Origin of the sequence: Bacillus sp. EKM420B (assembly GCF_011065565.1) — a bacterium.
GTDB classification, from domain to species: Bacteria; Bacillota; Bacilli; order Bacillales; family Bacillaceae; genus Bacillus; species Bacillus velezensis.
This window is the reverse complement of record NZ_JAAMNX010000003.1, coordinates 515,615-573,285: the sequence shown is the minus strand read 5'-3', so window position 1 is coordinate 573,285 and position 57,671 is coordinate 515,615. Positions and strand designations below refer to the sequence as shown.

The 57,671-nt window shown below is 47.7% G+C and carries 55 protein-coding genes (2 of these 55 running past the window's edge); 16 read left to right on the top strand and 39 right to left on the bottom strand.

The window, feature by feature from the left end; all coding sequences use genetic code 11:
• The 6 genes from G9F48_RS13025 to fabD all read right to left on the bottom strand — a co-directional run.
• Positions 1-5,655: part of a type I polyketide synthase coding region (locus tag G9F48_RS13025; RefSeq protein WP_165409589.1), annotated on the bottom strand (this coding region is incomplete at its 3' end). The annotated region extends 2,579 nt beyond the left edge of the window; the window shows 5,655 of its 8,234 annotated nt.
• Positions 5,656-5,694: 39 nt separating this feature from the next.
• Entirely contained in the window at positions 5,695-6,432 is a 738-nt protein-coding gene (locus G9F48_RS13020; protein WP_003153268.1) for an SDR family oxidoreductase, read from the bottom strand.
• A 14-nt stretch (positions 6,433-6,446) separates the two neighbouring features.
• Positions 6,447-7,811: a long-chain fatty acid--CoA ligase gene (locus tag G9F48_RS13015; RefSeq protein ID WP_165409588.1), complete on the bottom strand. Its 1,365-nt coding sequence runs from the start codon at positions 7,809-7,811 to the stop codon at positions 6,447-6,449.
• Positions 7,808-8,080, bottom strand: a complete 273-nt coding sequence (locus tag G9F48_RS13010) for an acyl carrier protein (RefSeq protein WP_003153264.1) — start codon at positions 8,078-8,080, stop codon at positions 7,808-7,810. The genes G9F48_RS13015 and G9F48_RS13010 overlap by 4 nt, the downstream gene beginning before the upstream one ends.
• Before the next feature lie 24 nt (positions 8,081-8,104).
• Positions 8,105-9,085 (bottom strand): LnmK family bifunctional acyltransferase/decarboxylase, encoded by a 981-nt coding sequence (locus G9F48_RS13005; protein ID WP_165409587.1) that lies wholly within the window; start codon positions 9,083-9,085, stop codon positions 8,105-8,107.
• Positions 9,086-9,124: 39 nt separating this feature from the next.
• A complete protein-coding gene (fabD, locus tag G9F48_RS13000; protein WP_165409586.1) occupies positions 9,125-11,383 on the bottom strand; it encodes an ACP S-malonyltransferase in 2,259 nt (752 codons plus the stop codon).
• 731 nt (positions 11,384-12,114) lie between these two features.
• Between fabD and loaP the strand changes: the two genes are divergently transcribed.
• A complete protein-coding gene (gene loaP, locus G9F48_RS12995; protein ID WP_003153257.1) occupies positions 12,115-12,645 on the top strand; it encodes an antiterminator LoaP in 531 nt (176 codons plus the stop codon).
• Between the two features lie 341 nt (positions 12,646-12,986).
• Here the strand turns inward: loaP and G9F48_RS12990 are convergent, their stop codons facing one another.
• A complete protein-coding gene (locus G9F48_RS12990) occupies positions 12,987-13,865 on the bottom strand; it encodes a LysR family transcriptional regulator (protein WP_070082078.1) in 879 nt (292 codons plus the stop codon).
• Positions 13,866-14,003: 138 nt separating this feature from the next.
• On the opposite strand from G9F48_RS12990, the gene G9F48_RS12985 reads away from it, so the two are divergent.
• The 3 genes from G9F48_RS12985 (at position 14,004) to G9F48_RS12975 (ending at position 16,370) form a co-directional block, all read left to right on the top strand.
• On the top strand, positions 14,004-14,327 hold the full coding sequence (locus G9F48_RS12985; RefSeq protein WP_015240166.1) for a GlpM family protein: 324 nt from the start codon (positions 14,004-14,006) through the stop codon (positions 14,325-14,327).
• 139 nt (positions 14,328-14,466) lie between these two features.
• Positions 14,467-15,483, top strand: coding sequence for an NADPH dehydrogenase NamA (gene namA, locus G9F48_RS12980; RefSeq protein WP_165409585.1), 1,017 nt, complete (start codon positions 14,467-14,469; stop codon positions 15,481-15,483).
• 113 nt (positions 15,484-15,596) lie between these two features.
• Entirely contained in the window at positions 15,597-16,370 is a 774-nt protein-coding gene (locus G9F48_RS12975) for an alpha/beta fold hydrolase (RefSeq protein ID WP_102422723.1), read from the top strand.
• 49 nt (positions 16,371-16,419) lie between these two features.
• Here the strand turns inward: G9F48_RS12975 and rpmG are convergent, their stop codons facing one another.
• On the bottom strand, positions 16,420-16,569 hold the full coding sequence (gene rpmG, locus G9F48_RS12970; RefSeq protein ID WP_003153246.1) for a 50S ribosomal protein L33: 150 nt from the start codon (positions 16,567-16,569) through the stop codon (positions 16,420-16,422).
• Between the two features lie 78 nt (positions 16,570-16,647).
• Positions 16,648-17,574 (bottom strand): ribonuclease Z, encoded by a 927-nt coding sequence (gene rnz / locus G9F48_RS12965; RefSeq protein ID WP_032866386.1) that lies wholly within the window; start codon positions 17,572-17,574, stop codon positions 16,648-16,650.
• Positions 17,575-17,782: 208 nt separating this feature from the next.
• On the opposite strand from rnz, the gene zwf reads away from it, so the two are divergent.
• Complete coding sequence (zwf, locus tag G9F48_RS12960) at positions 17,783-19,252, top strand: glucose-6-phosphate dehydrogenase (RefSeq protein WP_165409584.1); 1,470 nt, start codon at positions 17,783-17,785, stop codon at positions 19,250-19,252.
• A 91-nt stretch (positions 19,253-19,343) separates the two neighbouring features.
• On the opposite strand, the gene gndA is transcribed toward zwf, so the two are convergent.
• Positions 19,344-20,753 carry an NADP-dependent phosphogluconate dehydrogenase gene (gene gndA, locus G9F48_RS12955; protein WP_003153241.1) on the bottom strand — a complete coding sequence of 470 codons (1,410 nt, stop codon included), beginning with the start codon at positions 20,751-20,753 and terminating at the stop codon, positions 19,344-19,346.
• A gap of 108 nt (positions 20,754-20,861) precedes the next feature.
• Positions 20,862-22,106 carry a DNA polymerase IV gene (locus tag G9F48_RS12950; RefSeq protein ID WP_003153240.1) on the bottom strand — a complete coding sequence of 415 codons (1,245 nt, stop codon included), beginning with the start codon at positions 22,104-22,106 and terminating at the stop codon, positions 20,862-20,864.
• Between the two features lie 75 nt (positions 22,107-22,181).
• Here G9F48_RS12950 and G9F48_RS12945 point away from each other — a divergent pair, with 75 nt between their 5' ends.
• Positions 22,182-22,463: a hypothetical protein gene (locus G9F48_RS12945; protein ID WP_003153239.1), complete on the top strand. Its 282-nt coding sequence runs from the start codon at positions 22,182-22,184 to the stop codon at positions 22,461-22,463.
• Between the two features lie 32 nt (positions 22,464-22,495).
• A complete protein-coding gene (locus G9F48_RS12940; RefSeq protein WP_007408393.1) occupies positions 22,496-23,332 on the top strand; it encodes a membrane protein insertase YidC in 837 nt (278 codons plus the stop codon).
• 119 nt (positions 23,333-23,451) lie between these two features.
• Here G9F48_RS12940 and G9F48_RS12935 read toward each other — a convergent pair whose 3' ends face one another.
• Genes G9F48_RS12935 through mce form a run of 3 tightly spaced genes read right to left on the bottom strand, consistent with a single transcriptional unit; the run spans position 23,452 to position 26,522 of the window.
• Positions 23,452-24,567, bottom strand: coding sequence for a tripeptidase T (locus tag G9F48_RS12935; protein WP_003153237.1), 1,116 nt, complete (start codon positions 24,565-24,567; stop codon positions 23,452-23,454).
• A 16-nt stretch (positions 24,568-24,583) separates the two neighbouring features.
• Positions 24,584-26,107 (bottom strand): acyl-CoA carboxylase subunit beta, encoded by a 1,524-nt coding sequence (locus G9F48_RS12930; protein WP_446697968.1) that lies wholly within the window; start codon positions 26,105-26,107, stop codon positions 24,584-24,586.
• Complete coding sequence (gene mce, locus G9F48_RS12925; RefSeq protein ID WP_003153235.1) at positions 26,094-26,522, bottom strand: methylmalonyl-CoA epimerase; 429 nt, start codon at positions 26,520-26,522, stop codon at positions 26,094-26,096. Before mce ends, G9F48_RS12930 begins: the two co-directional genes overlap by 14 nt.
• A gap of 93 nt (positions 26,523-26,615) precedes the next feature.
• Between mce and prli42 the strand changes: the two genes are divergently transcribed.
• Positions 26,616-26,711, top strand: a complete 96-nt coding sequence (gene prli42, locus G9F48_RS12920; RefSeq protein WP_007408390.1) for a stressosome-associated protein Prli42 — start codon at positions 26,616-26,618, stop codon at positions 26,709-26,711.
• 13 nt (positions 26,712-26,724) lie between these two features.
• Here the strand turns inward: prli42 and G9F48_RS12915 are convergent, their stop codons facing one another.
• The 6 genes from G9F48_RS12915 to brxB all read right to left on the bottom strand — a co-directional run bounded on the left by G9F48_RS12915 (position 26,725) and on the right by brxB (position 31,241).
• Positions 26,725-27,255, bottom strand: a complete 531-nt coding sequence (locus G9F48_RS12915) for a L,D-transpeptidase (protein WP_070082083.1) — start codon at positions 27,253-27,255, stop codon at positions 26,725-26,727.
• Positions 27,256-27,325: 70 nt separating this feature from the next.
• The gene (locus G9F48_RS12910; RefSeq protein WP_165409595.1) at positions 27,326-28,279 is read right to left on the bottom strand and encodes an aromatic acid exporter family protein; all 954 of its coding nucleotides are present in this window, start codon (positions 28,277-28,279) and stop codon (positions 27,326-27,328) included.
• 76 nt (positions 28,280-28,355) lie between these two features.
• Complete coding sequence (locus G9F48_RS12905) at positions 28,356-29,078, bottom strand: amino acid ABC transporter ATP-binding protein (RefSeq protein ID WP_156735528.1); 723 nt, start codon at positions 29,076-29,078, stop codon at positions 28,356-28,358.
• A complete protein-coding gene (locus tag G9F48_RS12900; RefSeq protein ID WP_003153227.1) occupies positions 29,071-29,730 on the bottom strand; it encodes an amino acid ABC transporter permease in 660 nt (219 codons plus the stop codon). The genes G9F48_RS12905 and G9F48_RS12900 overlap by 8 nt, the downstream gene beginning before the upstream one ends.
• Positions 29,731-29,791: 61 nt before the next feature.
• Positions 29,792-30,559, bottom strand: coding sequence for a transporter substrate-binding domain-containing protein (locus G9F48_RS12895; protein WP_156735529.1), 768 nt, complete (start codon positions 30,557-30,559; stop codon positions 29,792-29,794).
• 244 nt (positions 30,560-30,803) lie between these two features.
• A complete protein-coding gene (brxB, locus tag G9F48_RS12890) occupies positions 30,804-31,241 on the bottom strand; it encodes a bacilliredoxin BrxB (RefSeq protein ID WP_156735530.1) in 438 nt (145 codons plus the stop codon).
• A 177-nt stretch (positions 31,242-31,418) separates the two neighbouring features.
• Between brxB and G9F48_RS12885 the strand changes: the two genes are divergently transcribed.
• Positions 31,419-32,315: a YegS/Rv2252/BmrU family lipid kinase gene (locus G9F48_RS12885; protein ID WP_165409583.1), complete on the top strand. Its 897-nt coding sequence runs from the start codon at positions 31,419-31,421 to the stop codon at positions 32,313-32,315.
• A 43-nt stretch (positions 32,316-32,358) separates the two neighbouring features.
• Here the strand turns inward: G9F48_RS12885 and G9F48_RS12880 are convergent, their stop codons facing one another.
• The 8 genes from G9F48_RS12880 to G9F48_RS12845 all read right to left on the bottom strand — a co-directional run bounded on the left by G9F48_RS12880 (position 32,359) and on the right by G9F48_RS12845 (position 42,382).
• A complete protein-coding gene (locus G9F48_RS12880; RefSeq protein ID WP_165409582.1) occupies positions 32,359-33,612 on the bottom strand; it encodes a dihydrolipoamide acetyltransferase family protein in 1,254 nt (417 codons plus the stop codon).
• A 21-nt stretch (positions 33,613-33,633) separates the two neighbouring features.
• A complete protein-coding gene (bfmBAB, locus tag G9F48_RS12875) occupies positions 33,634-34,617 on the bottom strand; it encodes a 3-methyl-2-oxobutanoate dehydrogenase subunit beta (RefSeq protein WP_003153216.1) in 984 nt (327 codons plus the stop codon).
• A 12-nt stretch (positions 34,618-34,629) separates the two neighbouring features.
• Complete coding sequence (locus tag G9F48_RS12870) at positions 34,630-35,622, bottom strand: thiamine pyrophosphate-dependent dehydrogenase E1 component subunit alpha (protein WP_156735531.1); 993 nt, start codon at positions 35,620-35,622, stop codon at positions 34,630-34,632.
• Between the two features lie 22 nt (positions 35,623-35,644).
• A complete protein-coding gene (gene lpdA / locus G9F48_RS12865) occupies positions 35,645-37,066 on the bottom strand; it encodes a dihydrolipoyl dehydrogenase (protein WP_071391642.1) in 1,422 nt (473 codons plus the stop codon).
• Complete coding sequence (buk, locus tag G9F48_RS12860) at positions 37,056-38,171, bottom strand: butyrate kinase (protein ID WP_165409581.1); 1,116 nt, start codon at positions 38,169-38,171, stop codon at positions 37,056-37,058. The genes lpdA and buk overlap by 11 nt, the downstream gene beginning before the upstream one ends.
• A gap of 17 nt (positions 38,172-38,188) precedes the next feature.
• Positions 38,189-39,283, bottom strand: coding sequence for a branched-chain amino acid dehydrogenase (gene bcd, locus G9F48_RS12855; protein WP_003153209.1), 1,095 nt, complete (start codon positions 39,281-39,283; stop codon positions 38,189-38,191).
• Between the two features lie 13 nt (positions 39,284-39,296).
• The gene (gene yqiS / locus G9F48_RS12850; RefSeq protein WP_165409580.1) at positions 39,297-40,190 is read right to left on the bottom strand and encodes a phosphate butyryltransferase; all 894 of its coding nucleotides are present in this window, start codon (positions 40,188-40,190) and stop codon (positions 39,297-39,299) included.
• Positions 40,191-40,312: 122 nt separating this feature from the next.
• Complete coding sequence (locus tag G9F48_RS12845; RefSeq protein WP_007612462.1) at positions 40,313-42,382, bottom strand: sigma-54 interaction domain-containing protein; 2,070 nt, start codon at positions 42,380-42,382, stop codon at positions 40,313-40,315.
• A 153-nt stretch (positions 42,383-42,535) separates the two neighbouring features.
• Between G9F48_RS12845 and G9F48_RS12840 the strand changes: the two genes are divergently transcribed.
• On the top strand, positions 42,536-42,778 hold the full coding sequence (locus G9F48_RS12840; protein ID WP_007408378.1) for a DUF2627 domain-containing protein: 243 nt from the start codon (positions 42,536-42,538) through the stop codon (positions 42,776-42,778).
• Between the two features lie 28 nt (positions 42,779-42,806).
• Here the strand turns inward: G9F48_RS12840 and prpB are convergent, their stop codons facing one another.
• From prpB to ytaF, 10 genes are all read right to left on the bottom strand, one after another.
• The gene (prpB, locus tag G9F48_RS12835; protein WP_165409579.1) at positions 42,807-43,712 is read right to left on the bottom strand and encodes a methylisocitrate lyase; all 906 of its coding nucleotides are present in this window, start codon (positions 43,710-43,712) and stop codon (positions 42,807-42,809) included.
• Positions 43,713-43,730: 18 nt separating this feature from the next.
• A complete protein-coding gene (locus G9F48_RS12830) occupies positions 43,731-45,158 on the bottom strand; it encodes a bifunctional 2-methylcitrate dehydratase/aconitate hydratase (protein ID WP_165409578.1) in 1,428 nt (475 codons plus the stop codon).
• A gap of 25 nt (positions 45,159-45,183) precedes the next feature.
• The gene (gene mmgD, locus G9F48_RS12825) at positions 45,184-46,281 is read right to left on the bottom strand and encodes a citrate synthase (protein ID WP_003153198.1); all 1,098 of its coding nucleotides are present in this window, start codon (positions 46,279-46,281) and stop codon (positions 45,184-45,186) included.
• A gap of 23 nt (positions 46,282-46,304) precedes the next feature.
• On the bottom strand, positions 46,305-47,438 hold the full coding sequence (locus tag G9F48_RS12820; RefSeq protein WP_165409577.1) for an acyl-CoA dehydrogenase: 1,134 nt from the start codon (positions 47,436-47,438) through the stop codon (positions 46,305-46,307).
• Positions 47,439-47,467: 29 nt separating this feature from the next.
• Positions 47,468-48,319 carry a 3-hydroxybutyryl-CoA dehydrogenase gene (locus G9F48_RS12815; protein ID WP_165409576.1) on the bottom strand — a complete coding sequence of 284 codons (852 nt, stop codon included), beginning with the start codon at positions 48,317-48,319 and terminating at the stop codon, positions 47,468-47,470.
• 19 nt (positions 48,320-48,338) lie between these two features.
• Positions 48,339-49,520, bottom strand: a complete 1,182-nt coding sequence (locus G9F48_RS12810) for an acetyl-CoA C-acetyltransferase (RefSeq protein ID WP_165409575.1) — start codon at positions 49,518-49,520, stop codon at positions 48,339-48,341.
• 139 nt (positions 49,521-49,659) lie between these two features.
• Complete coding sequence (locus G9F48_RS12805; RefSeq protein ID WP_070082093.1) at positions 49,660-50,397, bottom strand: glycerophosphodiester phosphodiesterase; 738 nt, start codon at positions 50,395-50,397, stop codon at positions 49,660-49,662.
• Positions 50,398-50,484: 87 nt separating this feature from the next.
• Positions 50,485-51,111: an N-acetylmuramoyl-L-alanine amidase family protein gene (locus tag G9F48_RS12800; RefSeq protein ID WP_165409574.1), complete on the bottom strand. Its 627-nt coding sequence runs from the start codon at positions 51,109-51,111 to the stop codon at positions 50,485-50,487.
• 19 nt (positions 51,112-51,130) lie between these two features.
• Positions 51,131-51,448: a hypothetical protein gene (locus G9F48_RS12795; RefSeq protein ID WP_165409573.1), complete on the bottom strand. Its 318-nt coding sequence runs from the start codon at positions 51,446-51,448 to the stop codon at positions 51,131-51,133.
• Between the two features lie 309 nt (positions 51,449-51,757).
• The gene (ytaF, locus tag G9F48_RS12790; protein ID WP_165409572.1) at positions 51,758-52,381 is read right to left on the bottom strand and encodes a sporulation membrane protein YtaF; all 624 of its coding nucleotides are present in this window, start codon (positions 52,379-52,381) and stop codon (positions 51,758-51,760) included.
• 147 nt (positions 52,382-52,528) lie between these two features.
• Between ytaF and G9F48_RS12785 the strand changes: the two genes are divergently transcribed.
• The 6 genes from G9F48_RS12785 (at position 52,529) to alr (ending at position 56,836) form a co-directional block, all read left to right on the top strand.
• Positions 52,529-53,161 (top strand): helix-turn-helix domain-containing protein, encoded by a 633-nt coding sequence (locus G9F48_RS12785; RefSeq protein ID WP_014418348.1) that lies wholly within the window; start codon positions 52,529-52,531, stop codon positions 53,159-53,161.
• A 290-nt stretch (positions 53,162-53,451) separates the two neighbouring features.
• Positions 53,452-53,589: a hypothetical protein gene (locus tag G9F48_RS12780; RefSeq protein ID WP_014470646.1), complete on the top strand. Its 138-nt coding sequence runs from the start codon at positions 53,452-53,454 to the stop codon at positions 53,587-53,589.
• A 93-nt stretch (positions 53,590-53,682) separates the two neighbouring features.
• The gene (locus G9F48_RS12775) at positions 53,683-54,801 is read left to right on the top strand and encodes an NADH-dependent flavin oxidoreductase (protein ID WP_165409594.1); all 1,119 of its coding nucleotides are present in this window, start codon (positions 53,683-53,685) and stop codon (positions 54,799-54,801) included.
• 126 nt (positions 54,802-54,927) lie between these two features.
• Positions 54,928-55,140 carry a spore germination protein gene (locus G9F48_RS12770; RefSeq protein WP_003153183.1) on the top strand — a complete coding sequence of 71 codons (213 nt, stop codon included), beginning with the start codon at positions 54,928-54,930 and terminating at the stop codon, positions 55,138-55,140.
• Between the two features lie 126 nt (positions 55,141-55,266).
• Positions 55,267-55,479: a spore germination protein gene (locus G9F48_RS12765; RefSeq protein WP_014305392.1), complete on the top strand. Its 213-nt coding sequence runs from the start codon at positions 55,267-55,269 to the stop codon at positions 55,477-55,479.
• 175 nt (positions 55,480-55,654) lie between these two features.
• Positions 55,655-56,836 carry an alanine racemase gene (gene alr / locus G9F48_RS12760; protein WP_165409571.1) on the top strand — a complete coding sequence of 394 codons (1,182 nt, stop codon included), beginning with the start codon at positions 55,655-55,657 and terminating at the stop codon, positions 56,834-56,836.
• 147 nt (positions 56,837-56,983) lie between these two features.
• On the opposite strand, the gene spo0A is transcribed toward alr, so the two are convergent.
• Positions 56,984-57,671, bottom strand: the 3' portion of a protein-coding gene (spo0A, locus tag G9F48_RS12755) for a sporulation transcription factor Spo0A (RefSeq protein ID WP_003153177.1). 113 nt of this gene lie beyond the right edge of the window; 688 of the gene's 801 nt are visible here — the last part of the coding sequence; its start codon lies beyond the right edge, outside the window — the gene reads right to left on this strand; the stop codon is at positions 56,984-56,986.

The following is a 57,671-nucleotide window of genomic DNA, read 5'->3' as shown; positions in this document are numbered from 1 at the left end:
CACTTTAAGCGCTTCACCGATTACCTTCTTCATCAGTTCAACGCTTTTTTCTCTCAAGCTGAAATGCAAGGTATCATCCGAAAGACCATCTGCGTCATACGGACGGCGCTCCGGTTTTTCTTCTGACGCCTGCGGAAGGGCAAGCCTGACCGTTCCGTCACTTTCAGCCGCTATAATCTGCTGGCCCAAGTCGTGTGCGGCTTCAGCCGGAAACAGAGGATGGACGAATCCTTCAAGTGAAAGCGCTTCTGCCCAGCCGGCCGGCTCAACCCCCGGACAGCCCGGAATCCGTAAATCATGATCCTCATACAGCCACCAGCCTTCAAGAAGGCCGAACGTCACATGGTTGAATACGGTGCGGCTGTTGATCTCATTTATAAACAGATGGCCGTTTTTTTGCAGCATTGCTTTCGCATGGCGCAGCGTAGAGCGGATATTTTTTGTCGCATGAAGCACATTGGTCGCGATCACCGCGTCATACGTGCCGATGTCCGGCGCTTCTGTTGATACCGGCTGCTCAGCGTTGAATATTTTATAAGTGACATAAGGATATTCCGGACCGAATATGTCTTCTGCATGTAAAAGAAATGCTTTAGAAATATCCGTGAAACAATATTCGGCAATATGCGCTTCATACGGTTTCAATTTTCTCATGACCGCGGCGCTCGTCCCGCCCGTTCCGGCTCCGATTTCTAAAATGCGGATTTTCGCCTGCGGGTCTTTTTCCAGACGCTCCCGCAAAACTGCAATCAATGTGTCAGCAAGCTTGTCATTGAAAAAATCAGAAATGATATTATTGCGGTAAATGCCTTCCACAAGACGGAAGGAGGAGTCAGGGAACATCACTTCCGTTGCCGGAAGCTTACCGGTTAAAATGTCTGGAAGCACACGCAATGTCTCTTCTGCCAATCTGACATGCGCCCTCATGTCTTTCTGGCGCAGCCAAGTCTCTTTTTTCCGCTCCCATTCCTCCCACACCTCCCCTAGATCCGTTTTTTCCGGAGCAAGCGCTAATTCAGTCAGGAAGACAAAGCTCTCTTTCAGCCATCTGCTGTATTGTTCCGTTATGCCGGCAGCCGATTGAAATAACGGCAAAGTCTCATCAAGCCTTGCGCCCATCTCATAAAGGGTTGATACAAGTATTTTTTCAATGAGGGATTCCATCTCTCTCATGCAGCTCATGACATTTGATGCTTTTACCCGCTCAGCTTCGTCATTCTGCGTGATGTTAACCGCTAATTGTCCGAGTGCGGAAGGAACCTTTTCCGGATAAACCGTTACTTGTTCTTTCAGATCATCTTTCATAAAAACCGGATCTGTCGTTTTGATCAGCGCCAGCTGGTCATAAGGTCCGGAAAGCAGGGCTTCCAGCGTTTTCATCGCTTCGGGCGCCTCAATAGAAGCGATTCCGTCCCGCTCCATCCGTTTCCGGTATTGCTCTGAAGCGACAACGCCGACACTTCCCCAAAAGCCCCAATTGACAACTTTTACGGCATACGGCGCTTTTTGTGAGATCCGCTTAGCAAAAGCGTCTTTAAACGTGCACCCGGCGGCATAATTGCTCTGTCCCGGCGCTTTTTGAAACGACATCATCGAAGAGAAAAACAGCAAGAAATCCAGCGGTTCCCCTTCAGCTACCCTGGCAATCTGCAAGCTGACATCAGTTTTTGCAGAAAGTGAAGCGCGGAACTGGTCCTCTTCCATATTGGCAAAACTTCGGTCTGATAACACGATGGCGGAATGAATGATTCCGCGCACCTTTCCATGTTCCTTCACAATGGTGTCATACGCCCGCTTGAGAGAATCATAATCCGCAGCATCCGCACTGAAATATTGCGGTGCGGGACCTAAAGCCGCAAGTCTTTTCAGCTTTCTTTCAATCTGTGTATCTTTTTTCCGTCTCCCGATCCAAGCAATTTTCGCCTGATAGGTCTGAATCATATATTCAGTCCATACTTCTCCTATTCCGCCTGCTCCGCCGATAATCACATAAACCCCGCCGTGCCGGTATAATGAAGGCTCAGCTGCATGAGGCTGGCAGACGGCCAATTGCTGGCGGTGCCACTGACCTGCACGTAAAACCCACGGATTTCCCTCGGGGTCCGCCGGTAAAGAGAAGATATCGGGAAGATGCCGGTCTCCCCTTTGAGATTCCAAATCAAGAAGCCGGATGCTCCAATTGCTGTATTCTTTTGCGAGCGATCCCGCTAATCCGTGTATGCTTGCATGACTCGGGTTGACCTCATCATGTTCATGAATCGGCTGTGCTTGAAACGTGCAGATTGTCAATGATAGTTGTTCCGTGTCAAAATTCAGAAGCAGAAGCGCTTTTACCAGCCGGAAAAGCTGCATGACCCCGTGCTCCTGTCCGTCGGCCGTATCCGCATCATAAACGGATGGAATCGGATGATCCGGCGCCGCCCATATCATGTGTTGAAAAGAGCCTTGCGCTTTCAGTGTTTCAGCCATTTGTTCCGCGCTGTCCAAAGAAGTGATGTCCGGAAAACGGACATCGGAATACATCTCTTTCAAAGCCTGCTGAAAATCCGGCCCGCCCCCGATGACGATTATTTTTTCTTCACGCATGAAAGACATGCCGGTTTCCGGAATGGTGACAGTGTTCCAAACCGGTGTCATAAGCAATTCCTTTTCACGGCTTTTCTTCGGCGTGACGCCGGCTTTTTGGTTAAACCCGGCGCTTTCCTGCACCTCTTTTATGATAAAATCTTTCACTGCCGCCAGCAGCACGCCGCGCTCATCACAAATATGCAAATCAAATTGGTGAACGGAGGCCGCTTTTACCTCCGCATGCACAAATACGGTTTTCGCTAACGGTTTAAGCAGCTGTATTTCTCCGAAGGAAAACGGTACGATAAGCGCAGGCTCTTTTTGAAATTGCAGCACATGCGCCATTGCGGTTTGAACAGCGCCATCCATTAAGGACGGGTGCAGGATGTACTGTTTAAAATCGGCTTCCAAGTGTGACGGGAGCGTTAATTTGGCCAGTGCTTTCCTTTCTGTATAAGAAAATTCGCGGATGACCTGAAAACTGTCCTTTTGCACGATTCCCGCCTCAGAGAACGAGTGATAGATGTCTTTCGGCTCCGTTCTCTGCGAAAATAACGCCGGGAGCTGAAAGACCTGGGCCTCAAAAGGCGCTCCTTTTTCTTTACAAATCACTTCTCCTTGCGAAAAGAGAGTGCCGGCCGCTCCTTTTTCCTTAATGACATAGCTTATACGCTCTTTTTCTGCTTCAAACTCTATCATGACGGATCTTGGGTCTGTCCCTGTCACAATCGGCTCCATATACCACACATTTTGAAGAGTGACGGCCGGGCGTTCTCCCCACAATGCCGCGCCGTATGCCGCCATTTCCAGATGACAGACTCCGGGGAGCACATATTTTTCGTTCACTAAATGATCTTTAAAGAAATATTCATCCTTGGAAAATATCTTTTGAAACGTCCCTTTCCGGGCGGATGAAACATTCTCATCTAGCAGAGGATGCAGCGCTTCACGCCTTTTGGTATTTTGGGGCTTTTTTGTATACCGCTTTTTTTGATCGGTCAGCCAGGACGTTTCCTTTAAAAACGGATACGTAGGAAGCGGAACTTTCTGATACGGCGTCTCCGGCTTTTTGCAACCTTGAAAGCCTTTCACCCACAGCGCGGCAAATTTTTCAGGATCTGAAACGGATTGGCCTGAAACGTCCGGCCGCCCGGGTGACGCTTTTCCGAAGTAAATATGCCTGCCGCCGCTGTGACCGCTCACAAATCCGTCCAATCGCTGTTTCAGCTCAGAAAGGGATGATGCGATTACCGCAAGCCGGAAGGAGAAAGGCTCTCTGCCTGACAATAGGGTGGCAGCGATATTTTCCAGGCTGTATCCGCCGGCAGAAGGCGAGTTTTCCAATCGGGCAAGAAAGGAGCTCAATTTCCCGGCATATTCTTTCAGCTGCTGTTCGGAATGTGCGCTTAGTACGACGGCATGCGGTTGTTGCTCAGTATTCCCGTCCGCTTGCCGTTTTGGCTGATAAGCACCTACGATCAGATGGGCATTAGAGCCTCCTGCGCCGAACGAACTGATTGCGGCGATTCTCGGTTTATCTCCTTCAGCCGGCCACGGACGGTTGTTTCGAACGACATAAAATGGCGAATCAGAAAAAGAAATCTTGCGGTTCAGTTCCTCGGCGTGCAGACTGGCGGGAAGCGTTTCATGTTTCATGCTTAAAAGCACCTTGATTAAACCGGCGATCCCTGAAGCCGCTTCCAAATGTCCGATATTGGATTTCACCGAGCCGATTCCGCAGTCATTTTTCTCATCGGCCTGTTTCTCAAATGCCATAAACAGACCGCGTATCTCAATCGGATCGCCGAGTGCCGTGCCAGTACCGTGAGCTTCAATGTAGCTGATATCCGCCGGACTTACCGCGGCTCTGTTTATAGCGGATAAAATCAGGTCCCGGTGCGCTTCCGGATTCGGCACCGTATACCCGGTCGTTTTGCCGCCGTGGTTAGTGGCGGACCCCTTAATGACACCGTAGATGTGGTCGTTGTCCGCAATCGCTTTTTTCAATGGTTTTAACAAAACGGCTCCCGCGCCTTCGCCGGGCACGTAACCGTCTCCACCTTCACCGAAACTGCGGCATTTTCCTTCAGAAGACAGAAAATGCGATTGGCTTAAAAACATGTATTTTTGCGGATGTAAGCTGAGGTTGACGCCTCCGGCCAGCGCCATTTCACAGTCGCCCGACATAATGGCCTGACAAGCCTGATGGACGGCGACAAGCGATGAAGAACACGCCGTATCAACAGCGATACTCGGTCCATGGAGATCAAGGAAATAAGAAACCCGGTTCGGAATCCCCCAATATAAGGAGCCGGGGCCTTTATACTGATCTTTGAGGAAACCTTCTTCGTGTGCAATTAATGAATATTCATTCCAGGTCACTCCGGCGAATACACCGATTTGATCCGTCGGCCTCGCCGCCGGGTTCCCGTAACCGGCATCCTCCATCGCTTCCCAGCAGCACGTGACATACAGTTTTTGCTGAGGGTCCATTAAATCAGCTTCCCACGGGGAAACAGAAAAAAACAGCGGGTCAAATCGATCCGGACGATCAATAAAACCTCCCCATTTACTGTATGACGCGTATTCTGCCGTTTTCTCTTCCGAGTAATAAGAGCTGTCCCATCTGTCCTCAGGGATTTCGGAGACACAATCTTTATTTTCCATTAAATTGTCCCAAAAATCATGCTGGTTTTCCGCTTTCGGAAACATCCCGCTCATTCCGATAACCGCAATATCAGAACTCCTGTCCGTTCCCGGTTCGGGCACCTTTTCAGCCGCCTGTACAGGAAGCACTTCTTCCTGCCGGCTTCCCGTATCAGGCTCCGTTTCTTTGAATTCAAGAACGCTTTCGGGATTTCGTTTCTGCGCACTTAAAAACTCACTCAATTTCTCAATGTTCGGATATTCAAACAGCAGCGTTTCAGAAAGGCCGGTAAATTCTTTATGCAATATGGTCATGATTTCTTCACTGATGAGAGACGTCACGCCAAGAGTAAAAAAAGCGGTTTTATCTTCTGCTTCGGTCACCTCGGCACCCAGCTTTTCCGCTATTACCGTTCTTAAAAATTCGTTAATACATTTCATGAGGATACCATCCCTTGTACAAAAGAATTTTTCTGTGCTTTAACAAGTTAATCCGCCGTCTATCGCCATTGTCTGTCCGGTCATAAAGGACGATTCAGGAGAAAGCAGGAAACGAACGAGTCCGGTCATATCGTCTGTTTCGCCTAAACGCCCCATCGGCGTCCTTCTGATAATCTGCGATTTTTGTTTTTCCGGCATATTTTTCGTCATATCGGTGTCCACAAAACCGGGCGCAAGTGAATTGACACGGATTCCTTTAGACCCGAGCTCCCTGGCCAGGCTTCGCGTCAAGCCGTCAAGAGCCGCTTTGGATGCGCTGTAGACTGAAGTGCCTTTAAATCCTCTTGAACCGATAATGGAGCTTATGTTAACGATTGATCCGGAATTTTGTTTCAGCATGACCCGGGAAACGTTTCGGGTCAGCTTGATGACTGAACCGATATTCAGATTGAGGATGCGGTCAATGTCTTCATCATTGGTCAGGGGCAGCAGCTGATCAAGGTTCAAACCGGCGTTATTGACCAAGCCGTCTATTCTCGAAAACTTGCGGTATACTTGAAGAACAAACTGTTTCATGGCGGCATCATCCGCCGCATCCGCCGCTTCCCAATAAAAACGGTCACGGTACTTTTCACTCTCTCTCAATGTGTTAATAAAATCAGATTCACTGCGGCTGAAAGCGGCTACTTTGTAATTCTCATCCAAAAGCGCCTGTACAATCGCTTTTCCGAGCCCCCGGCTACCTCCGCTGACGACCGCTACTTTTCCGTTATTCATATTTGCCTCCTGTTTTACACGTTTCTTATTTTTTTAAATCGGTCATTAGACAGTTTCCGATCTGTAACAGAAATGATCTGCGGTATCTGATATGGCTGCAGCTTCTGTCTGCAATGAGCTACGGCCCGCTTTCTGAAAGATTTGATATCTTCCTCTTTTTCAAGCACGGCCTCCGCCGCGACAATCTCGCCCGTAATCGGATTTTTTCGGCCCGTTATGAGAACATCCCGGACATTCGGTATCTCCAGAAAGACGCTTTCCACCTCTGCCGGAAACACTTTCTCTCCGCCCACATTAATGATTTCACTCTTTCTTCCGAGAATTCTTATATATTCGCCGTCTGTTTCCACCTGGTCACCGGTGTCGTACCAGCCGTCTTCATCGAAAGGTGAGGGTGCGTTTAAATAGCCGAGCATCGCCGACTCAGAACGGACCCAAAGCGTGCCTCCGGTAATTTTGGTCTCTGTTCCGGCACCGCCTACTTTCATCCAAGTGGATTGGCTGTCTTTTGATTTCGTTGAGAATATACCCAATTCAGTTAATCCGTATGTTTGTTTCAGCCGTACATCCGGAAACAGCCGGTGAATGCCGCGCAGCGTTGATTGGGGCATCGGTTCTGTGCCGTAAGTGATCAGCTGGAGTGAAGACAGGTTATAGCCGGCATCCGCCTTGGACATCAGCAGCATGTTTAAAAAGGTCGGGGTGGCGGGGAGCACTTGGACAGCATGTTTGTCGACCGCCTGATAAACGGACTCCGGCGTTCTGCTGTCTGATGTGACGATCGTTCCCCCGTTAAACAGAATCGCAAACAGCGTATTAATGCCGCCTATATGATCCAATTTCAGAAAAATGAGCGTACGCAGCGGTTTTCTCTTCGCCGTTTTGTATTTTTCAAGCAGCCGGCCGGCGCTTAACACGGATGCTTTGCTTTTGCCGGAGGTTCCCGATGTGAAAATAATAATGCCTGACTCCCCTCTCTCGCGCAGGTCATCAAGCAGAGGGTGGGAGGCGCTTTCAGAACCTTCACGAAGCGTCCAGCTGTCATTTTCATTTATTTCAATGATTTGATTCACTTTCGCGTCTTCAAACATATCGAGATGCTTTTCCCTTGATTCATTGCTGAGAGGGACAACGATATTTCGGTTTAACAAAAGCGCCATCAGCAAAAAAATGGCGTTCGGGGAATAATCCCCGATAAGCGCCACACATTCTCCTTTACGTATTCCGTTTTGTTCAAGTTCTTTCTGAAAAAAGCTGATTCGTGTCAGCAAATCATCATACGTAAAAGTCTGCCCCTTAAAAATGAGAAACTCACTGTCCTGCGTTTCCCTAAGCTTATCAGTCACCCAGCTGATATCTCCCCCGCTTTCTGTTTTCATGATTGAGCACTGTCCATGTATTTTTGATAAATATCACAAATGCTGCCGACGGTTGTAATGCTGGAAATCGTTTCTCCTTGGGAAAAAGGATCTACTCCGGTTTCCATCTCCATCTGTGCGACTAATTGAGCGATATCCAGTGATGAGAATCCCAGATCCTCTATGACTCTCACATCATCTCCCGCTTCGACGGCCCGATATGACTGCTGTTCTTGAATATCCTGAATAATTTGAGCGATGATCTGCTTCATTTCCTTGGTTTGTTCCATTTGCTTTCAGCTCCATTCTTCATTTTATAAACTTCTGATGACCCGTTTATAATCCGGAATATGATCTTGTGAAGAGGTCGGCACCGCCAGCAGCTTATCCACCTTGGAAATGGCCAGCAATGTATGATTCCTTTTCATATAGACTTCAATCTGATAGCTGATTTTCGCCACTGAGATCATACCGAGGGACTCACCGTGAAAGTCGGGATCGCATTCTTCAATGTGTCCCGTCATATAAATATCAAGCTCTTCATCTGCAAAACAATTTCCGTAATAATACGTCTCTCTTTCAAGCAAAAATAAATGCCGCGCGATTGAAACCGGAAAACCCGGCTTCGACCGGCGCGTCATCCATTCAAATTCCGCCGCATCCATTATCTTGCTGAATTTCGCAAACACCATGGCATGCCCCGGCGCAGCATCCTGATCAACAGGAACCCGATATGAAACGGGGTCCGCTGTTTTGAGGTTTCCCGGCTTCATACCGAAAGCGTCCGTTCTGACTTTCTTTGACTGCATCAGCGCGTAAGGCGGCTTGGCTAGCTTAGAAAGTTCCGCAATACATTCAGCCTTCGGCGCTGAGACTTTGCGCGTCGAACCTTCTGTTTGTGTGACGTCAACGACAATTAAACTATTGGCTTTCATAGAAGGAAACCGTCCGTGGTCCCACTCGCTTTTATCAGAGCTGACCGCTCCTTTCGGCCCGAACAAATAATCAGATTCTAATATGGTTTCTCCAAACCGGGAGATATCGACTCCGACGGAAACCTCGTCCCATAATCGGTACTGATCAAGAGGCTTATCTGAAGGAACTTTGAGATGTGTCATAAAATAAGCCGGATACAAAATCAGCCCTTGGTGATCGGCCATCTGATCAGGCCGGAATCCCGTTCTGTCCGTTAAATGGTGACTGTGTGCGTTGCCGAATAACAGCAGCAGCGCGTACTCATTCAAATTCCCTAACCCGACATGGCTCATCGTTAATTCATGATTTTCAATCAGCATGGTAGTCCTCCGCAGAAAAAATGTAATGTCTGGTCATACTCAGCCTGTAATCGATACCAGCCTTTGCGCAAGAAGGCCGGCTGTTTCTTCCATGAGCTGTTTGCCGATCAAGTCGACATGCCTGTTTCTCCAATTTTCAAGCGGGGTTCCTTTCACCCATTGATTAAACGCGCCGAGTGCAGGGCCGCAATGAATTTGGTAATCTATTTTACTTTCGCTTTTTCCTTCCAGAGCGAGCCTCGTCGTATGGGAAAAATACCATTTAAATACCATCGCCATTTTGTGTTTCGGATTCTGTTCGGCTTTGGCGATCTGTTCAGAAGATTTATCACGTTTCAACTGCTCATACACTTCCTCAAAACTGCGCTGGAAATACTTATCTTCAATTAATGTTTTCGTTTTTTCATCTATTTCATCTAAAGAATTGTATTGTCTGTACAAGTCAAAGAGTTTATTGGCTCTTGCCGGGAAAAACAGACCTTTTTTCAGCACCTGCACCCTTGCTCCCGCTTCAAACATATCTCCCGCGGGAGCGTATGACGTATCCTGCACGTTCGCTTCCTGAAGCAGATCTTTCACTGAATCACTTGTCCCGGCTTCGACCGTGCATTGATTAATAGAACCGGTTCCGATAAATTCGGCGCCGAGCAGAAACGCGGCAGCAGCCGCTTCCGGAGTGCCGATGCCGCCGGCTGCGCCGATTCTTACTTTTTTCGCATAACCGTGCTTCTCCATCATGCGGTCTCTGAGTCTGATCATGGCAGGCATTAATGTATACGGAATCCCTTGGTCGGTATGCCCTCCTGAATCCGCTTCAACGCAAATGTCATCAGCCATCGGAATTTCTTTTGCAAGCGCCGCTTCCCCGGCTGTCAGCCGATTGTCAGACACAAGTCTTTCCAGCACATGAGCCGGAGCCGGATTCAGAAAGGCCTCAGCGACTTCAGGCCGGGATACTTTCGCGATGATTCTGTTTTGAACTGACACCGACCCGTCATGATTCCTGCTTAATCCCTTTGCCCTGTATATCACGAGAGCCGGGGTTATGCCCATAAATGCCGATGCTTCAATAAGATGAATGCCGTTTTTCAAATATAAATCTATCATTCTGACTTCCTTGTCAGGTGACATCATATGATGAAGAAGATTCATTCCGAATGTTTCCCCTTGCCGCAGTGCAGACCGGATGGTTCCGATGGCCTGTCCGATCCGTTCGATACTCAATCCGCCCGTTCCGAAAAAGCCCAGCATTCCCGCTTTTGCCGCTTTAATGACCATCTGTTCCGAAGCAATTCCCCTGTACATGGAGCCCGTCATGTAAGCATATTGGATGTTATAATCTTTTTTAAAATCTTCATTCCCTAATCTCATTCCCGCCGTTTTTTGTGAATCAGCTGCCGATGCTTTAACATCAGCAGTATCAGACTCTTCTTTCGGCATTGGTAATGGGACGGCATCTTTTTTAATCTGCCGCGTCAGTTTTGTCAGCACTTCCCCGGGCCCGACTTCTGCAATTTCATTATTTTCAAGCCCCATCAGACGGCGTATCGTGTCCGTCCACTTTACCTGATTGGTCATTTGCAAAGTCAGATTTGTTTTGATTTCATCATTTTTATAAGGTGCGGCATGAAGATTTGAGATCACCGGAAAACGAAGAGGCATAAACGCCGTTTCTTCTAAATAATCCGCGAACTCTTTTTCAGCATCTTTCATATAGCGGGAATGGAAGGCGCCGCTCACATTTAAAGGAAGATACATTCTCACGCCGGCTTTTTCAAAGACGGGGCCCGCTTTTTCAATGTCTTGTTTCGTTCCGGCGATCACAATTTGCGTAGGTGAATTGTGGTTAGCGATATCAATGCCGGTCAGATGATAATCGGATAGAACCTCTTTTACTTGTTCAGCCGTAAACCCCAAAACCGCCGCCATGCCTCCGGGAGCTGCCTTGCTCATGAGCTCCCCTCTTTTTTTCACAAGCTGCAAACCGGTCTTAAAATCAAAGCAGCCGGCCGCAAATAACGCATTATATTCTCCTAAACTGTGCCCTGCGGCGTAATCGGGCTCTCTGCCGGACTCTTTAATCTTCTTTAAATAACTGAGTGCACTTACCGTATATAACGCCGGCTGGGTAAATTGCGTTTTCCCCAGCTGATGATTCGGATCCTCCAGACACAATTCTTCTATAGAGTAGCCTAATATGTCATCAGCCTGACGTGTCAGATCTTGAAATTCATCAAACAGCCCGGCTCCCATTCCTTTAAATTGAGAACCCTGCCCCGGGAACACAAACGTAAGCATCTTATCCTCATCCTTTCCGCATCGTCAATTTGTATATCACATGTGGTTCTCAATACAAAAACGTCTCTTATTTCATATATTGACTGGTGTAAACACCGCCATAAAAATAAAAACACAAACGCGTTTGCGATTCAGCACAGGTTTAAAATCGCAAACGCATTGTGTTTTCCTTTTCTAACATAATTTATATAAAGACATCTTGCTTGTTTACTGAATGTTTCGCATGACAAGCTTCAGTGCCAATATGCCCGAAAACAGCCATGACGGCACACTTCTCCCTTATCATGTATATGTAGATATATACACTGCAATCATTTTTATAATCCCTATTTCCTCTTCAACGTGCCGAAACAGCGATTGAAATTTAATAGGTGCTTTACTTTAATTTAATAAATTTAACAAATAGTTGCTATTTAAAGAGAATAATATCAATTTATAGATAATAATGTCAAGGCCTTATTTCGTTATTTTCTGACATTTATTCCACAGTTTTATGTTCGGCGGACAGTCGGCATAATTGTTTCGGGATAAATGTCAGATAATTCCCTGAACCCTTTTCATGTCAAAGAAAATTCATCACCTCTCTGTCAATTGGGTCTATACTTATTTTTCATTTTCATATATTATGTAAAAAAAAGACGAATTAGAAAATTTTTTAATCACTTTAAATACTATCCATTAAATACTTTCTTTGTATAATAATTTCTTATTATTCTAAGGAGGATCCAGTCATGAAATGGTACGCACTTTTTGTAGAGTCGGGAAAAGAAGAAGCAGTTCAAAAATTTCTGCGTCTGCAGTTTGATGAGCAGGCTCTCTACTCAATCATACCCAAGAAAAAAGTCACAGAACGAAAAGCCGGAATCAAATACGAGGCACTCAAAAAGATGTTTCCGGGATATGTGCTGTTTAAAACAAAGATGACAGAGCGGACATTTCATAAAATCAAAGAACTCCCCATTTCATGCAGAATCGTGAATAACGGCGCATATTATTCCAAAGAGCGTAAAACCTATTTCACGACAATTAAGGATGAAGAAATCCTCCCTATTATCAGGCTGATCGGAGAAGGAGACACTGTAGATTATTCAAAAGTCTATATTGAAAATTCAAAAGTAACCGTTGCCTCAGGGCCTCTTAAAGGAATGGAAGGCATTATTAAAAAGATCGATAAAAGAAAAAGACGCGCCAAAATCTGCCTGTCTTTTATGGGACTGGACAAAATGGTCAACGTCGGAATTGAAGTGCTCTCCAAGCCCTAGCATTCCAAAAAAAGCATCAACAGCATGTGCCGTTGATGCCCTTTTTATATAAACAGACGAAAGCCCGACATCAAAATAACCCCGCTCACCACCTTCACGGTCAGACTTTTTGTTTTCAAGGCATAGTTGACCTGAAGCCGGGCAGCGCCCATGAGGCAAAATCACATTTAGGGGAATCCATTTTAATCAAGAGCGGTGAATTGACGGTTTAGCTTCATGACGAAAACCATGTGCTGACTTCGGGCGATGCCGCACAATTATTTTCATTCCTCGGATGAACCGGTGACATATTTTATGCTGGTCTATTATCCTGAACCGGCTTAAACGCATATCAGGCTTCTTCAGACAGAAGCCTGATGGACCGCAACCCATTCTTGTATGCATTGAATCAGTTTCTGGACAGAAGGTGTCTGCGTCTCCTTTGCATGAGCTGTCAAAATGCCGAGCTGCCTGGAGACATACCGGTCGAACCGTTTGATGAGCACATCACAATCATTCACCAAAAGCTGCGGCAGGATGCTGATCCCCAGATTGTTCCGCACCATTGCAATAATCGCTTCATCCCCTCTGATTTGATAAGCGACCCGCGGTGTGATCTTTTCTTCCTTCAGCACTTTCAGCACATCAAAATGTGTCTCCGGATAAGGCACGATACATTTGACGGATTCCATGACATGTAACGGAACCGTTTCACATTGCGCCAATTCATGCTGCGGGCTCATCACCGCTACAATCGGGTCCTCGGCCAACGGGTAAAAATGCCACTTCTCGCTGTGGGATGTCCCGATCGCCGCATCAATCCGATCATCTTTCAGCCATTGTTCCAGTTCAGTAGAATTTCCTTCAAACAAATGCACCTTAATAGAAGGATACAGCTCATTAAATTCCCTCAAAATTTTCGGCAGCCATTTTACCGCCACGCTCGTAACAGTGCCGAGCCGGACTTCCCCTCTTTCTAACCCATTAATATTATCAACGGTTTGAGACAGTTTTTCATAGTTTTTTTGAATTTCCTTCATAATATGTAACACTTTCAAGCCATTTGCGGTGGGCCTCACTCCATGCCGCTGTCTGATCAAGAGCGGAAAACCGTACTCTTCCTCTAATTTACTGATCATTTGGCTGATGTTCGGCTGTGTGTAATTCAATATGGCAGCGGCTTGGGTCAGGCTGCCGCTTTCTACCGTTTTAATAAAGGCTAAATGCTTCTTTAAATCCAACCGGCTTCATCTCCCAGATATCATTCTTTATTATCCAATGCATTAGTTATATTTAGTTTACTTATACATCAATCAAAAATAAAATGGCAATGTCTCCATCATTATACTTGATAACAAACAGAAGGTGAGCGTTTCAGCATGAGTTTTCTCATTCAATTTTTTATCGGCGGCACCGTTATGGTGGCCGCCGCGTATTTAAGCAAGTCGAAATACTTATTTTTATCAGGCGTTATCACATTGCTGCCGATCATGACGTTATTGAATATTCACTTGCAGCTGAAAAATATGAGCCCCGACGATTTCAGAGCCGCTCAAAAAAACGGAATATTCGGTGCCTTCGGCGCAGTGATCTTCATCAGCAGTATTTTCATCCTGACAAACTGGTTCAAAGGAGGCCACGCAGTCATCGGTGCGTTTCTCATCTATATTTGCTATATGATCGGCTGTAAATGCCTGTTATGAAGATACGGCCACGCTGTGTATAAAAAAATGCCCGTCCAGAACAATAAGAACGATCTGTTCAGTTGTGAGCAGTTTATATGACTGAATGATCATGAGTTGTTATAATCAATGTCTAAAAACATTCCGGGAGGCGAAATAAATGGCGAGAAAATTATTCACACCATGGACCGTTAAAGATGTAACGATCAAAAACCGTATTGTTATGGCACCGATGTGCATGTATTCCTCACATGAGAAGGACGGAAAACTGCAGCCTTTTCATATGGCGCACTACATATCGCGTGCAATCGGACAGGTCGGCCTGATTATCGTGGAAGCGACAGCCGTTAATCCTCAGGGGCGCATTTCCGATCAGGATTTGGGCATTTGGAGCGATGATCATATCGAAGGTTTTGCCAAACTGACGGAACAAGTGAAAGCGCAAGGAACTAAAATCGGCATTCAGCTTGCGCACGCCGGACGTAAAGCTGAGCTTGAGGGAGACATTTACGCTCCGTCAGCCATTCCGTTCGATGAGCAGTCCAAAACACCGGCTGAAATGACGACAGAACAAATTAAAGAAACCATTCAGGAATTCAAACAGGCAGCGGCGCGCGCGAAAGAAGCCGGCTTTGACATTATTGAACTTCATGCCGCACACGGCTACTTAATGCACGAATTTTTGTCCCCTCTGTCCAATCACCGTACAGACGAATACGGAGGCTCACATGAAAATCGCTACCGCTTCTTAGGCGAGACTATTGAAGCCGTCAAGGAAGTCTGGGACGGCCCGTTATTTGTCCGTATTTCTGCATCGGATTATACAGACAAAGGGCTGGACATTGCGGATCATATCGGTTTTGCGAAGTGGATGAAAGAACAGGGAGTCGACCTCATTGATTGCAGCTCAGGCGCACTCGTTCAAGCTGATATTAACGTCTTCCCCGGCTACCAAGTGAGCTTCGCGGAGAAAATCCGTGAACAGGCCGAAATTGCAACAGGCGCCGTCGGTTTGATAACGACGGGAACAATGGCGGAAGAAATTCTGCAAAACAACCGCGCTGACCTTATTTTTGTCGCGAGAGAACTTCTGCGCGATCCGCACTTTGCAAGGAGTGCAGCGAAGCAGCTGAATACTGAAATACCGTCACCGGTCCAATACGACAGAGCATGGTGATGAAGTGACAGCCGGAGTTTTTCGATCCGGCTGTCTCTTTTTTTATTTTTCGAGAAACGATTGCCGAAGCTTCTCCGTCTTCCCTATAGAACCAATTAGAGGAGATGACTCCAATGAAAGCAGCATGGATGGAAAGGACATATCTGATTGACGGGTGTCCGTTTTATACGAAACACCGTAAAGGCGCCGGCGAAGTGACGATCGTCTTTGAAGCCGGCTACGGCACTTCTTCTGAAACATGGACATCATTACTCGCTGACATAGATGAAGAATTTGGGGTTTTCACATATGACAGAGCCGGAATCGGCAAAAGCGGACGAAGCCGAAACAAGAGAACGGCGGACCATATGGTACAGGAATTAAACGCTCTTCTTCTGAAGGCCGGCGTCAAGCCTCCTTACCTTGTCGTCTCGCATTCATACGGCACGATTATCAGCAGACTTTGGGCGAGCCGGAACCGCCGGGATATTCTCGGGATGGTGCTGCTTGATCCGGTTTCTGAGGATCAGGAGACGAAAGTGTTTCCGCTTCTTCCCGAAGAAATGAAGGCCGCCTATTTGAAACAGTTCAAATTGGAAGGATCACACGCGGAATTTTTAACGAGCCTTAGGCAGATCAAGCATCAGCAGATTCATTTCGGCGATATGCCGCTGTTGATTTTATCATCGGGAGAGCGGGATGAGCGCTTAAAGCACGCTCATGAACAATGGGTGAAACTGCACAGAAGCATGCTTGATGTCTCTTATCAAAGCGGATGGATTCAGGCCAAAAACAGTTCTCATGCCATTCACCACGATGAACCGCACATCGTCCACCTCGCCATTTATGATGTTTGGTGCGCGGTGCGCCAGCAAATGAATGCTCCTGCCTATCAGGCGGTAAACTGATAAAACAAAAGCCATTGTGCAACGGCACAATGGCTTTTGTTATCGTGATCTATTTTGTCTCACGATGCAAAGTATACTTTTTCAACCGGGGTGAATACTTTTTCATTTCTAACCGGTCCGGATTCGTCCGTTTGTTCTTCGTCGTGATATAATTTCTGTCCCCTGTCTCTGTACAGGCCAATGTAACATTCACACGCATCATTTTCACCCCTTTTGTAAATCGTAATTATTACGTTTTATTATATCTCATCAGAAAAAAATGTCAAGCGTCTATTTTTTAAGACCGCTCCACAGTGACCTCCATGAAGTCAAATGCGATCTTACTGTTCTCAAATACCGCTTTCGCCTCATGTTCGAGACGCTCTATCGGCGATTCACCCTGATACCTTGCGCTGATATGAGTTAAGATCAGCTGTTTGGCGCCTGCTTTTTTTGCGGTTTGCGCAGCCTGTTCTGTCGTCGCGTGATAATAATTATGTGCGAGCTTTGCATCTTCCTTGGCAAACGTCGCTTCATGAACAAGCACATCCGCATTGCGCGCAAGCTCCGTTACCCGCTCTGATGCCCTCGTATCCCCGGAAAAAGCGACGATTCTCCCTTTTTTCGGGGATTCCAGAAAATCCCGCCCATTAATGATTCTGCCATCGTCAAGTGTGACCGTTTCGCCTTTTTTGAGTTTCTGATAGACGGGTCCGGGCGGGATATTCATTTCTTTCAATCTGCCGGCCTGCAATGCGCCGGGAATATCCTTTTCCTGAACCCGGTAGCCGAACGCTTCCACACCGTGAATGACGGATGCTGCTGTAACAATGAATTGCTCATCTTCAAAAACCGTCCCCTCTTCGATTTCATGTACGGTAAGAGGATACGTCAGATGAGTCGCCGTCACGTTCAGGCTTGTTTCGATAAAGGCTTTAATGCCTTTTGGCCCGTAAATCGTCAGCTCTTCTTCACCGCCCTGAAATGAACGGCTCCCCAACAGACCCGGAAGACCGTAAACATGGTCGCCGTGAAGGTGGGTGATGAAAATCTTTTCAATTTTCCTCGGTTTGATTGTTGTATGTAATATCTGATGCTGAGTGGCTTCTCCGCAATCAAACAGCCATACGGAACGCCTTTCTTCAAGAAGCTTCAGCGCGACGGACGTTACGTTTCTCGTCTTTGCCGGCATGCCGGCCCCCGTCCCTAAAAATAATAATTCCACAATGCTTCCTCCTAGATCTTTGTACTACTAAGAATACAGGATCAGGCTGAAAATGTGAATTCACCCGGGCCTTCTCCGGCCTGATTAATTTTTTTCCGCAAACCGCAAAAAACAGGCTGAAATGTTTGCTTTCAACGAATTTTAGATTTAAAATGAAGGAAATATGCGGGGTTTTAAACCATGCTTCAGATAAAGTGAGGTACTCTAAGTGAAAACAAACGACAAACCAAAAGCAGTAATTGTAATATTTGGTGCCACAGGGGATTTGGCAAAACGAAAACTTTACCCATCCATTCACCGTTTATATAAAAATGGTCAAATTGGTGAAGAGTTTGCAGTTGTAGGTGTTGGAAGAAGACCTTGGTCAAACGAGGACCTCCGGGAAACGGTTAAAACGTCTGTTTCTTCTGCCGGGCAAAAAGACATAGACGATTTCACATCTCATTTTTATTACCATCCGTTTGATGTAACGAATCCGGGTTCCTATCAGGAGCTGAATGTCCTGCTTGATCAGCTTGAACATACATATGAAATCCCGAACAACAGAATGTTTTACTTGGCGATGGCTCCTGAGTTTTTCGGCACGATCGCAAAATCACTTAAAAACGAAGGTGTCACAGCGACAAATGGCTGGTCCCGTCTCGTCATTGAAAAACCGTTCGGCCATGATCTGCCGAGTGCGAAAGAGCTTAACAAAGAAATACGCGAAGCTTTCACGGAAGATCAAATTTACCGGATCGACCATTACTTAGGCAAACAAATGGTTCAAAATATCGAAGTCATCCGGTTTGCAAATGCGCTGTTTGAGCCGCTGTGGAATAACCGCTACATCTCAAACATCCAGATTACGTCAAGTGAGGATCTCGGCGTTGAAGATCGCGCGAGATATTATGAAAAATCAGGCGCACTCCGTGATATGGTTCAAAACCATATTTTACAAATGGTCGCTCTCTTGGCAATGGAACCGCCGATTAAACTGAACACGGAAGAAATCCGCAGCGAAAAAGTGAAGGTGCTGAGAGCTCTCCGCCCTGTCGCTCCAAACGAAGTGAGTGACTTCTTCGTCCGCGGACAATACCAAGCGGGAAAGATTGACGGAAACGCTGTACCGAGCTATACAGATGAGCATAATGTAGCACCGGATTCCAATACGGAAACATTCGTGTCCGGAAAGCTGTTAATCGATAACTTCCGCTGGGCCGGCGTTCCGTTTTATATCCGCACAGGGAAACGGATGAAAGAAAAATCAACGAAAATCGTCGTTCAATTTAAAGACATTCCGATGAACCTTTATTACGGCAATGAAACGAATGTAAATCCGAACCTGCTTGTCATCCATATTCAGCCGGATGAAGGCATCACACTATATCTGAACGCTAAAAAATTAGGCGGAGCCGCTCATGCTCAGCCGATTAAGCTGGATTACTGCAGCAACTGCAGTGATGAAATGAACACACCGGAAGCCTATGAAAAATTAATCCATGACTGTCTGCTCGGTGATGCGACAAACTTTGCCCATTGGGACGAAGTGGCGCTTTCCTGGAATTTCGTCGATGCGATTTCCGAAACGTGGGCAGCCGACAAAACCCTTTCTCCGAATTATGAAGCCGGGTCAATGGGACCGAAAGCTTCGGACGATCTTCTTGAAAAAGACGGCCTCCACTGGTGGAATATATAAGAAAAAATTTAAAAACCGCGGCGCCGTTCATGACGGCCCGCGGTTTTTAATATCAGGAAAAGCCCCCGCAATCAATGCGGGGGCTTCTTCATTACTTCATCCATTCAGTATGGAAAATGCCTTCTTTATCTGTGCGTTCATACGTATGCGCGCCGAAGTAATCACGCTGCGCTTGAATCAAGTTTGCAGGAAGCACTGCCGTACGGTAGCTGTCGTAATACGCAAGTGCGCTTGAGAACGAAGGTACCGGCACGCCTTGGGCTACGGCAAGTGAAATCACTTGGCGAAGGGCGCCTTGGTAGCTTTCTGCAATGTTTTTGAAGTAGCTGTCTAACAGCAGGTTGTCAAGCTCCGGTTCACGGTCATATGCGTCTTTGATCTTTTGCAGGAACGCCGCGCGGATGATACAGCCGCCGCGGAAGATCATCGCGATTTCACCGTATTTCAGATCCCAGTTATATTCTTCAGACGCGGCTTTCATTTGGGCGAAGCCTTGTGCGTAAGAACAGATTTTACTCATGAAGAGCGCTTTTCTGACCGCTTCAATCAGCTCTTCTTTATTTTCAGTGACCGGCTTAACGTCTGGTCCGGACAGAAGGCCGCTTGCTTTCACACGCTCTTCTTTCATTGCGGAAATGAAACGCGCAAAAACAGATTCAGTGATAATCGGAAGCGGCACGCCTAAGTCAAGAGCGCTTTGGCTTGTCCATTTACCCGTTCCTTTTTGGCCAGCTTTATCAAGGATGACGTCAACAAGCGGTTTGCCCGTTTCTTCATCTTTTTTAGTGAAAATATCAGCCGTGATTTCGATCAGATAGCTGTCAAGCTCTCCTTTGTTCCACTCAGCGAATACTTCGTGAAGCTCTTCGGCAGACAATCCGAGCACCTGTTTCAGAATGAAATATGACTCAGAGATCAGCTGCATGTCACCGTATTCGATACCATTGTGCACCATTTTTACATAGTGCCCCGCTCCGTCCGGGCCGATGTATGTCGTACAAGCTTCTCCGTCCACTTTAGCAGAAATGGCTTCTAAAATCGGTTTTACGAGTTCGTGCGCTTCCTTTTGGCCGCCCGGCATAATAGAAGGCCCTTTCAGCGCTCCCTCTTCACCGCCTGATACACCCGTTCCGATAAAGTGAATGCCGCTTTCGGCAAGCTCTTTGTTCCGGCGCTGTGTATCTTTATAGTATGTATTTCCGCCGTCAATCAAAATATCGTCTTTTTCCAGATGAGGAAGAAGAGATTGAATCGTCGCATCCGTTGCAGTTCCCGCTTTAACCATTAATAAAATTTTACGGGGTGTTTCAAGAGACTGGACAAACTCCTCAATGCTGTATGTGCCGACAACATTTTTGCCTTTTGCCTCTTCTAAAAACTCTTCCGTTTTGCTGCTTGATCTGTTGTATACAGACACAGAAAATCCCCGGCTTTCGATGTTAAGAGCCAGATTTTTACCCATTACCGCAAGACCGATAACTCCGATTTGTTGTTTTGACATATTCTAACGTCCCTTCTTCAAACGTTTAACCATTTTAAAATTTAAATTAAAATAAAATGATATTTATACTAAAGAAATTATCATACATAACCCCTTTTTTCAAGTTATTCACCTTTTCTTTTCATCCTGAAAAAAGTCTCTGTTAAAGCTCGTTCCCCTTGTTTTGCTTTCTTCTTTTTTTATAACGGCGCCTTTTCTGATCAGGTTTTGGCCGTACTTTTCATTCAGCTCGTTCATCATCTGAAAAATCGGCTCATCCTTTGCGTCCTCCTTGAATGAAAACAGATCAAGCTGTTTATACGCCTGCTGTTTTTCAACCAGTTCCGTCCCGGTGATGCCGAGAAGCCTTACCGGATTTTGGTTCCAGTGCTTGTCAAACAGTTCCATCGCCGCTTCCATGATGTCTTTTTTCTGATCAGCCGGATTGCTGAGGGTCATGCTTCTTGTGACCGTTTTCCAATCCGCATACCGAATCATGATGAACAGCCGGCAGGCCATGACCTCCTTACGCTGGAGCCGTTCGCTCACAGAAAGCGCAAGCCGGTCAAACACGCCCGTTAATTCATCCCAGTCAGCCGAATCATGCGACAGGGTGGATGAGTTGCCGACGCTTTTAAATTCATAAATCCGCTCGGGATTGACTTCTGCAGGATGGATGCCGTTGGCTTTATCCTTCAGCCTCGGGCCGTTTATGCCGAGAAGCGTTTTCAGCGCGTGTTCATCTCCTTTTGCCAAATCACCGATCGTTTTGATGCCGAGCGTTTTTATTTTTTCCGCAGTTTTCGTTCCTATACCGTGCATCTCTTCTATCGGAAGAGGCCATAAGACGTCCGGCAGCTCTCTTTTTCTTAAAATGGTGATGCCGAGCGGTTTTTTCATGTCAGACGCCATTTTAGCGAGAAATTTATTCGGGGCGATGCCGATGCTTGACGGGAGCAAAAGCTCTTTTTGCAGTCTCGCCTGAATGTCTGCGGCTGTCTCATACGCCCTGTGTCTGTGCGGTGTGTCCGTAATATCCATGTATCCTTCATCAATAGAAACAGGCTCGACTAAATCCGTATACTCCCTCAGAATGCTGAACATTTCTTTTGACGAACTCCGGTAGCGGTCAAAATTCGGAGGCACGACGATGAGTTCCGGACAGAGGCGTTTTGCCCGCCACACCGGCATGGTGGTCTTTACGCCCCGCGCTCTCGCTTCGTAGCTGCAGGTGACGATGATTCCTTTCCGTTCCTTCACGTTTCCGGCAACGGCGATAGGTTTTCCTCTTAAAGACGGATCATACGCCATTTCTACGGAGGCATAAAAACTGTTCATATCGATATGAAATATAATTCTCCCTTTTCCGGCCACTCCCGGCGCCTCCTTTCCTTTCATAGACAACCTTATATATATGTAGTAAAATAAGAGCTGAATGGATGTGATAAAATGATTCTTGAGTCAATGAATGACTTTTTATTTTTAGTCGATTTTTTCACAATTATTCTTCCCGCTCTGACCGCGATCGGCATCGCTTTTCTTTTGCGTGAGCGCCGCGCAGGCGAGCATTGGAGAACGAAACGAATAGATGAACATCAAGCAGTCGTTCAGCTGAACCGAACAGACTTTCTTATTATTATATATCATCGCATTACAACTTGGATACGTAAAGTCATCCGCATGAATTCACCGGCGAATGATGATGAAGATGTCAGCTTCCTCCTTTTATAACGGCAAGTGAAGATAAAAAGGAGGAGACATAATTGTCTAAAACATATCAAAAATGGATTGCATTCGGATTGTTTTTTATCGTACTGTGCACAGGCCGCTCGGCTTTTGCGGCGACATCTCAGACTCAGACGGGAGGCCTCGGGAATATCGGTTTTTTCCACGATTACCTGATCGAGCCGTTTTCGGCACTTTTAAAAGGGGTGGCGGGCCTGTTCCACGGTGAGTACGGACTGTCGATTATTCTGGTGACGATTATCGTCCGGATCGTTGTATTGCCTTTGTTTGTGAACCAATTTAAGAAACAGCGGGTGTTCCAGGAAAAAATGGCTGTGATCAAACCGCAGGTCGACAGCATTCAGGCTAAAATGAAACAAACGAAAGATGCGGAAAAACAAAAAGAACTGCAAATGGAAATGATGAAGCTTTACCGTGAGCACAATCTGAATCCGATGGCAATGGGATGTCTTCCGATGTTGGTGCAATTCCCGATTTTGATCGGTTTTTATTACGCCATCCGCTCAACGCCGGAAATTGCTTCACACTCATTTCTGTGGTTCAGCTTAGGGCATTCTGATATTCTTGTATCACTGTGCGCGGGGGCCATGTATTTCTTACAGGCTTATATTTCCCAAAAATTAAACGAGAAATATTCACCGGCTGCTCAAAATCCGGCCGCGATGCAGTCAGCAAAAATCATGGTCTTTATTTTCCCTGTCATGATGACCGTTTTCTCGCTTAACGTACCGGCTGCGCTGCCGCTTTACTGGTTTACAAGCGGACTGTTTTTGACAGTGCAGAACGTACTTTTACAGCAGACTCATCATAAAAAGAAACAGGCTGCGGCTCAGGCGGAGCCCGCCAAATCATAATACTGAAACCCTGCCGGAACCTATCCGGCAGGGTTTTTTTCTTGTATCTGCAAAGCTTTAAGCCAGTTATCTTATCATGAAGAATGAAAAAAGCACCCAATCAACTGGGTGCTTCGTTTTTAGTTGGCCGCTGTTTCGATAATGGCAACGACCATTTCCGCCGTTTTGACGAGCTCTTCAATCGGCATTTTTTCATTTTTCGTATGGATTTGTTCATAGCCTACTGACAGGTTGACTGTCGGAATGCCGTGGCCGGCAATGACGTTTGCGTCACTTCCGCCGCCGCTTGTCTGAAGTTCGCTCGGACGGCCGATTTTTGCCGCCGCTTTTTTCGCGACTTCCACAACCTGATCACCGTCCTGATATTTGAAACCCGGATACATGACCGCGATGTCCACTTCCGCGCGGCCTCCCATCTCAGCTGCAGCAGATTCGAAAGCTTCTTTCATTTTCTGCACTTGCGCCTCCATTTTTTCAGGCACTAATGAACGCGCTTCAGCCAGAATATCAACCTGGTCGCAGACGATATTGGTTTGCGTGCCGCCTTCGAAACGGCCGATATTAGCCGTTGTTTCTTTATCAATACGGCCGAGCGGCATTTTAGAGATTGCTTTTGATGCGATTGTAATCGCGGAGATGCCTTTTTCCGGTTCTACTCCGGCATGCGCCGTTTTCCCGAAAATGGTTGCTCTCACTTTCGCTTGTGTCGGCGCGGCTACAATAATGTTGCCGACTTTTCCGTCTGAATCAAGCGCAAAACCGTATTTCGCGGTAATGTCTGAACGATCCATTGCTTTTGCCCCGACTAATCCCGATTCTTCTCCGGCCGTGATAATGAATTCAATGGTGCCGTGCTCGATGTTTTGTTCTTTCAGCACTTTAATGGCTTCAAACATTGCGGCAAGACCCGTCTTATCATCAGCGCCGAGAATCGTCGTGCCGTCGGATTTTACATAGCCGTCTTCCACAATCGGCTTAACGCCTTTGCCCGGAACAACCGTGTCCATGTGGGATGTGAAATAAATCGTATCCGCATCTTTTGTGCCCTTTAACGTACAGATTAAGTTGCCGGCTCCATGCCCCGTCACTTCTTTTGTATCATCTTCTTTTACGCTCAATCCTAAATCAGTGAATTTTTGTTTGAGCACCTTGCTGATTTCCGCTTCATGTTTTGTCTCTGAATCAATTTGAACGAGTTCAAGAAATTCTTCAAGCAGACGTTTTTCGTTTACCATTTTCAGTTCCCTCCGTTTAAAGCGGTATATTACCGTGCTTTTTTTTCGGTCTTTCCTCTTCCTTATGCGCAAGCATGTCAAATGCCTGAATCAATTTTTTCCTCGAGTCTTCCGGCCGGATGATATCATCCACCATTCCGCAGGCCGCCGCTTTATACGGACCGGCGTTTTCCTTTTCGTATATGGCTTTTTTTTCGCGCTTCGTTTTTTCCGGGTCGCCAGAAGCCTGTATGTCTCTGCTGTATAAAATCGACGCCGCGCCTCCCGCTCCCATCACGGCGATTTCCGCATTGGGCCAGGCGAATACAAGATCTGCCCCGAGCCCTTTCGAATTCATGGCGACATAGGCGCCTCCGTAAGCTTTTCTGATGATGAGCGTCACTTTCGGCACCGCCGCTTCGGCAAAAGCATACAGCAATTTTGCTCCGTGACGGATGATTCCCGCATGTTCCTGCTGAAGGCCCGGAAGAAATCCCGGAACATCAGCGATCGTCAATAGCGGAATATGAAACGCGTCGCAAAAACGGATGAATCTCGACGCTTTGTCAGCGGCATCAATCGTGAGGCTCCCCGCCAAGTGTTTCGGCTGGTTTGCGACAACACCGACTGTACGCCGTCCGAGTTTCAGAAAACCGACAGCAATGTTTTTGGCAAAATACGGCTGAATGTCAAAAAACGTTCCGTCATCCGCCAGCTCTTTTATTACCTGTAACACATCGTAAGGTTTCGAACTGTCCGCGGGAACGAGGGTGTTTAATAACGGTCTGGCGTCTTCCTTTTTAACGGGTAATGCCGTCTGTCCGCCGTGCGGGAGATAAGAAAGCAGGGTTTTCACAGCGGAAAGAGCCTCTTTTTCCGTTCGTGCGGAATAGTGGGCATTTCCGCTTATCACATTATGTATTCCCGCACCGCCTAAACTTTCCGCGTCAATCTGTTCACCCGTCACCTGTTCAATGACTTTCGGGCCTGTAATAAACATGTGCGACGTATGTTCCGCCATAATCACAAAATCCGTCAAAGCGGGTGAATAAACAGCACCGCCGGCACACGGCCCAAGGATGACAGAAATTTGCGGAATCACTCCCGAGTAAAGGACGTTGCGCCTAAAGATATGACCGTATCCATTTAATGATACCACACCCTCTTGAATTCTCGCACCACCTGAGTCGTTCAGCCCGATGATCGGGGTTTTGTTTTTCGCCGCCAGATCCATTACCGCCGCGATTTTTTCCGCATGTGTCTCGCCGAGCGTCCCGCCGAGTACGGTAAAGTCATGGGCAAACAAATACACGGGCCGTCCTTCAATTGTGCCGTATCCGGTAACAACGCCGTCTCCCGGAGCATTCTGGCACCCGGGCGTGCGGCTTTTGGCAAACGGCTGCAGCTCTGAAAAACTGTCTTCGTCCAATAGATAGTCAATTCTTTCTCTTGCCGTCAGCTTGCCTTTTTTGTGCTGTTTTTCATTTTTTTCCGCTCCGCCGCCGTTTGTTAAAAAGGAACGTCTTTCGTTTAAGTGTCTGATATGATCACTCATGCTCATCTTGAGTTTCTCCTTTTTCAATTGTTTCACAAAGCTCAATCAGTACGCCGTTCGCCTCTTTTGGAGAGAGAAATGCGATCTTCTTTCCGCCCGCTCCGTTTTGCGGTTCATGATGAAGCAAGGTCATGCGGCATGATTCAAGCTCCTTGATCGTTTCCTTCATATCGGCGCAGCGGAATGCCAAATGATGCAGCCCTTCGCCTCTTTTCTGTAAAAAAGAGCTGACGGGAGACGCGTCCGACAGCGGCTCAATCAGCTCAAGCTTTGTGCCTCCCGCTTCTAAAAAAGCAACTCTCACATTTTGGCCGTTTACCAGCTCGTCTCCCATATACGTAAGCCCGAGCATCCGTTCGTAAAATCCTCTCGCGGCTTCAATAGAGCTGACGGCAATGCCGACATGATCAAGTTTTTTCATAGCGCGGCCACCTGCTTTCCCCCATAGGATATGGCTTGTTCATACAAGCAAAACACGTTAAAATGGTAGACAGTAATCTTAAGGAGTGAAACAATGTCTCAAAAATTTATGAAAAGCGCCGTCATCGTCATTTTGGGCGTATTTATACTTTCAACCCTCCTCTCAGGCATTATGATGTATTTGCGGTAAAAAAGCAGGCGCCTCATTGCAAGGGGGTTTCCTGCTTTTTTATGAGGGCTTTCCGCTCTATTGCAATGTCCTCGAATGAGCGGTTTTCTTTTGTAATCAATACTTTCGTTCCGGGAGGGATAATCCGGAAAATACGGATGACATCCCGGTTTTTCATACGGATGCAGCCGTTTGATACAAACCCCCCGATCAACTCTTCTCTGTTTGTTCCGTGAATGCCGTATATCCTGCCGTCGGTGCCTTTCGCATCAAAACCGATCCAGCGGACGCCGAGCGGGTTTTCCGGCGCGCCCCCCTTTACATTTTTCTTCCGGTAATACGGATTGACGGCTTTGACCGTTACCGTAAATTCTCCTTCAGGCGTCAAATCATCCGTTTTTCCCGTCGCCACCTGATAAATGCCTTCTATTCGGTTATCCTTCACAACAGCAAGCGCATTTGTGGCTTTATTGACGATAATATAAGGGTCACCCGGCAAAGGGTTCGCGCCAAGCGGCCAAAGCGGAGACAGCAGCAGGACGGCTGACAATAAAAAAAATCGCATGGGCTCCCCTCCTTTTTTCATTAGAATGACCAATGAAAGGAGGACTCATGCGATTGATCCATATGTTTTTTTACAGCTTGATGCCTTTGAAATAACTTTTAATCACGAGATATTGTTCCATCTCACCGAGGAGGTGGAACAAAGCCGCCCGCGCTTCAAACTCCTCACGCGTTGCCGGGAGCGGCATTTCTTCAAATTCCATTCTCATTTCTGCAAGTCTTTTTAAAAATTTATGAGCGGTATTGCCGGGATGAATGGCTTCCCTTAATTCATGGATGAAATGGGCGATTATTTTTCCCTGCTCCACCGTTATTGAAATAGAGGTAATCTTCGGCAGCAGCCGTTCAATGATTTCAAATTGTTTCTGCCTCATCTTAAAATAATGATAGTAGAGATTTTCATGGCGCAAAATATGATTCTGCACGTCCCGATAGGCGAGGTTTTTCGCCTCTTGAATCATCTGATGCGTCTCCGGTATTTCCTTCCCCGTCCAATCTTGCTCACCAGTTAACAAATACCGTTCGATTTCGGCGAAGATGACGGAAAAGTTGTCCTCGATTTTTTTCCTGTACGCCGCGAGTTTTCTGTCGAGGCTCGGCATATACAGATTCATTAACAGCGCGACGCCGATACCTACGGTGATCAGCTGGAACTCATTCCAGATAAACGCCATCGTAATGCCGCCGGACATATATAAATGAAGAATGATTACTGAGCTGGTGACGATCCCTTCATTTATTTTTAAAACGACTGTAGTCGGAATGAACAGCACCAGCAATATTCCGATCGCAAACGGATAATAGCCGATCAGTCCGAAAAAGACATATGAAAAGACGATCGCCAATAAACAGGCGGCAAATCGGGCCCACGAGGCCTGAAGCGACCGCTTTTGTGTAATCTGGATGCACAATATGGTGATGATTCCTGCGGATGCGAAGTTTTGCAGATGCAACAGCTGGGCTAAATAAATGGCCAGCGCCGTTCCAAGTGCGGTCTTTAGTGTCCGGTAACCGATTTTAAACATTGCTTGCTCCATTCTGTTTGTTTCTTTCTCAAAAAAAAGAAGAAGAGCATTCTTCTTCTTTTCTTACAGTTATATTTTATAATATTTTTTCTAAAAAGTCCTGTGCTCTTTTTGACTTCGGAGAAAGAAAAAATTCTTCCGGCTGACCGTCTTCCACGATCGTCCCTTCATCCATAAATAATACGCGGTCTGCGACTTCTTTGGCAAATCCCATTTCGTGCGTTACGATCACCATCGTCATGCCCGTCTGCGCGAGCTCTTTCATCACCTCAAGAACTTCTTTGACCATTTCCGGGTCAAGAGCCGAGGTCGGTTCATCAAACAGCATGATGTCAGGATTCATGGCAAGCGCCCGCGCGATGGCGACACGCTGCTTCTGCCCGCCTGACAAGCGGTTCGGATAGTCGTTCCGTTTTTCAAGCAGCCCGACTTTTTCGAGGAGCGCGCACGCCTTTTCTTCCGCCGCCTTTTTGGACTCTTTCTTCACGCTGACCGGCGCGTATGTGATATTTTCAAGCACCGTTTTATGAGGAAACAGATGAAAATGCTGAAATACCATGCCGATATTTTCCCGCACTTTCAGTTTATTCGTTTTAGCGGCGGTGATTTCGTTTTCTTTAATGGCAATCGTTCCGCCGCTCGGGGTTTCCAGCAGATTTAAGCAGCGCAGAAACGTTGATTTGCCGGAACCGGAAGGCCCGATGACGGCGACGACTTCCCCTTCTTCGATCTGTGTTGAAATGTTTTTCAGTACTTCATGTTTCCCGAATGATTTTGACAGGTTATCGACCTTAATCATTGGCTTTCAGCTTCCTTTCTACGCCTTTTCCGATGAATGCTAAGATCAAAACGAGCACGTAATAGATTAAGCCCGCCACAATAAGAGGTTCTAAATAGTTGTATGTTGCGGCGCCGGACTGGTAGGCCCGTCTCATAATGTCTCCGAGACCGATTACCGTGACGATCGCCGATTCTTTCGTCAAGGTGATTAATTCGTTAATAATAGCCGGAGAAATGTTTTTAAACGCCTGCGGCAGCAGCAGATCTTTCATCATTTTTCCGTACGGCACGCCGAGAGCGACGGCAGCCTCTTTTTGTCCTTTGTCAATTGCGTTGATTCCCGCTCTGATAATTTCAGAGACGTAAGCGGCTGAATTGAGCGATAATGCGGTGACCGCCGCCCAAAATTGATCGATCTGAAAGCCGAGAAGCTGCGGCATACCGAAATAGATGATCATCAGCTGCAGCACGAGCGGCGTGCCGCGGAATATCGAAGTATAAAAATCCGCAATCCATTTCAGCGGACTGATCGTGCTGATTTTAAATAAGCTGAGCACGATTCCTAATACAAGACCGATGACCGCTGAAACGAGCACAATTTTTAATGTGACCGCAAGGCCTTCCAATATAAAAGGAATTTGGGGGATTGTCGCTGAGAAATCCAAATTCATACGTGTGATCTCCTTTGTCTTTATTCAAGATAAAAAGCTCAACGAAAAGTTGAGCTTTCTTTTATTTCTCGTTGGTGAACCATTTTTTCTTCAGTTTTTCGATTTCTCCGTTTTTCTCCATTTCTTTCAGCGCTTTGTTAAACTTCGCTGTCAGATCACTGTCTTTGCGGAACGCAATCGCGGAGCCCGATTCGTCTGATTTCGCATCTGCTGACGCAAAGCCCTGCAGATCGTTATTTGAACTGAAATAGCCTTGTGCTACGATGTCTTCGATAATCGCGGCATCAAAACGCCCGGATTTGATCTCTTCCGTTAAGTCTGAGATCCGGTTGCGGTCTTCGAGCTGAAAACCGTATTTCGAAGCGAGCTTCTTGCCTTTTTCCTCTTGAATGGAGCCGAGCTGAACACCGACGGTTTTGCCTTTCAGATCATTCAGGGATTTAATGCTGCTTCCCTTTTTCGTAACAATCATATTGTTAGCAGTATAATAAATATCAGAAAAATCAACTTGCTTTTTCCGTTCCGGCGTAGGTGTCATTCCAGATAAAATCATATCTACCTGCTTGGACTTCAAAGCTGTAATCAGGCTGTTGAAGTCCATGTCCTGCACCTCAACGTCATAGCCGGTCTTTTTGCCCAGAGCTTTTGCCAGATCAACGTCAAACCCGGTGATCTGATCGCCGTCTTTATATTCAAATGGTTTATAGTCAGCCGATGTACCCATAATCAGCTTGTTCTTTCCGCCTTCTGAGCCTGAATTGCCTGATCCGCAGGCGGACAGCGCAAAGGTGATACATGCGGCAGTTAATACCAACAGCCATTTCTTCATGATTCATTTCCCCCATATCTACTGATCTCTTAAATTTGAATATTTATTCGTTAACTTGTATTTTAAACACTTTTCAATTGTGATGCAATACTATTTTTGAAAAATATATTTTCCTTTCTGTGTTTATTATAGTCATTGTTTTTCCGATTAGTGACAGCTGAATGCCGGTGTATAAATATTTATATTTATACAGTTTCCATATAAAAAACCCCGGAGCCGAGCGCTTCCGGGGTTTTTCTTTCACTTATACTTCTTCACAATATTCTTCAAATGCTTCCTGCAGTTTTGTGACGACGGCCATCGGCTCATGGCCTTCAATTTCATGGCGTTCCACCATTTTCATGATTTTCCCGTCTTTTAAAATGGCAAATGACGGAGAGGACGGCGGATAGCCTTCAAAGTATTCTCTCGCTTTGGCTGTCGCTTCTTTATCCTGTCCGGCAAATACCGTCACAAGCTGATCCGGGCGTTTATCGTAATGTACGGAATGGTACGCGGCAGGCCGTGCAATACCGCCTGCGCATCCGCACACAGAGTTGACCATGACGAGTGTGGTGCCTTTTTTCGTAAGCGCTTCGTCCACTTCCTCAGCGGTTTTCAGCTCTGTATACCCGGCGGCCGTGATTTCCTGGCGGGCTTGACGCACAACATCATTCATAAATAAATTAAAATCCATATTCAACTGGGACCTCTCCTTTTTGATCATCTCTTCTTATGATAGCAAGGAACCTCCCTATCGGCAAATGACACCGCTCATATCCAATTGTTTTTGTCCCTTTTATGTACCCGATGTAAGTTTATGACCTTTTAAAAACGGGAAACTTGTTAAAGAGATTGTCTGAAATAAAGGAGCAGTCGTATGAGCCAACGGAAAGCAGTATTAATTTATAACGGAAACGCCGGTCAAAAACAGATTGATAAAACGCTCGGCACGGTCGTCCCCATTTTGGCCCAGTCAGCTGACGAACTTTTGATTAAACCGACCAAACATCAGGATGATGCCCGTCAGTATTGTGAAAACCTCGACAGTTCAGTTGACCATTTATATATTTTAGGCGGAGACGGCACTGTGCATCAATGCATCAACAGCATCAGCAAACTTGATCACAGGCCCGCTGTCGGCATTTTGCCGGGAGGAACGTGCAACGATTTCTCCCGGGCGCTCGGCATCCCGCAAAACCTTCAAAAGGCCGCTGAAGCGCTCGCGTCCGGACATAAACGAATGATTGACGTCTGTAAAACGGATGACGGCTATTTTCTGAACTTTTGGGGCATCGGATTGATCACCGAAGCATCAAGCCATATCAATGAAACTGAAAAAGCATGGCTCGGTAAAATCAGCTACTTCACGAGCGCCTTGCGAACGATGACAAGCGCGAACCCGTTCCCTGTCAAATTGACGATTGACGGCGAGGTGAAAGAAGACGAAGCCGTAATGGTGCTTGTCATGAACGGGCATTATATCGGGACAAACCGAGTTCCCCTGCCTGATGCCAGCCTCCGGGACGGCTTAGCCGATGTGTTAATCTGCCGCAACACAAGCCTTGCCGCGTTGCGGGAGCTGATGATGATGGAGCAGGGTTCATTTGATGATTTCAAAGGGGAGCTGTCCTATATTCAGGCCTCCAGGATTGAAATCGAAACCGGACGTGAAATGGACGCGGATACAGATGGCGAGGTATACGGAACAACACCTTGTACGATCGAAGTGAAAAAACATCATCTCACTATGCTTGTTCCCGAGGATTCACAATGAAAGTAAAAAAGCTCCTTTTGCCGCCCGGGCAAAAGGAGTTTTTTTAATAGACTGAAGTATTTTCGTCAATGTTTTCTAAGATTTCTTTGACGCGTCCGAGGAATCGGCCGCACACGAGCCCGTCGAGCACTCTGTGATCTAAAGACAGGCAAAGATTAACCATATCACGAACGGCAATCATCCCGTTATTCATGACAACCGGACGTTTGACGATAGATTCTACCTGAAGAATCGCCGCCTGCGGATGGTTGATAATGCCCATAGATTGAACTGAGCCGAAAGATCCCGTGTTATTGACGGTAAATGTGCCGCCCTGCATATCTTCCGCGGTAAGTTTTCCGTTTCTCACTTTTTTCGCAAGGTCCGTTATTTCTCTGGCTATGCCTTTAATCGTTTTTTCATCAGCATGCTTAATAACCGGAACAAACAGCGAATCTTCCGTGGCAACGGCAATAGAGATGTTGATGTCTTTCTTTTGGACGATTTTGTCTCCCGCCCACATGCTGTTCATCTGCGGGAACTCTTTGAGAGCCTGCGCCGCCGCTTTTACAAAGAAAGCGAAAAATGTTAAATTGAAGCCTTCTTTCTGTTTAAATGAGTCTTTTATGCTGTTTCTGTACGCCGTCATGTTCGTGACGTCGACTTCCATCATCGTCCAGGCGTGCGGAATTTCTGTTTTGCTTTTATGCATATTGGCGGCGATGGCTTTTCTGACGCCTGTAACCGGAATCTCAATATCACCGGCTGACAGAGCTGGCGCCGGCGCTTGTTTTTGCTGTTGTTTCGGCGCTTGTTGCGTTGTTTGAACGGCAGCCGGCGCCGGTGCTTCCGACTTCTGCTGCACTCCCGAATCAATGATCTTTTGAATGTCTTTTCGCGTAATTCTTCCGCCTGCACCCGTTCCTTCAACTTCTTCAAGCTGAATGCCGTGTTCTCCTGCTAATCTGAGCACGGCCGGTGAATAACGCGCTTTATTTGACTGATCTTTACCTTGACGGTTTGCATCGGTGTCTGAAGGGGTATTCTGCTCTTCTTCCCGCTTCGGCGCCTCTTCGGTTTCCGTTTCAATTTTGCAGATGATCTCGCCGACTGTAAGAGTCTGGCCTTCTTCTCCTACAAGTTCTGTAATCGTACCGGTAAAAGAAGACGGCACCTCCGCATTCACTTTATCCGTCATGACCTCCGCAATGGGGTCATATTTATTCACTTGATCACCGGGGGATACCAGCCACTTGCTGATCGTCCCTTCCGTCACGCTCTCTCCGAGCTGAGGCATAGCCATTTGTTCAATCGCCATGTCAAAAACCTCCTTACGTCTTTAAAACTCCGCTAATTCTCTCATCGCGGCTTCTGCTTTGTCAGGATTCATCATGAAGTATTTTTCCATTGTCGGCGCATAAGGCATTGCCGGAACATCAGGACCTGCAAGCCGCTTGATCGGCGCGTCTAAATCAAATAAGCAGTTTTCAGAAATAATGGCGGCGACCTCGCTCATAATACCGCCTTCTTTCGTATCTTCTGTGATCAGCAATACTTTTCCCGTTTTAGACGCAGCTTCAATGATGGCTTCTTTATCTAACGGATAAACCGTACGCAAATCTAATACGTGCGCGGAAATTCCGTCTTTTTCAAGACGCTCGGCAGCCTGCAGAGCGAAATGGACGCATAATCCGTACGTAATGACAGTAATGTCGCTGCCTTCGCGTTTTACATCCGCCTTTCCGATCGGAAGGACGTAATCATCAGCAGGGACTTCTCCTTTAATCAGGCGGTACGCCCTTTTATGTTCGAAAAACAGCACGGGATCTTCGTCACGGACTGCGGCTTTCAACAGCCCTTTTGCGTCATAAGGAGTTGAAGGCATGACAATTTTAAGACCCGGCTGGTTGGCAAAAATGGCCTCCACAGATTGGGAATGATACAACGCGCCGTGCACGCCGCCCCCGTAAGGCGCTCTGATGACCATCGGACAGCTCCAATCATTGTTTGAACGGTAACGTATTTTGGCCGCTTCTGAAATGATTTGGTTGACCGCAGGCAGAATGAAATCGGCAAACTGCATCTCGGCAATCGGGCGCATGCCGTACATCGCGGCGCCGATTCCGACACCCGCAATCGCTGATTCCGCAAGCGGCGTATCCATCACCCGCTCTTCTCCGAACTGTTCATAGAGACCCGCCGTGGCTTTAAATACGCCGCCTTTTCTCCCGACGTCTTCCCCGAGGACAAAAACGCGCGGATCTCTTTCCATTTCTTCTTTCATAGCTGCATTAATACTGTCAATATAAGACATTACAGACATAAGTATTCCTCCCTACTTCGCATAAACGTGATCAAGCGTTGATTCAGGAGATGCGTATGGCGCTTTCTCCGCTTCGTCTGTCGCTTCGTTTACGATAGCCATGATGTCATCCAGCATGGTCTTTTCTTCTTCTTCATCTAGAAGCCCGGCTTCTTGCAAGTATGCTTTGTATAAAAGAAGCGGATCTTGTTTCTTTGCTTCTTCTACTTCTTCGCGTTCTCTGTAGCTGCTGTCGTCGTCATCACTGGAATGCGGCGTCAACCGGTAGGAAACCGTTTCTATTAATGTAGGACCTTCGCCTTTAGATGCCCGTTCGCGCGCTTCTTTCACGGCCCGGTAAACTTCCAGCAGGTCGTTTCCGTCAACTGTGACTCCCGGCATGCCGTAGCCTGCTGCGCGGTCGGAAATATTTTCGCACGCCACCTGTTTGTCATACGGAACAGAAATAGCATACTTATTGTTTTCACACATGAAAATGACCGGCAATTTATACACGGCGGCAAAGTTTGCCCCTTCGTGAAAATCCCCCTGGTTGGAAGATCCTTCTCCAAAGGTAACGAAAGAGACGATATCCTTTTTATCCATGCGTCCCGCAAGCGCGATTCCGACTGCATGAGGCACCTGCGTTGTCACAGGAGATGAGCCCGTTACGATTCTGTTATCCTTTTGCCCGAAGTGGCCAGGCATCTGCCTTCCGCCTGAGTTCGGGTCAGCCGCTTTCGCAAAACCGGACATCATCAAGTCCTTTGCAGTCATACCGAATGCAAGCACAACTCCCATATCTCTGTAGTAAGGAAGCACATAGTCGGTATCACGGTTTAAAGCATAGGCCGCGCCTACTTGAGCCGCTTCCTGTCCTTGACATGAAACAACGAACGGAATTTTGCCCGAGCGGTTCAAGAGCCACATTCTTTCGTCGATTTTTCTGGCTAACAGCATGGTTCTATACATTTCAACGGCTTCTTCGTCAGAGAGCCCTAATGCTTGATGGCGGTTTGTAGTCATTCAAACCCCTCCTTCTTTCCTTTTAAAAATGAATCGCGTTTCCGTCTGCGGCTAACGCAGCTTCTCCAATCGCTTCTGAAAGCGACGGATGCGGATGTATGGACTGACCGATTTCCCACGGCGTCGCATCGAGCACCTTGGCAAGCCCCGCTTCAGAGATCATATCGGTGACGTGCGGACCGATCATATGAACACCGAGAATATCATCTGTATTCCGATCGGCGACGATTTTGACAAAGCCATCGCTTTCTCCGTATACAAGAGCCTTTCCGATTGCCATGAACGGAAACTTCCCGATCTTAAGTTCATGTCCTTTTCGGGTTGCTTCCTCTTCTGTCAGACCGACACTCGCCGCTTCCGGATTTGAATAAATGCATTTCGGCACAAGAGCTGCATCAAGCGGAGCCGGATTAAGACCCGCCATATGCTCAACGGCAATGATGCCTTCACGGGAGGCCACATGCGCAAGCTGAAGACCGCCGACAACATCACCGATCGCATAAATGTGCGATTCCTTCGTCTGCCCGGCTTCGTTCACGATGATAGAACCGTTTTCCGCTTCAATATCCGTGTTTTCAAGGCCGATCCCTTCAATGTTCGGCTGGCGGCCGATGGAAACAAGCATTTGTTCCGCGTGATACGTTTCTTTTTTTCCATTCTTTTCAGCGGCAATTGAAACGCCGTCCGCTTTTTCCAATGTATCCGGAAGCACTTTCGCACCCGTTACGATCTTAATTCCTTTTTTCGTTAACAGTTTTTCCATCTCGCTTGAAATATCACGGTCTTCAGTCGGCAAAATGCGGTCCGCATATTCAATCACAGTGATATTGACGCCGAAATCGTTCAGCATGGATGCCCATTCAATTCCGATGACACCGCCGCCGACGATCATCATGGATTGGGGCAAACGTTCAAGCTCAAGCGCTTCATCTGATGTCAGAATATATGTACCGTCTGCTTCTAAACCCGGCAGCATTTTCGGCCTTGAACCGGTTGCGATAATCAATTGTTTCGGTATCAGCATGTCGTTTTCTTCACCATTTGCGTATTCGACGGAAACCGTACCGGGAAGAGGTGAGAAGATGGAAGGGCCGAGCATACGTCCGTACCCGTTGAATACATCAATCTTCCCCTTTTTCATCAGGTGGGCGACACCGCCGGCCAGCCGGTCAACGATTCCCTGCTTTCGTTTTTGCACGCTGTCAAAGCGGAGGGAGACACCTTCCGTTTCAATGCCGAATGCTGCCGCTTCCTTTGCGGTTCGGTACACTTCCGCGCTTCTTAACAGCGCTTTACTCGGGATACATCCTTTATGCAGGCATGTTCCGCCGAGTTTTTCTTTTTCTACAACGGCCGTTTTTAAGCCGAGCTGGGCCGCTCTGATGGCGGCTACATAACCGCCCGTCCCGCCGCCCAGAATGACCACATCATATTCAGTCGCCATTTGTTTTCACTCCTTCGCCGATCTGATATTGCTTTGACTGCTCCTCACCGGCTAAAACCCGAAGCGCGCCTTGCGCGAGAGATTGCAGTTCATTTTCTCCCGGGTACACCAGTACATCCGAAATCCAATCTATGTACGATCTGATGGCGGATACGAAACTTTTCCCGTACGCCAATCCGCCCGTCAGGACGATAATGTCTACTTTTCCTTTTAATACGGCGCTTGCCGCCCCGATTTCTTTTGCTACTTGATAAGCCATGGCGTCATAAATGAGCCTCGCATGCTCATCTCCAGCCTGAATGCGTTTTTCCACCTTCACCGCGTCCGTTGTCCCCAGGTAGCCGGAGAGTCCGCCCGTGCCGACAATTTTTTTCATCATATCGGCTTTTGAATACTTGCCGGAAAAACACATCTCCACCAAATCACCCGCAGGAACGGTTCCCGCGCGCTCCGGGCTGAAGGGCCCTTCTCCGTGAAGCCCGTTGTTGACATCCGTCACCCGTCCGCAATCATGGACACCGACTGTGATGCCGCCGCCCATATGAGTGACGATCATCTTCATCTGTTCATACCGTTTGCCGAGGGACGCCGCCGCCTGACGGGCAACAGCTTTTTGGTTCAAAGCATGAAAAATGCTTTTCCGCTTGATTTCAGGCATCCCTGATACTTTAGCGAGCGGAGTCATCTCATCCACCACGACCGGATCGACGATATACGCGGGGATATTTAGTCCGTCAGCTATTTCCCTGGCAATAATTCCGCCCAGATTAGAAGCATGCTGGCCGTTGTAGCCGTTTTTCAAATCAGTGATCATGGCGTCATTCACTTCATATGTGCCGCCCTCAATCGGTCTGAGCAGGCCGCCCCTGGCACAAACGGCATCAAACTTTGAAATGTTGATGCCCTGTTCGTGCAAAGACTCAAGAATGCTTATTTTTCGAAATTCGTACTGGTCGATAATGCCGTTAAATGTTTTCAGCTCTTCTTCGGGATGCCGCAGCGTCTTTTCAAAGATACAGCGTTCATTGTGAAAGACACCGATTTTCGTTGATGTTGAGCCTGGATTCAGAATGAGAATGCGTTTTTCCTTTTCGAACATTTTCATACCTCCAGATCAAATTCCTATCGTCTGCTTAATATACTTTGGCCGTTTTGCAGAAACTGGCTTCTTGAACGGCGCATGCGTTCAATTCGTTCCTCAGCCAGACGGTCGGCCGCTAAGTATGTCGGAATGCCGTCACGCGCGGAAATATCGAGCACCCGCTCAATGTTTGCATAGATGCCTTCAACTTTTTTTAAAGCCCGCTCAGCATTGTAGCCGTAAAGCTCATCGGCCACATTGATGACGCCGCCTGCATTGATGACATAATCCGGAGCGTACACGATTCCCATTTCATGAATGGTATCGCCGTGACGTGTTTCTTTCAGCTGGTTATTGGCCGCTCCCGCAATGACTTTCGCCTTCAGCTGTTTAATCGTGTCATCGTTAATGACGGCGCCGAGAGCACATGGGGCATAAATATCGCACGCCTGTGAGTAAATGTCGCCGGGATCAACCGCGCGGGCGCCGAAGTCCTCAACGGCACGTTTAACAGATTCTTTATTGATATCCGTTACGATTAAAGAAGCGCCTTCTTCGTGAAGGTGGCGGCATAGATTGTAAGCCACATTTCCCACGCCTTGCACGGCAATTGTTTTACCTTCCAGTGAATCAGTGCCAAACGCCGCTTTCGCTGCGGCTTTCATCCCTTTGTAGACGCCGTACGCCGTAACCGGGGACGGATTTCCTGATGAACCGAATGCCGGAGAAATTCCGGTTACATAGTCTGTTTCATCATGAATGATGTCCATATCTTCAACAGTGGTGCCGACGTCTTCCGCCGTAATATACCTTCCGTTTAAGCCTTGGATGTAGCGGCCGAACGCGCGGAACATTTCTTCATTTTTATCTTTGCGCGGGTCTCCGATAATAACGGTTTTCCCGCCGCCTAAGTTTAAACCGGCAGCCGCATTTTTATAAGTCATGCCTTTTGCGAGTCTCAGTGCATCTTCAATCGCCGCTTCTTCACTGTCATATGTCCACATTCTTGTTCCGCCGAGTGCAGGGCCGAGCGTCGTATCATGAATCGCGATGATCGCTTTTAATCCGGATTGTTCATCTTGGCAGAATACCAATTGTTCGTAATCGTAAGTCTCCATATATTTAAAAATTTCCATAGGTTCGTTCCTCCTACTGTTCTTGTGATGCGCAAATCGCAAGCGCAATTGAATACAGTTTATTTTCTGCGGTATCCGCTCTGCTCGTTAATGCGATCGGCGCTTTTGCACCGGCGATGACGGCAGCAACATTTGCTTTCGCAAAATAAATCATTGACTTATAAAGCATATTTCCGGCCTCGATTGAAGGAACCAAGAGAATGTCCGCCTGGCCCGCTACGCCTCCGGAAATCCCTTTTTGCAGCGCAGCCGCTTGGGATACGGCATTATCCAAAGCAAGCGGTCCGTCCGCAATGCAGCCGGTAATCTGTCCTCTATTGCACATCTGGACGATCGCAGCCGCGTTCAGCGTCGCCTCCATTTTCGGATTAACCGTTTCAATAGCGGCAAGGACTGCGGCTTTCGGCATAGGGTTCCCTACTGAATGTGCGACATGAACCGCATTTTGCAGAATATGCCCGAGCTCTTCAAGAGACGGGGCGATGTTCAGCGCTGAATCAGTTACATACATCAGCCGGTCATAGTCCGGCACTTCAAAAACGGCTACATGTGATAACACCCTTTTTGAACGAAGCCCTTCCTGGCGGTTTAAAACCGATTTCAGAAGAGTTGAGCTCGGGAGATTCCCTTTCATTAAAATGTCCGCCTCTTGTTCACGCACTGCGCGCACTGCTTTTGCCGCAGATTCTTCTGGTGAATCGGCGTGGATGATGTCAGCATTGAACTTCGGCTCATTTGCCAGAAGCTCTTTCAGCTTTCCGCTGTCACCCGTCAGTAAAAATCGTGCCGACAAGTGTTCTGCCGCCATTTTGACGGCCTGGATCACTTCTTTATCTGCTGCGTGGGCCACTGCAATGGTTTTTGCGTTTTTTGCCGCGGCTTTTTCAACTAGGTCTTTCAGCTTCATTTTGTACCACCTTTCTTGTGCGAATCCGCTTTTAACAATGCAAGTTCCGTGCCAAATATGCGAAAGGGTTTATTCCGGCTTTTTTCAAGAACACATGCAGCTGTTTGCGCTTTCTCTGCAATTTATTGCATGCCGTCATTTGCAAGGCCGTACTTGTCCATTTTGTAGTACAGATTCCGAATGCTGACACCAAGCGCTTTCGCCGTTTTGGTTCGGTTGAATTTATGCTTTTCAAGCGTTTTTTGAATGACGTGCGCTTCAAATTTTTCAACAGCCTGAGACAGCTTTTCCCCTTCTACATCCGGAAAATCACTTTGGGTGCCGTTTTTTTCATTCAGCTCTGATTCGAAAACAGGCAGATGCTGCTGTTCGATCCGTTCCATGTGCGGCTCTAAAAATATCATTGCCCGTCCGAGAACATTTTCAAGCTCCCGTACGTTTCCCGGCCAGCTGTAGGCTGATAAAGCTCGCAGCGCGTTCGGCGTGAGCCCCTTTACATTGCGGCCGTAATCCTGATTGATTTTTTCAATGAGCCGAATGCTCAGCGCTTCAATATCTTCTTTGCGCTGCCGAAGCGGCGGGATTGAGATCGGATAGCGGTTAATCCGGTAATACAGGTCTTCACGGAACGCGCCTTCCGCCATGGCCTTTTCGATGTTGACGTTTGTCGCTGCGATAATTCTGACATTGACAGAAATCGCTTTAGCGCCGCCGACTCTGATAATTTCTTTTTCCTGCAGAACTCTGAGCAGCTTTGCCTGGGTGCTTTGGGTCAGCTCTCCGATTTCATCTAAGAAAATGCTGCCGTTATTCGCTTCCTCAAAAAGTCCTTTTTTGCCCCCGCGCCTCGCACCCGTAAACGCGCCTTCCTCATAGCCGAAAAGCTCGGATTCAAGCAGGGATTCAGACAGGGCCGCACAATTGACCCGGATGAATTTATTGTATTTTCGGTCGCTTTCATTATGGATGGCATGGGCGAAAAGTTCTTTTCCTGTGCCGGATTCTCCCCGCAGCAGAATCGTCGCCGGCGTTTTCGCCCCGAGCTTCGCCTGTTCAAGGGCGACCAGCATTTGTTCACTCGTGCCGATAATGTCGTCAAACGTGTATTTCGCTTCAAGCGTGCGGATGATCTGGCGCGCCCGATTCAGCTCAGCAGTCAGCGTTTTAATTTCTGACACGTCGTGGATGACGCCGACGCTGCCTTTTAAAATACCGTCCACAATAACGGGGGCAACATTTACGATGACATCCTTTTTATTGGGGCCGACCTTCATCCTCACACCCCGAACGGGCCGCCTTGTCCCCAATACTTTCAGGTGCATGCTTTCCCCTTCTGAGATATCGGTGGAAGCGGGTTTTCCGATGACTTCGCTTTCTGACAGCCCGGTCATTTTTGTATACGCTTTGTTGATTAACATTCCGATGCCGTTTTCATCAACGACGGAAATGGCCTCGTCTGACGATTGAATAATCGCTTCAAGCATGGTGCGGATTTGTTTTAAGTTCGTGACCTCTTCCGCCAGTTCAACTGCGTCGGTGATGTCTTTAAACACGCATAATGCGCCGAGAAGTTTTCCGCCTTCATCAATGATCGGCAGTCTTGTCGTGACAATCTGCAGGTGCTTGCCGAGAAGCTGCTTCTGGTTATATTCCGGCTCTCTCGTTTCCAGAATCCGCGGCAGCTTTGTGTTCGGCACTACATCTTTAATTTGGCGGCCGATGACATCCTCCCGTTTTCGGCCGACCATTTTTTCTGCCATCTGATTAAATAAAATGATCGTTTCGTTGACGTCTATAAAAATCATGCCGTCGTGCGTTGAATTAAAAATCCGGTCATGCTTATACGTCTGCGACTTCAGCATTTGGATAAGCTGCTGTTTTTCCTCCATCAGCTGAAACACCATGTACGCCAATTTTCCCGGCATGACGATGGTTTGTTCTTTTTTCTCATGGAGCAGCTCATCCATGACCGCTTTATCGCCTGTTGTATGGATGATAATATCTATATCTTCAGTTATGTAGGGTTTCCAATCTGATGAGGTTGCAATTCCATATCTCCGGGCTTCTTGCAGCCCTTGCGCCTCCGGATCTTGGTCAACCACCGCAATAATCCGGATCAGTTTTGTTTTCATCAAAATCTGTAGGAGCGCCGTGCCTCCTTTACCAGCACCTATAATCAGCACCTTCTGCATCCCGATACCCCTTTATATGAAAAAATTTGCACACCTGTATTTCCCGTTGCAATAATTTGCACAACCCCTATGTTACCACGTTTTGATCTCTTGACAAAATATTTTTTCGATTGGACAATAAAGGAAATCATATCGTAAAGGGGTTTTCTGAATATGAGCCGGCTTGTTGCGCTTTTGATTCTGGTCCTCCCCGGCGCTGTCGCGGCGCTCGGCATTAAGCTGATGAGAGATGCATTATTCGGGCATGCGTTTTCCCCGTTTCCGTCCCTTTTTCTTCAGGGGGCGGCCGGATTGGCGTTTTTTTTGTTCGGCCTTTATGTCCTGGCCGGGTTTATTCTGTACAGAGATCGGAAACGCAATCAAGTCAGCCCGCGGTTCAGGAAAAAAAAGCTGTAAAAAAAGCCCTTGCAAAAAAAGGGCTTTTTCAGTCGTCCGGCAGTATCGTTTTGGCAATGGATTGATCCAGTTCTTCATAGTCATCGTAAGCGATCGTTTCATATAATTCTTTTCTCGTCTGCATATCCGAAAGCCCCTCTTTTTGAGAGCCTTCTTCTTTCAGAAGGCGGAAAATACGTTCAAAAGCCTTGGCCGCCGTTCTGAGTGACGTGACCGGGTAAATGACCATCTGACAGCCCATATCGGAAAATTCATCAGCACTGTAATACGGCGTTTGTCCGAATTCAGTCATATTTGCGAGAATCGGCACACTGATTTGTTTGGAAAACGCTCTGAATTCACTTTCGGATTGGAGCGCTTCCGGAAAAACAGCGTCAGCACCCGCTTTTATATAAGCGGACGCCCTTTTTAGTGCCCCCTCCAGCCCTTCCTGCTGTCTGGCGTCTGTTCTCGCAACAACAAGAAGAGTCGGCGCGGCCCGCTTGACCGCTTGGATTTTTTGCGCCATTTCTTCAATCGGCACGAGCTGCTTCCCATTCAGATGTCCGCATTTTTTCGGCAGGCGCTGATCCTCCATTTGGACGGCGGCCGCGCGCGCTTCATACATTTCTTTCGCCGTCCTGGCGGCATTCAGCACGCCTCCGAAACCCGTGTCAATATCGACGAGGACGGGCAGATCAGACGAGCGGACCAGATCTTTAACCCGTTCAGCCATTTCCGCCGACGTGATGATGCCTAAATCGGGCAGCCCTCTGCTCGCCGTGTAAGCCGCGCCTGATAAATAAAGAGCCGAAAAACCCGTTTTCTTGGCGATAAGAGCGGCCATCGCATCGTGAGCGCCGGGAATCTGCAATAGATCCGGCGCTGCCATCAGCGTACGGAACCGCTCTGCAAGCTCCTTTTGAGACGACTGCTTGCTGACGATCCACGTCATGTTTGTCACCCTCCTATTTTATATGAGAAATAAGTCCATAAATTCACTAACGCTGAGCTTCTGCATTCGGCCGCTATCTTTACAGGCCTCTTCGATTTTCCGCTGCTGCTTCAATGAAAAATGAGTGCTGATGTTTGCTGAAAACTTGGCAAGAATCTTCGGAACGGCTTCTTTTCTGCGGAATCGGTGCCCGAGCGGATATTCACATTCAATCCGTCCCGTAGCCGTGCCGTCTGTAAAATGCACCTGTACGGCATTTGAGATGGATCGCTTATTCGGGTCTAAGTAATCTATTGAGTACGCTTTGTGTTCCGTCACCTCCATTTTGCTCCGCAATGTATCAATTCGCGGGTCAGACGCCGTTTCCTCTTCATAATGATCCGCCGTGATATCTCCGAAAAGCAGCCCGATTGCCGTAATATACTGGAGGCAGTGATCCCGGTCAGCCGGATTGTGAAGCGGCCCTTTTTTATCGATAATCCGGATTGCCGACTCATGGGTCATAATCGTGATCCTGTCAATGTCTTCGATGCGGTCTTTCACCTCCGGATGAAGCCGGACCGCGCATTCCGCCGCTGTCTGGGCGTGGAATTCAGCCGGGTAGGATACTTTAAACAAAACATTCTCCATCACATAGGACCCAAGCGGGCGGGCAAGCTTCATTTCCTGCCGGTTAAATAATACGTCTTGAAATCCCCACCCAGATGCGGTCAGAGCCGTCGGGTACCCCATTTCACCTTTTTGCGCCATAAGGGCCAAATATACGCCTCTGCTCGTCGCGTCGCCGGCCGCCCATGATTTGCGTGATCCGGTGTTCGGCGCATGACGATACGTTCTGAGGCTTGAATTATCAATCCAAGCGTGAGATACGGCGTTATTGATTTCCTCTCTTGAGCCGCCCAGCATTTGTGCGCAAACAGCCGCAGTCGCCACTTTCACAAACAGCACATGGTCAAGCCCGACTCTGTTTAAACTGTTTTCCAAAGCGAGAATTCCTTGAATTTCGTGCGCTTTGATAATTGCGCAAAGCACATCACGCACGGTAAGCGGTTCTTTCCCTTCTGAAATCCGCACTCTGGATATATAATCCGCACAAGCCAATATGCCTCCGAGATTGTCAGACGGATGCCCCCATTCGGCCGCAAGCCACGTATCATTATAATCGAGCCACCTGTTGATACAGCCGATATTAAAGGCAGCCGTGACCGGGTCTAAAACAAAAGGCGTGCCCGGGACTCTGCTGCCGTTGGGCACGGAGGTTCCCGGGACAATCGGGCCGAGCAGCTTTGTACATTCGGGATAGCTGAGCGCCAAAATTCCGCAGCCTATCGTATCAAGAAGCACATGTCCTGCCGTAGTGAAAGCTTCTGAACTGTCAATCTCCTGATGGAGCACGTAGTCAGAAATCTCTTCGATTACGGCATCCATTCGGCGGGGTTCTGTCATGTTTTCATCTTCCTTTCTCATCTGTTTACAGGCGCGCTCCGGTATAGCGGACACGCGGGCGGAAAAGCCGGTTTCGGCTGTGCTGTTCAATGACATGAGCGCACAGTCCGACCGTCCGTGCGCTGAAAAATATAGGCGTATACAGCGGGATCGGGATGCCGAGCATGTAATAGACCGGCGCTGCGTAGTAATCTAAGTTCGGATAAAGGCCTTTTTTCTCCCGCATGACGGTTTCTCCGGCTTCACACATATGATAAAGACGGAAATCACCTGAAAGATCAGACAGTTTTTTCAATGCTTCTTTCATCATGAGCGCCCTCGGGTCCATTTTTTTCATGTAGACACGGTGGCCGAAGCCCATGATTTTTTCTTTGTTTGCGAGTTTTTGAGTTAATAATTGTGTAAACCCGTCTGTATCCTTCGCTTCCTCAAGCATGTACATAACCGCTTCGTTCGCTCCGCCGTGAAGGTTTCCCTTAAGCGAGGCGACGGCTCCGGTCAGAGCGCCGTAAATATCCGATTGCGTCGAAGCAATGACACGGGCCGTAAACGTTGAGTTCGGCAATTCATGCTCACTGTATAAAAGAAGCGACCGGTCGAATATTTCTTCTTCCAAGGAGGACGGCGTTTTTCCGGTAATCATATATAAAAAGTTTGCGCTGTACGATAAGGTTCCGACAGGCGCTAAAGGCTCCAGTCCGTTGATGACTCGATAGCTGTTGACGGTCAGATTGGGCATTTTGCCTATCAGCCCGCGGACACGGTGCCGATTTACAGAAGAGGTGCGGTTATCAATATCCTTATCAAAGCCTCCAAGCGCGGACAAACCTGTCCTCAGTCCGTCCATCGGGTGAGTACGTTCGGGCAGCAGACGGCATATACGCAAGATTTCCTCGGGAAGGTGTCCGCCGCGCCGAACGTCTTCTTCAAGCGCCTTCTTCTCTTTCGCATCAGGAAGTCTGTCTTCCAATAAGAGATGAACAATGTCCATATAGCCGGCCGTTTTAGAAAGCTCAATCAGATCGTGGCCTTTGATTAAAATACTGCCCTGCTGTGTATCCAGGAAAGAAATCCCCGTTTCCACCGCAATGACGCCATCTAAACCGGGAGAATAAGATTCCATGGTTTCGCTCCTTTGCGCACTTTTTATTGAAGAAGATACTTAGAAATAATCAGCCTTTGAATCTCATTGGTTCCTTCATAGATTTGCGTGACTTTCGCATCCCGAAATAAACGCTCCGCGGGATACTCTTTCATATAGCCGTAGCCGCCGTGAATCTGCACAGCCTCCACCGCCGCTTTCATCGCCGCATCGGACGCGAATTGCTTCGCCATAGATGCTTCTTTTCCGCACGGAAGCCCTCGCTGATACAGATCAGCAGCATGATAGACCAATAATTTGGCAGCTTCCGCATTCGTTGCCATGTCAGATAATTTAAATGAAACGGCCTGATTCGAAGCGATGGGTCTGCCGAACTGGCTGCGGGTTTTGGCGTACTCCACCGAGCAGCCGAGCGCCGCTTCGATAATCCCGAGCGCCTGAGCCGCTATGCCGATCCGTCCGACGTCAAGGTTTTTCATGGCGATTGAAAAACCCTCGCCCTCTTCGCCGAGCCGGTTTTCAATCGGAATTTCCGCTTGGTCAAACTGCAATTCGACAGTATTGGAACCTAACAATCCGAGCTTTTTTTCTTTTTTTCCGACAGAAAAACCGGGTGTGTTTTTTTCAACGATAAACGCCGAAATTCCCTTTCTCCCTTTACCCGGATCGGTTATGGCGAATGTCAGATACAGATCTGCCGCTCCGCCGTTTGTAATAAAGATTTTTGAACCGTTCAGAATATATGAACTGCCTTTTCGCACGGCTGTTGTTCTCAGGCTTCCCGCATCAGATCCGGATTGAGGCTCAGTAAGCGCAAAAGCCCCAATATATTCGCCCACTGCCAGCTTCGGAATATACGTTTGTTTTTGGGCTTCTGTCCCGAAATGCAAAATCGGGATTGTCCCTACCGATGTGTGGACGGACAAAATGACGCCGACGGCCGCGCTGACTTTTGATATTTCATGAATCGCTAAAATGTAAGATGTTGTATCAGCACCCGCCCCGCCGTAAGCTTCCGGGACGGGAATGCCCATCAATCCCGCTTCGCCCATTTTTTTAATCAGCCGCTCCGGAAATTCATCTGTTGATTCCATGAGCTCAACCACCGGCGCGATTTCCTTGCGGGCAAAATCACGCACCATTTTCCTCATCATGATGTGCTCTTCTGTAAAATGCATGGCTGCCGTCTCCCCTCATGATCTTTACATCATCTGCCGTACTCATAAAAACCGCGCCCGCTTTTTTTGCCGAGCCAGCCGGCGCTGACATATTTTCTGAGCAGAGGGCATGGGCGGTATTTCGGATCTCCGAGCCCCGCGTAGAGAACCTCCATAATGGAAAGGCACGTATCCAGCCCGATGAAATCAGCTAACGTTAAAGGGCCCATCGGATGACGCATGCCGAGCTTCATCACCTCATCAATCGCTTCCTTTGAAGCTGCTCCTTCGTAAAGGCAATAAACGGCTTCGTTAATCATCGGCATTAATATGCGATTAGATATAAAGCCCGGGAAGTCATTGACTTCGACAGGGGTTTTATTCATCCGGACGGCAAGCTTCTTTACTGTTTCCGCCGTTTCTTCCGATGTGGCGAGTCCTCTGATGACTTCGACAAGCTCCATGACAGGAACCGGATTCATAAAATGCATGCCGATTACTTTTTCAGGCCTTTTTGTGGCCGCGGCAAGCTCCGTAATGGGAAGAGAAGACGTATTGCTTGCCAATACGGCATGAGGGGGACAGATTTTATCAAGTGTGTCAAACAATTCCGCTTTTGCTTTTTTGTTTTCGGCAATGGCTTCAATGATAAAATCAGCATCTCCCGCTTCTGTGAGCTCCGCCGGGGAAATACGGCTGAATACGGCATCTGTCTCCTTCTGTGACTTCCGTCCTTTTGCCTGCTCTTTCTCCAGGTTTGTCTTTATGCGGTGAAGACCTTTTGTTACCGTTTCCGGCTCCCAATCGTATAACTTGACGGCAAACCCGGCTTCTGCAGCCGTCTGAGCGATGCCCGCCCCCATCTGACCGGCACCTGCGACCATGATTGTTTTCATCTTCATCCGGCGCTCCCTCCTTTGATCAGTACACCTCCAGCAGGAGGGCATCTCCTTGAGCCGCTCCGCTGCATATAGCCGCTATGCCTAAACCTCCTCCGCGACGCTTTAATTCGTATATTAAACTCATGATGATTCTCGCTCCGCTTGCGCCGATCGGGTGGCCGAACGCGATTGCCCCTCCGTTTACATTCACTTTCTCCCGGCTGAACCCGGCTATTTTTTCACTCACGAGCACGACGGACGCAAATGCTTCATTTACTTCAAACAAATCAATATCGGCAACGGACAGTCCGGTTTTTTTCAAGAGCCGTCTGATGGCCTCTCCCGGCGCGCTTGCCAGCTCGGACGCTTCCAGTCCGACTGACGCAAAGCCAAGTATCGCTGCGAGCGGCCTGACATGCTGCTTTGCCGCTTTTTCCTCTGACATCAGCACAAATGCTCCGGCCCCGTCATTTACACCGGGAGCGTTTCCGGCTGTAACCGTTCCGTCGGCTGTAAAAATCGGCTTGAGCGCTGCGAGCTGCTCAAGGCTTGTATCAGGACGCAGCCCCTCATCCGCTTCAACGATATGCTGTTTGCCCTTTTTTCCGGTCCAGGTGACGGGGACAATTTCTTCACGCAATTTGCCCGCCTCAGCCGCCTCAGCCGCGCGTTTCTGGCTCAAAAGAGCGTAATGATCCTGTTCATCCCGGGAAATGCCGTACTTTTTGGCCGCAGTGCTTCCGTGGACAGCCATATGCACCTGGTCGAACGCACAGGTGAGCCCGTCATGAACCATTAAATCCTGAAAAACCCCGTCCCCCATCCTCACACCCCAGCGGCCGGCCGGAATGGCGTACGGAATGTTGCTCATGCTTTCCATTCCGCCTGCAATCAGCACGTCCGCATCTTTCGCCCGGATCATTTGATCACAGATGGTAACGGCCCTAAGCCCTGATGCACAGACCTTATTAATGGTTTCAGCCGGAACGGACCATGGAAGCCCGGCATATCTTGCAGCCTGCCGTGCCGGAATCTGCCCGGCACCCGCCTGGACGACCATCCCCATCACCGCTCCTTCCGCTTCGCTTTCACTGATAGCGGCGCGCTTCATTGCTTCTTTTATGGCAATGCCGCCAAGCTCGGCTGCCTTTACCTCTTTTAATGCGCCGCCGAATTTTCCGAACGGCGTTCTTGCCGCACTGACGATAACCGTTTTTCCCACAATTTTGCCTCACTTTCAATAAGATAAAAGATAACGCTTACAGAAAACGCCCTGTTACAATATATGAACCGGCTGACCGAGTTATGAGTGCACCGCCTTTTTCCCGCCCATAAAAAAGAAGACTGTCTGAACAGTCTTCTCAGCTGCGGCATTCTTCTTTTATAGAAACAGCCAGCTTTGGATAATCGGTAAAAATTGCGTCTATCCCCGCTTTCATCATCTGCTTCATATCCTCAGGACGATTGACGGTGAACGGACGGAGCGCCGCTTGGTGTTTTGCAAGATGTTTGATCACTTCAGCGCTGACCGCAGGCGTACCGAGCTTCGGATGATAACCCGAAGCGGGAATGGCGGCAAGATACCGTTCAGGCCGGTACAGCACATCCATTGTCAGCACCGCCCGTTCAATTTCAGGCGCAAGGGCGTGGCAAACCGCGAGACTCTCATGATTAAATGAAGAAAAAATAACGCGCTTTTCCAGTCCGTAATATCTGACTTTTTTGATCACTTCTTCTTCCATTCCTTCGTAACGGAATACACTGTTTTTCAGCTCAATGTTTATCAGAAAATCAGCACGTTCCGCAAAACGCAGCACATCTGACAAAAGCGGAATTCTGACACCTTTAAAAGAATCTTTCCATTTTCCGGCGGCATCGGCGGTTCTGATTTTGTCATACGCCGTATCTTTCACAAATCCTTTCAAAGACGTGGTGCGGTCGAGGGTTTCATCGTGAATGACCACGATCCGGCCGTCTTTTGTCATCTGTACATCAAGTTCGATTCCGTCAGCCCCGTCCTCAATCGCTTTTTTGAATGCGGGCATCGTATTTTCAGGGCAGTCGCCCGACGCCCCCCGGTGGGCAAAAATATTCGTCATATGTGTCACCTCAGATGTTTGTCATCGGTTTTCTCTATTATAATCGTTATGCACATCAGGAGGGCGCTATTTACACATATTTTATCATTACCGTCCGCTGTAATAGGTTTCGATTCCGTTTACAACGGCGTCCGCGGCGTGCTCTTGTCCGTTATCGCTTTTCAGCTTTTCCGCATCTTGAGGATTTGTGATAAAACCTAATTCAGCCAGCACACTCGGCATCTTTGAATATGTAATAACATAAAAAGGAGCTTCTTTTACGCCTCTGTCCCTCATCCCTAAAGACGTGACAAGCTGCTGCTGAATGTCGGAAGCAAGCCTTTCGCTGTCTGCGCCTTCATATGTCGAATTAAAATACGTTTCCGTGCCCGATGCCGTTGAGACGGCTGAATTCGTATGGAGGCTGACGAATAAATCGGATTGGCTGGCGCTCGCTTTCGCCACCCGCTCGTCCAAACGTAAAAAAGTATCGTCAGTCCTTGAAGCTACAGGTTTTGCGCCTTCTGTCTCCAATTTGGCGATCACCTTGTTTGACACCGCTAAATTGATGTTTTTCTCAAGCAGTCCATTTCCGCCGGCCCCGCTGTCTTCTCCGCCATGTCCGGCATCGATATAAATGGTTTTCCCTTGCAAAGGTTCGGCTGCATAAGCGGACGGCGCAAGCAGAAGCAGAGCGGCACCGAAGGCAGCAGCGCTTTTTGTCAGTAAACCCACGTTTTTTTCCTCCCCGTTTTCACATATCTGTTTCTTTTTTCAGTTTCTCAAGCCGTAATTGTCCGTTGCTCTCTTTTTTATAGGTGATTTGCACTGCCGTATGTTCAGGCAGCGACTGACATTCAAACCGCTTAGCGAAAGGCACCTTCACCTCTTGCCTTTCTCCGTCAATTTCGACCGCGATCATATCGTTTCCGGCCGCTTTTATAAATGTTCCTTCCTGTGTAAATGACGGCGCCGCATCAGCCTCCGCGGTATACTCGCAGCCTGATAACAGCCATGCGGTGAAGATCAGAAGTATGGCAGACTTCACACAGATCACCTCACGTTTTCTCATTCGGCTTTATCTTTGAACAGATTGGCCGATTTGTAAAGGGAGCCTCCATTCCTCCAGCGCTTTTCCATATTTGGAATGAAGGCTATCTGACCTGCTGTTTACCTGAACTTAGAAAGAAAACAAGCTGATCAGTCTATGAAAAAGGTTCTGTCTGAAGGCCGAATATGCAGAATTTAACGGAAACGGACGACTTTCTGTTCATTTTGAAAAAATATCAGATCGGCAAAAAAAAGAGAGCCGCGTCATGCACTCTCCCGAACAGAAACATACATATTTATTTTGAGCTTTTCATAAAATGAACGGGACAACTTAAAAGAGCAGCGTATTGGCGGCAATGATGAGAATAATCACTCCGCTCAGCACCGTGCTGAACTGTCCGACGTGAAAAGAACCGATGCGCAATGACGCGGCTTTTTTTCCAAGCGAGCAGCCGATCCATATGGTCAGAAAGCTTCCGATCGCCGCAGTGATGGAAATGGCAGCAGGAGAAAGCCCGATCAACCCCGCGCTTAATCCGTTGGTCAGCGCATTTGCGGATACGGCCACCCCGAGAACCATGGATTCCAATATACCGATTTCTCCCGAACCGTCAGCATCCGCTGTCTCCGGATTTTGCAGCAGACCGGCGAAACGGCGTTTTTTTCCTGACGCGCCAACACGCGTTGTTTTTCTCGGCACAGCCAGCAGAATGATGCGGATACCGATGACAGATAAAATAAACGCCGCCAGCAATACAGGAAGAAAGCCCGGTAAAACGGCTGAAATCCATTTGCCGAAATAAATTCCGATATAACTGAATAAAAAACAGATTAAAGCGATCATCATATTTGACGCGTGCGATATTTTGATCTTCCTGATGCCGTATGACATCCCCACTCCTAAATTATCAATGCTCGAGGACACTGCCAAACCTAAAATCAATAACCAAGCCATGTTATGTTCTCCCCATTCTTTGATGTCTTTTCAACATGTTGTGCTGTTCCAATCTACACTATCCTATTCATCAGCACAGAAAAGGTACCTTTTCTGCAAAAATTATTGATTGACGATCATCATTCCGGCGGAAACGAGGTGACACCCTTGACAGAAAATAAAAATAAGACACTGGGACCCCTTTTAAAATCACTGCTTGATAAGCACTCGCTCTCCATGAGAAAGCTCGGCGCCTTAACAAACATTGATACGGCCACCATCTCCCGGATTATCAACGGCAAACAGAAGGCCAATTTAAAGCATCTTCAGGAATTTTCAAAACACCTCCGCACCCCGCTGGAGGAATTGCTTGAGGCGTCAGGCATAGACATCGGTCATGAAAAAGAAGCTGCGCCGCAAGACCCGATGCACGCGATTCAGGATATGCTGAATATGGCCGAGATGTTTGATCAGCCTTTTTCCCGGGAGCAAATTGAGCGCGAACTGACCAGATATGAACAATACGCCAAAACCCAGCAGGGCCATCGCCTGATTTGCGATGAGTTTCAAAAGAAAATGGACAATGAAGAAAGCGTCGGCCCTTTTATTGATCATTTGAAAAACATGCATCATCAGTATATGGATGAATCAACACCGGCTGAAGACCGCGCGATTCTCGGGAGCGCGCTGCTGTATTATATTTTAGCGACCGACGTCATTCCGGATTACATGTTTCCGATCGGCTACCTGGATGACGCCATCGCCGTTCAAATCGCTTTGAACCGGCTGAAAAAAAAGTAAAGGCGCTTAAAAAAGCGCCCTTTTTGTGTTGAAAAATATGAAACACCGCATTACGGTTTTGTCAAAACAGAGACAGCTGTCATATGATACATCAACCTAACAAAAAGGAGGGTGTCTTCTATGGACAGCAACACAGTTGTGGCAGTGTGCGCTCTGTTAAGTGTTGTGATTCAGATCGGAACGATATTCGCCGCAGGAAAGTGGAAAAAAGAATAAACAAATTGACGGTTTTTTCGCACAAGCGTATGCTTATAAATAACCTTGTAAAAGATAAGAAAGAAGATATGCATATGAAAAAAATCATTCTCCTCTTCGCCGCCGCTGTCATATTCAGCTCGATCGGCCATCAAATTTCAGGAGGATATAAAGATCCTGAAAAGGAACGGAGAAAACCGTTTCATTCGTTTAAATGGTTCAGCCGGTCATAACCTCCGGAAGATGAACAAGCAAAATAATTGCACACAATGAAAACATAAGCTAGAATACGGACGAGTTAAACTCCTAAGGAAGAAGGCGAAATGATGAAGCAAACTTATCAACCGCTGTTTGAACCTTTTGCGTTCGAAAGCGGCGTCACCATACCAAACCGTATTTCAGTCGCACCGATGACACACTATTCATCAAATGATGACGGAACGATTTCCGACCGTGAATTAAGCTACATTACTCCCCGTTCAAAAGAAATGGGCATGGTCATTACGGCATGTGCAAACGTAACGCCGGACGGCAAAGCGTTTCCAGGCCAGCCCGGCATCTATGATGATTCTCACATTCCCGGCTTGAAAAAACTCGCTCAGGCGATCCAGTCTCAAGGAGCGAAAGCCGTTGTGCAGATTCACCACGGAGGATTGGAATGCCCTCCTGAACTCGTGCCAAACAACGACGTCGTCAGTCCGAGCGGCTCAGAAGAAGACGGCAGACAAACGTCCCGGGCCCTCACCGAACAAGAAATTGAGCACATCGTGAAAGCATTCGGCGAAGCGACACGCAGAGCGATTGAAGCCGGCTTTGACGGTGTTGAAATTCACGGGGCAAACGGGTACCTGATTCACCAATTTTATTCACCGAAAACAAACCGGCGCACAGACCGCTGGGGCGGAAGCGATAAAAAGCGCCTTGCGTTCCCGCTTGCAGTCGTTGACGCTGTCAAACAGGCAATTGATACACACGCTGAAAATCCATTCGTTCTCGGCTACCGCCTGTCACCGGAAGAGCCGGAAACACCGGGGCTTACAATGAAAGAAACATTCATGCTCGCCGACGCGCTTGCGGAAGAGAACTTGGATTATCTGCATATTTCACTGATGGATGTCAATTCCAAAGCCCGCCGCGGCGCGGATACTTCACGGACCCGGATGGATCTATTAAACGAACGCGTCGGCCATAAAGTGCCGCTGATGGCCGTCGGTTCCATCTATACCGCGGACGAAGCGCTTGCCGTATTAGAAAGCGGAATTCCGCTGGTGGCTCTGGGACGTGTCATTTTGATTAACCCCGAATGGGCGGTGCTGGTCAAAGAAGGCCGCGAACAGGAAATCGAAAAAGCCATTCAAGCATCTGAAATTGAGAAATACCGACTTCCTGAACCGTTATGGGAAATGATTCAGAATACAGGCGGCTGGGTGCCGTTTGAAAAGTAGACTAAAAAAACTGCCGGATGTCCGGCAGTTTTTTTGATTCACAAGTTTTTACCGCTTTGTTTACTCCTATTTCCAACACACAGCGTACATATAGTAAATAGATTAATAGAAAGGAGACCGTATATGATGGCTGGTTTCCCTATTACGATTAACAGTCTTTCCGGAAACGGGGTTGTCAATGTCGGCGGTGCGTTTTCGATAAGTCCTTTAACCGTATCAAAAACCGTCTACGGCTCAGGAGGGGGAAATACAGGTATGGTCCTGCAAATGAATCAATCCAGCACATCTCAATCTTCAAACTCTCAATACTCTGATCAAAATGTAACGAAAACATTATGACATCCGTATTTCCCTCCCTTTCCGGCTGGCAGCAGCCGGATTCTTTTTGCCGTTTTGTTTAATCTTATTCAAATATCACAGCGTACATATAGTTAGTAGACTGAGAGAGAAAGGAGAAAAAATAGAATGAGCGGTTGCCCGATTACGATAAACAACGTATCAGGAAACGGAGTTGTCAATGTTGGCGGCGCCATATCCATCAGTCCGCTGACTGCATCAAAAACCGTTTTCGGTGCCGGAGGGGGAAATATCGGCATTGTCATTCAAAACAATGCTGTAAGCCAGTCCAAAATGTTTGAACATCAATTTTCAGATCAGAATATTGTGAAGTCATTGTAAGGGCCGCCATGCTGCCCTTACTGCATAAATAAAGCAGGCACACTGATTTCCCGAAAACTTGATTTTAAACATCAGCGATCACCTTTCCATGTTTTGAATGATTTCAGTTAAAGATGAATAGAATGCAGATTGAAAGCATGAGTACTGAATCTCATTAAGGAAAGAAGGAATCGTGATGAAAAAACTTTGCCGGGAAGTTTGGATTGAAGTTGACCTTGATGCGATAAAAAAGAATGTACGGGCGATCCGCCGCCATATTCCGAATACGTCTAAAATTATGGCCGTCGTAAAAGCGAACGCTTATGGCCACGGGTCTGTGGAAGTAGCGCGGCAGGCACTGGAAAGCGGGGCGAGCGAGCTTGCTGTCGCAAGCGTCGAAGAGGGAATTGTGTTACGGAGAGCGGGAATTAAGGCGCCTATTCTTGTGCTCGGCTTCACAGCTCTCAGCTGTGTGAAAAAATCTGCCGTTTGGAACATCACATTATCAGCGTTTCAGGTCAGCTGGATCAAAAAAGCGAATCGGATATTGGAAAAAGAAGCAGAGTCGAAACGGCTGTCCATTCATATCAATGTGGATACCGGAATGGGCCGGCTGGGTGTGCGCACAGAAGAAGATCTTTTAGCAGTGGTGAAAGCGCTCAAGTCGAGTACATACCTGTCATGGGATGGCATCTTTACACATTTTTCAACAGCGGATGAACCGGACACTGAGCTGACGATGCTGCAGCACGAAAAGTTTATCAGCTTCCTCCGCTTTTTAAAAAATCAAGACATTACGCTGCCTACCGTGCATATGTGCAATACAGCCGCTGCTATCGCATTCCCGGAATTCAGCGCCGACATGATCCGTTTAGGCATTGGGTTATATGGTTTATATCCGTCCGCCTCGATAAAGGAACTGAACCTCGTGGATCTCACGCCCGCACTAAGTTTAAAGGCGCGTATCGCTTATGTGAAAGCCATGGTGACAGATCCCCGGACCGTCAGTTATGGTGCCACATATATCGCCGAACCGGGTGAAATCATCGCGACGATTCCGATCGGCTATGCTGACGGTTACTCCCGCGCCCTGTCCAACCGCGGGTTTATTCTGCACCGCGGCAGACGGGTGCCGGTGGCGGGGAGAGTGACAATGGATATGATAATGGTCAGTTTAGGTGAGAATGAGGGCAAACAAGGAGAAGAAGTCGTCATCTACGGCAAACAAAAAGAAGCCGAGATTTCCGTTGATGAAATTGCCGAAATGCTCGGTACGATCAGCTACGAAGTCCTGTCTGTGTTAAGCCGCCGCATCCCCCGCTTTTATTTCAGAGAAGGCAAAATCATTAAAATATCAGCTCCGGTATTATACGTATAGACGGCATAGTTCCCGTATTTATGTATAGAACAAGTACCAGCGTGAGTGATTCCCATTGTTTTCGTCAGCAAAATCTCAAAACGCCTTCTCTTCCGCGTTCATGCACGGAATAGAAGGCGCAAAAAGACATTTAGCCAAAGGCTTGCGTTACGAAGCTTTATGCTCCAATCTCAGCTTGTCAGCAACCATCGCGATGAACTCCGAGTTGGTTGGTTTTGCTTTTGTCATGCTTACCGTATATCCGAACAGTGAAGAAATGGAATCAATATTTCCCCTGCTCCATGCGACTTCAATGGCGTGGCGGATGGCCCGTTCTACACGGCTTGCGGTCGTGTTGAATTTTTTGGCGATGTCGGGATAAAGGACTTTTGTGATGCTGCCGAGGAGTTCAATATCGTTATACACCATGGAAATGGCTTCACGCAAATAAAGATAGCCTTTGATATGGGCAGGCACACCGATCTCATGGATAATGCTTGTAATGCTGGCATCGAGATTTTTCCGCTTCGGCTCCGGCTGGCTGCGGATAATGCTGCTTTGCGCGGACGGCGCACGGTGTGTGACACTGCTGACATTTCCGCTTACCTGGCGGATATGGCCGACAAGGTTTTCCATATCAAACGGCTTCAGGATGAAATAGGATGCGCCTAAATCGACGGCTTTTTTCGTAACGTCTTCCTGACCGAATGCCGTCAGCATGATGACGTTCGGCTGCTTCTCGAGCTCTGATTCCCGCAGACGCTCCAAAACCGCAAGTCCGTCCAGATGCGGCATGATAATGTCTAACACGAGCACATCGGGATTCTTATCTTTAAACAAAGAAAGACATTCCTGT

What these genes read in the sequence shown, in the direction of transcription:
- G9F48_RS12915 (WP_070082083.1), bottom strand. Translation starts at nt 27,255, where the DNA reads ATGCGATTTTTTTTATTGTCAGCCGTCCTGCTGCTGTCTCCGCTTTGG.
- G9F48_RS12775 (WP_165409594.1), top strand. Translation starts at nt 53,683, where the DNA reads ATGAAGCAAACTTATCAACCGCTGTTTGAACCTTTTGCGTTCGAAAGC.
- G9F48_RS12830 (WP_165409578.1), bottom strand. Translation starts at nt 45,158, where the DNA reads ATGACAGAACCCCGCCGAATGGATGCCGTAATCGAAGAGATTTCTGAC.
- G9F48_RS12820 (WP_165409577.1), bottom strand. Translation starts at nt 47,438, where the DNA reads ATGCATTTTACAGAAGAGCACATCATGATGAGGAAAATGGTGCGTGAT.
- mce (WP_003153235.1), bottom strand. Translation starts at nt 26,522, where the DNA reads ATGAAAAAACTTGATCATGTCGGCATTGCCGTCAGCTCTATTGAAGCC.
- prli42 (WP_007408390.1), top strand. Translation starts at nt 26,616, where the DNA reads ATGTCTCAAAAATTTATGAAAAGCGCCGTCATCGTCATTTTGGGCGTA.
- ytaF (WP_165409572.1), bottom strand. Translation starts at nt 52,381, where the DNA reads ATGGCTTGGTTATTGATTTTAGGTTTGGCAGTGTCCTCGAGCATTGAT.
- bfmBAB (WP_003153216.1), bottom strand. Translation starts at nt 34,617, where the DNA reads ATGTCTGTAATGTCTTATATTGACAGTATTAATGCAGCTATGAAAGAA.
- G9F48_RS12870 (WP_156735531.1), bottom strand. Translation starts at nt 35,622, where the DNA reads ATGACTACAAACCGCCATCAAGCATTAGGGCTCTCTGACGAAGAAGCC.
- bcd (WP_003153209.1), bottom strand. Translation starts at nt 39,283, where the DNA reads ATGGAAATTTTTAAATATATGGAGACTTACGATTACGAACAATTGGTA.
- G9F48_RS13020 (WP_003153268.1), bottom strand. Translation starts at nt 6,432, where the DNA reads ATGAATAACGGAAAAGTAGCGGTCGTCAGCGGAGGTAGCCGGGGGCTC.
- G9F48_RS12985 (WP_015240166.1), top strand. Translation starts at nt 14,004, where the DNA reads ATGAGTTTTCTCATTCAATTTTTTATCGGCGGCACCGTTATGGTGGCC.
- alr (WP_165409571.1), top strand. Translation starts at nt 55,655, where the DNA reads ATGAAAAAACTTTGCCGGGAAGTTTGGATTGAAGTTGACCTTGATGCG.
- G9F48_RS12895 (WP_156735529.1), bottom strand. Translation starts at nt 30,559, where the DNA reads ATGAAGAAATGGCTGTTGGTATTAACTGCCGCATGTATCACCTTTGCG.
- G9F48_RS12910 (WP_165409595.1), bottom strand. Translation starts at nt 28,279, where the DNA reads ATGTTTAAAATCGGTTACCGGACACTAAAGACCGCACTTGGAACGGCG.
- G9F48_RS12945 (WP_003153239.1), top strand. Translation starts at nt 22,182, where the DNA reads ATGATTCTTGAGTCAATGAATGACTTTTTATTTTTAGTCGATTTTTTC.
- rpmG (WP_003153246.1), bottom strand. Translation starts at nt 16,569, where the DNA reads ATGCGTGTGAATGTTACATTGGCCTGTACAGAGACAGGGGACAGAAAT.
- namA (WP_165409585.1), top strand. Translation starts at nt 14,467, where the DNA reads ATGGCGAGAAAATTATTCACACCATGGACCGTTAAAGATGTAACGATC.
- G9F48_RS12905 (WP_156735528.1), bottom strand. Translation starts at nt 29,078, where the DNA reads ATGATTAAGGTCGATAACCTGTCAAAATCATTCGGGAAACATGAAGTA.
- yqiS (WP_165409580.1), bottom strand. Translation starts at nt 40,190, where the DNA reads ATGAAGCTGAAAGACCTAGTTGAAAAAGCCGCGGCAAAAAACGCAAAA.
- mmgD (WP_003153198.1), bottom strand. Translation starts at nt 46,281, where the DNA reads ATGGAATCTTATTCTCCCGGTTTAGATGGCGTCATTGCGGTGGAAACG.
- lpdA (WP_071391642.1), bottom strand. Translation starts at nt 37,066, where the DNA reads ATGGCGACTGAATATGATGTGGTCATTCTGGGCGGCGGGACGGGCGGT.
- G9F48_RS12840 (WP_007408378.1), top strand. Translation starts at nt 42,536, where the DNA reads ATGAGCCGGCTTGTTGCGCTTTTGATTCTGGTCCTCCCCGGCGCTGTC.
- G9F48_RS13010 (WP_003153264.1), bottom strand. Translation starts at nt 8,080, where the DNA reads ATGGAACAAACCAAGGAAATGAAGCAGATCATCGCTCAAATTATTCAG.
- G9F48_RS12900 (WP_003153227.1), bottom strand. Translation starts at nt 29,730, where the DNA reads ATGAATTTGGATTTCTCAGCGACAATCCCCCAAATTCCTTTTATATTG.
- G9F48_RS12880 (WP_165409582.1), bottom strand. Translation starts at nt 33,612, where the DNA reads ATGGCGATTGAACAAATGGCTATGCCTCAGCTCGGAGAGAGCGTGACG.
- G9F48_RS12815 (WP_165409576.1), bottom strand. Translation starts at nt 48,319, where the DNA reads ATGAAGATGAAAACAATCATGGTCGCAGGTGCCGGTCAGATGGGGGCG.
- G9F48_RS12975 (WP_102422723.1), top strand. Translation starts at nt 15,597, where the DNA reads ATGAAAGCAGCATGGATGGAAAGGACATATCTGATTGACGGGTGTCCG.
- G9F48_RS13005 (WP_165409587.1), bottom strand. Translation starts at nt 9,085, where the DNA reads ATGCTGATTGAAAATCATGAATTAACGATGAGCCATGTCGGGTTAGGG.
- G9F48_RS12930 (WP_446697968.1), bottom strand. Translation starts at nt 26,107, where the DNA reads ATGAGCATGAGTGATCATATCAGACACTTAAACGAAAGACGTTCCTTT.
- G9F48_RS12795 (WP_165409573.1), bottom strand. Translation starts at nt 51,448, where the DNA reads ATGAGAAAACGTGAGGTGATCTGTGTGAAGTCTGCCATACTTCTGATC.
- G9F48_RS12765 (WP_014305392.1), top strand. Translation starts at nt 55,267, where the DNA reads ATGAGCGGTTGCCCGATTACGATAAACAACGTATCAGGAAACGGAGTT.
- fabD (WP_165409586.1), bottom strand. Translation starts at nt 11,383, where the DNA reads ATGCTTACGTTTGTGTTCCCGGGGCAGGGTTCTCAATTTAAAGGAATG.
- loaP (WP_003153257.1), top strand. Translation starts at nt 12,115, where the DNA reads ATGAAATGGTACGCACTTTTTGTAGAGTCGGGAAAAGAAGAAGCAGTT.
- G9F48_RS12845 (WP_007612462.1), bottom strand. Translation starts at nt 42,382, where the DNA reads ATGCAGAAGGTGCTGATTATAGGTGCTGGTAAAGGAGGCACGGCGCTC.
- G9F48_RS13015 (WP_165409588.1), bottom strand. Translation starts at nt 7,811, where the DNA reads ATGAAAACAGAAAGCGGGGGAGATATCAGCTGGGTGACTGATAAGCTT.
- G9F48_RS12935 (WP_003153237.1), bottom strand. Translation starts at nt 24,567, where the DNA reads ATGGTAAACGAAAAACGTCTGCTTGAAGAATTTCTTGAACTCGTTCAA.
- G9F48_RS12805 (WP_070082093.1), bottom strand. Translation starts at nt 50,397, where the DNA reads ATGACGAATATTTTTGCCCACCGGGGGGCGTCGGGCGACTGCCCTGAA.
- buk (WP_165409581.1), bottom strand. Translation starts at nt 38,171, where the DNA reads ATGAAAATGTTCGAAAAGGAAAAACGCATTCTCATTCTGAATCCAGGC.
- prpB (WP_165409579.1), bottom strand. Translation starts at nt 43,712, where the DNA reads ATGACGTGGATCGTCAGCAAGCAGTCGTCTCAAAAGGAGCTTGCAGAG.
- G9F48_RS12780 (WP_014470646.1), top strand. Translation starts at nt 53,452, where the DNA reads ATGAAAAAAATCATTCTCCTCTTCGCCGCCGCTGTCATATTCAGCTCG.
- G9F48_RS12885 (WP_165409583.1), top strand. Translation starts at nt 31,419, where the DNA reads ATGAGCCAACGGAAAGCAGTATTAATTTATAACGGAAACGCCGGTCAA.
- gndA (WP_003153241.1), bottom strand. Translation starts at nt 20,753, where the DNA reads ATGTCAAAACAACAAATCGGAGTTATCGGTCTTGCGGTAATGGGTAAA.
- G9F48_RS12770 (WP_003153183.1), top strand. Translation starts at nt 54,928, where the DNA reads ATGGCTGGTTTCCCTATTACGATTAACAGTCTTTCCGGAAACGGGGTT.